Origin of the sequence: Streptomyces sp. NPDC015171, from assembly GCF_043079545.1 — a bacterium.
In the GTDB taxonomy this organism is placed as follows: Bacteria; Actinomycetota; Actinomycetes; order Streptomycetales; family Streptomycetaceae; genus Streptomyces.
The window spans coordinates 287103-343387 of sequence record NZ_JBIBUO010000010.1 but is presented as its reverse complement, the minus strand read 5'-3'; the positions used below and the strand labels follow the sequence as shown (position 1 = coordinate 343387).

The 56285-nt window shown below is 71.7% G+C and carries 56 protein-coding genes and 1 tRNA gene (2 of these 57 cut by a window edge); 38 read left to right on the top strand and 19 right to left on the bottom strand.

Going from position 1 to position 56285, the window contains the following annotated elements:
- From ACF073_RS27205 to ACF073_RS27195, 3 genes are all read left to right on the top strand, one after another.
- Positions 1-329: the final stretch of an AAA family ATPase gene (locus ACF073_RS27205; RefSeq protein ID WP_392074003.1), read on the top strand. Its footprint begins 394 nt before the window's first position; the window shows 329 of its 723 coding nt (coding positions 395-723); its start codon lies beyond the left edge, outside the window; it ends in the stop codon at positions 327-329.
- 66 nt (positions 330-395) lie between these two features.
- Positions 396-1055 carry an NADPH-dependent F420 reductase gene (locus ACF073_RS27200; RefSeq protein ID WP_392074002.1) on the top strand — a complete coding sequence of 220 codons (660 nt, stop codon included), beginning with the start codon at positions 396-398 and terminating at the stop codon, positions 1053-1055.
- Between the two features lie 74 nt (positions 1056-1129).
- Positions 1130-2296: an NADH:flavin oxidoreductase gene (locus tag ACF073_RS27195; protein WP_392074001.1), complete on the top strand. Its 1167-nt coding sequence runs from the start codon at positions 1130-1132 to the stop codon at positions 2294-2296.
- Positions 2297-2313: 17 nt separating this feature from the next.
- Here ACF073_RS27195 and ACF073_RS27190 read toward each other — a convergent pair whose 3' ends face one another.
- Positions 2314-2673: an ArsR/SmtB family transcription factor gene (locus ACF073_RS27190; RefSeq protein ID WP_392074000.1), complete on the bottom strand. Its 360-nt coding sequence runs from the start codon at positions 2671-2673 to the stop codon at positions 2314-2316.
- Between the two features lie 252 nt (positions 2674-2925).
- On the opposite strand from ACF073_RS27190, the gene ACF073_RS27185 reads away from it, so the two are divergent.
- Positions 2926-4365 (top strand): MFS transporter, encoded by a 1440-nt coding sequence (locus tag ACF073_RS27185; RefSeq protein ID WP_392073999.1) that lies wholly within the window; start codon positions 2926-2928, stop codon positions 4363-4365.
- Between the two features lie 101 nt (positions 4366-4466).
- Positions 4467-5225, top strand: coding sequence for an SDR family NAD(P)-dependent oxidoreductase (locus ACF073_RS27180; protein ID WP_392073998.1), 759 nt, complete (start codon positions 4467-4469; stop codon positions 5223-5225).
- A 45-nt stretch (positions 5226-5270) separates the two neighbouring features.
- On the opposite strand, the gene ACF073_RS27175 is transcribed toward ACF073_RS27180, so the two are convergent.
- Together ACF073_RS27175 and ACF073_RS27170 are read right to left on the bottom strand one after the other, a co-directional pair.
- Positions 5271-6215: an NAD-dependent epimerase/dehydratase family protein gene (locus tag ACF073_RS27175; protein ID WP_392073997.1), complete on the bottom strand. Its 945-nt coding sequence runs from the start codon at positions 6213-6215 to the stop codon at positions 5271-5273.
- Between the two features lie 49 nt (positions 6216-6264).
- Positions 6265-7209, bottom strand: a complete 945-nt coding sequence (locus tag ACF073_RS27170; RefSeq protein ID WP_392073996.1) for an alpha/beta hydrolase family protein — start codon at positions 7207-7209, stop codon at positions 6265-6267.
- Between the two features lie 319 nt (positions 7210-7528).
- Between ACF073_RS27170 and ACF073_RS27165 the strand changes: the two genes are divergently transcribed.
- The 5 genes from ACF073_RS27165 (at position 7529) to ACF073_RS27145 (ending at position 12146) form a co-directional block, all read left to right on the top strand.
- Positions 7529-8119 (top strand): TetR/AcrR family transcriptional regulator, encoded by a 591-nt coding sequence (locus tag ACF073_RS27165; RefSeq protein ID WP_392073995.1) that lies wholly within the window; start codon positions 7529-7531, stop codon positions 8117-8119.
- Between the two features lie 244 nt (positions 8120-8363).
- Positions 8364-8987: a hypothetical protein gene (locus ACF073_RS27160; RefSeq protein WP_392073994.1), complete on the top strand. Its 624-nt coding sequence runs from the start codon at positions 8364-8366 to the stop codon at positions 8985-8987.
- Positions 8988-9031: 44 nt separating this feature from the next.
- Positions 9032-9565, top strand: coding sequence for a toxin-antitoxin system, toxin component (locus ACF073_RS27155; protein ID WP_392073993.1), 534 nt, complete (start codon positions 9032-9034; stop codon positions 9563-9565).
- A gap of 2 nt (positions 9566-9567) precedes the next feature.
- Positions 9568-10737, top strand: a complete 1170-nt coding sequence (locus ACF073_RS27150) for an MAB_1171c family putative transporter (protein WP_392074022.1) — start codon at positions 9568-9570, stop codon at positions 10735-10737.
- Positions 10734-12146: an NAD(P)/FAD-dependent oxidoreductase gene (locus tag ACF073_RS27145; RefSeq protein ID WP_392073992.1), complete on the top strand. Its 1413-nt coding sequence runs from the start codon at positions 10734-10736 to the stop codon at positions 12144-12146. Before ACF073_RS27150 ends, ACF073_RS27145 begins: the two co-directional genes overlap by 4 nt.
- A 342-nt stretch (positions 12147-12488) precedes the next feature.
- Here the strand turns inward: ACF073_RS27145 and ACF073_RS27140 are convergent.
- Positions 12489-12572, bottom strand: a tRNA-Leu gene (locus ACF073_RS27140).
- A gap of 471 nt (positions 12573-13043) precedes the next feature.
- Here ACF073_RS27140 and ACF073_RS27135 point away from each other — a divergent pair.
- The 6 genes from ACF073_RS27135 to pknB all read left to right on the top strand — a co-directional run bounded on the left by ACF073_RS27135 (position 13044) and on the right by pknB (position 21384).
- Positions 13044-13895, top strand: coding sequence for an FhaA domain-containing protein (locus ACF073_RS27135; RefSeq protein WP_392073991.1), 852 nt, complete (start codon positions 13044-13046; stop codon positions 13893-13895).
- Between the two features lie 10 nt (positions 13896-13905).
- Positions 13906-14439: an FHA domain-containing protein gene (locus tag ACF073_RS27130; protein WP_392073990.1), complete on the top strand. Its 534-nt coding sequence runs from the start codon at positions 13906-13908 to the stop codon at positions 14437-14439.
- A 140-nt stretch (positions 14440-14579) separates the two neighbouring features.
- Positions 14580-16244 (top strand): Stp1/IreP family PP2C-type Ser/Thr phosphatase, encoded by a 1665-nt coding sequence (locus ACF073_RS27125; RefSeq protein ID WP_392073989.1) that lies wholly within the window; start codon positions 14580-14582, stop codon positions 16242-16244.
- A 27-nt stretch (positions 16245-16271) separates the two neighbouring features.
- Positions 16272-17714, top strand: coding sequence for an FtsW/RodA/SpoVE family cell cycle protein (locus ACF073_RS27120; RefSeq protein WP_392073988.1), 1443 nt, complete (start codon positions 16272-16274; stop codon positions 17712-17714).
- Positions 17711-19195: a peptidoglycan D,D-transpeptidase FtsI family protein gene (locus ACF073_RS27115; RefSeq protein ID WP_392073987.1), complete on the top strand. Its 1485-nt coding sequence runs from the start codon at positions 17711-17713 to the stop codon at positions 19193-19195. The genes ACF073_RS27120 and ACF073_RS27115 overlap by 4 nt, the downstream gene beginning before the upstream one ends.
- Before the next feature lie 194 nt (positions 19196-19389).
- The gene (gene pknB / locus ACF073_RS27110) at positions 19390-21384 is read left to right on the top strand and encodes a Stk1 family PASTA domain-containing Ser/Thr kinase (RefSeq protein ID WP_392073986.1); all 1995 of its coding nucleotides are present in this window, start codon (positions 19390-19392) and stop codon (positions 21382-21384) included.
- 89 nt (positions 21385-21473) lie between these two features.
- Here the strand turns inward: pknB and ACF073_RS27105 are convergent, their stop codons facing one another.
- The 6 genes from ACF073_RS27105 to ACF073_RS27080 form a co-directional block, all read right to left on the bottom strand.
- A complete protein-coding gene (locus ACF073_RS27105; protein ID WP_392073985.1) occupies positions 21474-22223 on the bottom strand; it encodes a class E sortase in 750 nt (249 codons plus the stop codon).
- A gap of 27 nt (positions 22224-22250) precedes the next feature.
- Positions 22251-23372 (bottom strand): class E sortase, encoded by a 1122-nt coding sequence (locus tag ACF073_RS27100; RefSeq protein WP_392073984.1) that lies wholly within the window; start codon positions 23370-23372, stop codon positions 22251-22253.
- Complete coding sequence (locus tag ACF073_RS27095) at positions 23369-24007, bottom strand: aminodeoxychorismate/anthranilate synthase component II (RefSeq protein ID WP_392073983.1); 639 nt, start codon at positions 24005-24007, stop codon at positions 23369-23371. Before ACF073_RS27095 ends, ACF073_RS27100 begins: the two co-directional genes overlap by 4 nt.
- A complete protein-coding gene (locus ACF073_RS27090) occupies positions 24004-24165 on the bottom strand; it encodes a hypothetical protein (RefSeq protein WP_392073982.1) in 162 nt (53 codons plus the stop codon). The genes ACF073_RS27095 and ACF073_RS27090 overlap by 4 nt, the downstream gene beginning before the upstream one ends.
- 63 nt (positions 24166-24228) lie before the next feature.
- The gene (locus tag ACF073_RS27085) at positions 24229-24930 is read right to left on the bottom strand and encodes a class E sortase (protein WP_392073981.1); all 702 of its coding nucleotides are present in this window, start codon (positions 24928-24930) and stop codon (positions 24229-24231) included.
- Between the two features lie 30 nt (positions 24931-24960).
- The gene (locus ACF073_RS27080; RefSeq protein WP_392073980.1) at positions 24961-25749 is read right to left on the bottom strand and encodes a DUF881 domain-containing protein; all 789 of its coding nucleotides are present in this window, start codon (positions 25747-25749) and stop codon (positions 24961-24963) included.
- Positions 25750-25900: 151 nt separating this feature from the next.
- Here ACF073_RS27080 and crgA point away from each other — a divergent pair, with 151 nt between their 5' ends.
- Positions 25901-26155, top strand: coding sequence for a cell division protein CrgA (gene crgA / locus ACF073_RS27075; protein WP_392073979.1), 255 nt, complete (start codon positions 25901-25903; stop codon positions 26153-26155).
- Positions 26156-26418: 263 nt separating this feature from the next.
- On the opposite strand, the gene ACF073_RS27070 is transcribed toward crgA, so the two are convergent.
- Positions 26419-27315: a rhomboid family intramembrane serine protease gene (locus tag ACF073_RS27070; protein ID WP_392073978.1), complete on the bottom strand. Its 897-nt coding sequence runs from the start codon at positions 27313-27315 to the stop codon at positions 26419-26421.
- Between the two features lie 88 nt (positions 27316-27403).
- On the bottom strand, positions 27404-27961 hold the full coding sequence (locus ACF073_RS27065) for a peptidylprolyl isomerase (RefSeq protein WP_392073977.1): 558 nt from the start codon (positions 27959-27961) through the stop codon (positions 27404-27406).
- A 257-nt stretch (positions 27962-28218) separates the two neighbouring features.
- Between ACF073_RS27065 and ACF073_RS27060 the strand changes: the two genes are divergently transcribed.
- Complete coding sequence (locus ACF073_RS27060) at positions 28219-28914, top strand: DUF5324 family protein (RefSeq protein ID WP_392073976.1); 696 nt, start codon at positions 28219-28221, stop codon at positions 28912-28914.
- Positions 28915-28996: 82 nt separating this feature from the next.
- Here ACF073_RS27060 and ACF073_RS27055 read toward each other — a convergent pair whose 3' ends face one another.
- The 4 genes from ACF073_RS27055 to ACF073_RS27040 form a co-directional block, all read right to left on the bottom strand.
- A complete protein-coding gene (locus ACF073_RS27055) occupies positions 28997-29299 on the bottom strand; it encodes an acyl carrier protein (RefSeq protein ID WP_392073975.1) in 303 nt (100 codons plus the stop codon).
- A complete protein-coding gene (locus tag ACF073_RS27050) occupies positions 29296-30357 on the bottom strand; it encodes an FkbH-like protein (RefSeq protein ID WP_392073974.1) in 1062 nt (353 codons plus the stop codon). Before ACF073_RS27050 ends, ACF073_RS27055 begins: the two co-directional genes overlap by 4 nt.
- Positions 30344-32284, bottom strand: a complete 1941-nt coding sequence (locus ACF073_RS27045) for a GNAT family N-acetyltransferase (RefSeq protein WP_392073973.1) — start codon at positions 32282-32284, stop codon at positions 30344-30346. The genes ACF073_RS27050 and ACF073_RS27045 overlap by 14 nt, the downstream gene beginning before the upstream one ends.
- Positions 32285-32450: 166 nt before the next feature.
- Positions 32451-33707, bottom strand: coding sequence for a BtrH N-terminal domain-containing protein (locus tag ACF073_RS27040; RefSeq protein WP_392073972.1), 1257 nt, complete (start codon positions 33705-33707; stop codon positions 32451-32453).
- On the opposite strand from ACF073_RS27040, the gene ACF073_RS27035 reads away from it, so the two are divergent.
- The gene (locus ACF073_RS27035) at positions 33706-34086 is read left to right on the top strand and encodes an S-adenosylmethionine decarboxylase family protein (RefSeq protein ID WP_392073971.1); all 381 of its coding nucleotides are present in this window, start codon (positions 33706-33708) and stop codon (positions 34084-34086) included. The genes ACF073_RS27040 and ACF073_RS27035 overlap by 2 nt on opposite strands.
- Before the next feature lie 157 nt (positions 34087-34243).
- Entirely contained in the window at positions 34244-34429 is a 186-nt protein-coding gene (locus ACF073_RS27030; RefSeq protein ID WP_392073970.1) for a DUF3073 domain-containing protein, read from the top strand.
- Between the two features lie 48 nt (positions 34430-34477).
- On the opposite strand, the gene ACF073_RS27025 is transcribed toward ACF073_RS27030, so the two are convergent.
- Positions 34478-35173: an alpha/beta fold hydrolase gene (locus tag ACF073_RS27025; RefSeq protein ID WP_392073969.1), complete on the bottom strand. Its 696-nt coding sequence runs from the start codon at positions 35171-35173 to the stop codon at positions 34478-34480.
- 1 nt (position 35174) lies between these two features.
- A complete protein-coding gene (locus tag ACF073_RS27020; RefSeq protein ID WP_392073968.1) occupies positions 35175-36182 on the bottom strand; it encodes a PIG-L deacetylase family protein in 1008 nt (335 codons plus the stop codon).
- A 170-nt stretch (positions 36183-36352) separates the two neighbouring features.
- Between ACF073_RS27020 and ACF073_RS27015 the strand changes: the two genes are divergently transcribed.
- From ACF073_RS27015 to ACF073_RS27000, 4 genes are all read left to right on the top strand, one after another.
- On the top strand, positions 36353-36994 hold the full coding sequence (locus tag ACF073_RS27015; protein ID WP_392073967.1) for a hypothetical protein: 642 nt from the start codon (positions 36353-36355) through the stop codon (positions 36992-36994).
- On the top strand, positions 36991-37752 hold the full coding sequence (locus ACF073_RS27010; RefSeq protein ID WP_392073966.1) for a 4'-phosphopantetheinyl transferase family protein: 762 nt from the start codon (positions 36991-36993) through the stop codon (positions 37750-37752). Before ACF073_RS27015 ends, ACF073_RS27010 begins: the two co-directional genes overlap by 4 nt.
- 99 nt (positions 37753-37851) lie before the next feature.
- Positions 37852-39603, top strand: a complete 1752-nt coding sequence (locus ACF073_RS27005; protein WP_392073965.1) for a B12-binding domain-containing radical SAM protein — start codon at positions 37852-37854, stop codon at positions 39601-39603.
- Between the two features lie 2 nt (positions 39604-39605).
- Entirely contained in the window at positions 39606-40553 is a 948-nt protein-coding gene (locus ACF073_RS27000) for a Gfo/Idh/MocA family protein (RefSeq protein ID WP_392073964.1), read from the top strand.
- Here ACF073_RS27000 and ACF073_RS26995 read toward each other — a convergent pair.
- On the bottom strand, positions 40514-41680 hold the full coding sequence (locus ACF073_RS26995) for a radical SAM protein (RefSeq protein WP_392073963.1): 1167 nt from the start codon (positions 41678-41680) through the stop codon (positions 40514-40516). The two genes, ACF073_RS27000 and ACF073_RS26995, sit on opposite strands and share 40 nt — an antisense overlap.
- A 321-nt stretch (positions 41681-42001) precedes the next feature.
- Between ACF073_RS26995 and ACF073_RS26990 the strand changes: the two genes are divergently transcribed.
- The 14 genes in view from ACF073_RS26990 to ACF073_RS26925 are tightly spaced (at most 49 nt apart) and all read left to right on the top strand, a layout consistent with a single transcriptional unit that may run on beyond the window.
- On the top strand, positions 42002-43114 hold the full coding sequence (locus ACF073_RS26990; protein WP_392073962.1) for a 3-dehydroquinate synthase family protein: 1113 nt from the start codon (positions 42002-42004) through the stop codon (positions 43112-43114).
- Complete coding sequence (locus ACF073_RS26985; protein WP_392073961.1) at positions 43111-44016, top strand: shikimate dehydrogenase family protein; 906 nt, start codon at positions 43111-43113, stop codon at positions 44014-44016. Before ACF073_RS26990 ends, ACF073_RS26985 begins: the two co-directional genes overlap by 4 nt.
- Positions 44013-45221 (top strand): aromatic ring-hydroxylating dioxygenase subunit alpha, encoded by a 1209-nt coding sequence (locus ACF073_RS26980; RefSeq protein ID WP_392073960.1) that lies wholly within the window; start codon positions 44013-44015, stop codon positions 45219-45221. Before ACF073_RS26985 ends, ACF073_RS26980 begins: the two co-directional genes overlap by 4 nt.
- 35 nt (positions 45222-45256) lie before the next feature.
- Positions 45257-45508 carry a phosphopantetheine-binding protein gene (locus ACF073_RS26975; protein WP_392073959.1) on the top strand — a complete coding sequence of 84 codons (252 nt, stop codon included), beginning with the start codon at positions 45257-45259 and terminating at the stop codon, positions 45506-45508.
- Between the two features lie 6 nt (positions 45509-45514).
- On the top strand, positions 45515-46273 hold the full coding sequence (locus ACF073_RS26970; RefSeq protein WP_392073958.1) for an FkbM family methyltransferase: 759 nt from the start codon (positions 45515-45517) through the stop codon (positions 46271-46273).
- Positions 46274-46313: 40 nt separating this feature from the next.
- Positions 46314-48008 (top strand): carbamoyltransferase, encoded by a 1695-nt coding sequence (locus ACF073_RS26965; RefSeq protein ID WP_392073957.1) that lies wholly within the window; start codon positions 46314-46316, stop codon positions 48006-48008.
- A 12-nt stretch (positions 48009-48020) separates the two neighbouring features.
- Complete coding sequence (locus ACF073_RS26960; RefSeq protein ID WP_392073956.1) at positions 48021-49220, top strand: DegT/DnrJ/EryC1/StrS family aminotransferase; 1200 nt, start codon at positions 48021-48023, stop codon at positions 49218-49220.
- Positions 49220-50266, top strand: coding sequence for a Gfo/Idh/MocA family protein (locus ACF073_RS26955; RefSeq protein WP_392073955.1), 1047 nt, complete (start codon positions 49220-49222; stop codon positions 50264-50266). The genes ACF073_RS26960 and ACF073_RS26955 overlap by 1 nt, the downstream gene beginning before the upstream one ends.
- Before the next feature lie 49 nt (positions 50267-50315).
- Positions 50316-51536 carry a DegT/DnrJ/EryC1/StrS family aminotransferase gene (locus ACF073_RS26950; protein WP_392073954.1) on the top strand — a complete coding sequence of 407 codons (1221 nt, stop codon included), beginning with the start codon at positions 50316-50318 and terminating at the stop codon, positions 51534-51536.
- Positions 51533-52195, top strand: coding sequence for an HAD-IA family hydrolase (locus tag ACF073_RS26945; protein WP_392073953.1), 663 nt, complete (start codon positions 51533-51535; stop codon positions 52193-52195). Before ACF073_RS26950 ends, ACF073_RS26945 begins: the two co-directional genes overlap by 4 nt.
- Positions 52192-52668, top strand: a complete 477-nt coding sequence (locus ACF073_RS26940) for a type II 3-dehydroquinate dehydratase (protein ID WP_392073952.1) — start codon at positions 52192-52194, stop codon at positions 52666-52668. The genes ACF073_RS26945 and ACF073_RS26940 overlap by 4 nt, the downstream gene beginning before the upstream one ends.
- Positions 52665-54938, top strand: a complete 2274-nt coding sequence (locus ACF073_RS26935; RefSeq protein ID WP_392073951.1) for a class I adenylate-forming enzyme family protein — start codon at positions 52665-52667, stop codon at positions 54936-54938. The genes ACF073_RS26940 and ACF073_RS26935 overlap by 4 nt, the downstream gene beginning before the upstream one ends.
- Complete coding sequence (locus ACF073_RS26930; RefSeq protein ID WP_392073950.1) at positions 54935-55927, top strand: ROK family protein; 993 nt, start codon at positions 54935-54937, stop codon at positions 55925-55927. Before ACF073_RS26935 ends, ACF073_RS26930 begins: the two co-directional genes overlap by 4 nt.
- Positions 55924-56285, top strand: partial view of a glycosyltransferase family 2 protein gene (locus ACF073_RS26925; protein ID WP_392073949.1) — the start only. The gene runs 535 nt beyond the window's last position; only the first 362 of its 897 coding nucleotides appear in the window; it begins with the start codon at positions 55924-55926; its stop codon lies beyond the right edge, outside the window. Before ACF073_RS26930 ends, ACF073_RS26925 begins: the two co-directional genes overlap by 4 nt.

Genomic DNA, 56285 nt, shown 5'->3' with positions numbered 1-56285 from the left:
AGTACGCCAAGGAGACGTACGACGCCTTCGTCCACCTGCCGATCGAGTTCCCGCTGGACCCCAACGGGCACCGGCCGGTCAACGAGCGCTTCCGCGAGCTCTCCGACCAGCTGCTGCTCGACGTGCTCCGCGAGGAGCTGAAGATCCCGGTGCACATCATCGGCGGCACGATCCCCGAGCGGCTGGAGGCCATCACCGCGCGCTTCGGCTTCCCGCAGGTCATGTCGATCGACGAGGCGATCGCGGCGGCGGGCGCGGACTACGCCCGCCTCGACGTCCGCAGCGAGGCCGAGCGCAACGCGGCGGCGGCGCAGGCGACGGCGGTCTGAGCCCGGCCGCGCCCCGCACCTCTCCCCCGGCCCCCGCCCCGACCCACGCAAAGGGACCTTGCCGTCATGACTGACTCCATCTCGACCCCGCCCCGCAGGATCGGCGTCCTGGGCGCGGGCAACGTCGGCCGGCCGGTCGGCCGCCACTGGGACATCGCAGGTCACGCCGTGACCTTCGGCTCCCGTGCCCCGGAGCGCCTCGCCGACTTCATCGCCTCCCTGGGCGGCGGCGCGCGGGCCGCGTCGTACGCCGAGGCCGCCGAGGCCGCCGACGTCGTCCTGCTGTCCGTCCCGCACCCCGCCCTCGAAGAGCTGCTGGAGACGGTCGGCGACCGGCTGGCCGGGAAGATCGTCATCGATGCCACCAACCCCGTCGTCCTCACCGAGGACGGGCGCGTGGTCTCCACCCTCGGCGCCGGGCTCACCCAGGGCCGGGACACCGCCAAGCTGCTGCCTGACGCCACGGTGGTCCGGGCGTTCACCCATGTCATGGACGAACTGCTGTGGTCGCGGGGCACCCGGCAGCGGCACTTCTGGGGCATGGCCCTGGCCGGTGACGACGCCGCGGCCAAGGACGTCGTCGCCCAGCTGGTGCACGACGCCGGCTTCGTCCCGGTCGACCTGGGCGGACTCGACGACTCGGCCGCGCTCGACCCGGGCGGTGCGGTCTTCCCCCACATGTTCACTCCGGCGGACCTGCGGGTGGCCGCCGGGCTCACCGGCTGACCACGGCCGCCACCAGGGTGCCGGCGCCGTCCGCACCCCGCGCGGGCACCCCGAGTTGGAAGGACATCACTCACGTGAGCACTGCCACGGGCGCGACCACCGCCACGGAACAGCTCTTCACCCCGTTCAAGGCGGGTTCGCTGGCCCTGGACAACCGCATCGTCATGGCTCCCATGTCCCGGGACCTGTCCCCGGGCGGGGTGCCGGGCGAGGATGTCGCCCGCTACTACGCGCGCCGGGCCGAGCACGGGGTCGGCCTGATCATCACCGAGGGCACGTTCGTCGGCCATCCGGCCGCCGGGAACCGGCCGGCGGTGCCCCGCTTCCACGGGGTCGACGCGCTGGCGGGCTGGGCGGAGGTGGCCCGCGCCGTGCACGCCGCCGGGGGCCGGATCGTCCCGCAGCTGTGGCATGTGGGACAGGACCCCCTGGTCTGGGGGACCTCGCTGGAGTCGGCGCGCTTCTCGCTGCCGAAGGGCGTCGACCTGTTCGATCCGCCCGGCGGCCTGATGAACCCGTCGGGCCTCGACCCGGACGGTCCGGCCGGCCGGGCGATGTCCGAGTCGGACATCGCCGACGTGATCGACGCCTTCGCCCGCGCCGCCGCCGACGCCGAGCGCATCGGCTTCGACGGCATCGAGCTGCACGCCGCGCACGGCTACCTCTTCGACCAGTTCTTCTGGGGCGTCACCAACCGCCGCACCGACCGCTACGGCGGGGACGCGGCGGGCCGGGTGCGCTTCGCCGCCGAGGTGGTACGGGCCTGCCGTGCCGCCACGGGCCCCGGCTTCCCCGTCATCCTGCGGATCTCGCAGTGGAAGGTGGCGCACTACGCGGCGCGCATCGCGGACGATCCGCGCGAGCTGGAGACGCTGCTCGCCCCGCTGGTCGAGGCCGGGGTCGACGTCTTCCACTGCTCGACGCGGCGTTTTTGGCGGCCCGAGTTCGAGGGGTCCCCGCTGAATCTCGCGGGCTGGGTGAAGAAGGTCACCGGCCGCCCCACCATCACGGTCGGCTCGGTCGGCCTGAAGGACAGCGACTACCTGGGGTACGTCGAGGGCGAGGGGGCCGAGACCGACGACGTCTCGCTGGTCGCCGAGCGGCTCGCCGAGGGCGAGTTCGACCTGGTCGCCGTGGGGCGGGCGCTGGTCGCCAACCCCGACTGGGCGGAGCGGGTGCGCACCGGTCGCACCCAGGGGCTGCGGAACTTCGACGCCGGGATGCTCACCGCCCTCGACTGAGCACACCGGTCCGCGCCTCAGCGCCGGGCGCCCCCGGCCCGTACGGCCTCCCGGTCGGCCGCCTCGACGACCGCGGCGAGCAGCCCCGGGCAGACGAGGTCCAGGTCGTCCCGGCGCAGCGTGTTCATCTTCGACGTACCGGCGTAGTACTGCCGGATGACGCCGGACTGGCGCAGCACGCGGAAGTGGTGCGTACCGGTGGAGCGCGTCACCGAGATGTCGAAGGTGCCGCACGCCATGTCGCCGGGAGCGTGCGCGATCTGCCGGACGATGCTGCGCCGCACCGGGTCGGCCAGGGCCTCCAGGACGCCCTGCAGCGTGATGTCGTCCGCGTCGGGATGGTCGGTGACGCGGTCCGCCGCGGTCCGTGCGGTCACTTGGTGCCTCCCTGTTCGGCGGGGCCCATCGTACGACGGCCGTCATATGACGACATCGGTCGTACGACGACGGTGGCCATATGACGACGGTGGTCAAACGACGATGCGCATCAAAGTTTGACTGCCATCGTCATATGGGCTTCAGTGAGAGCCGCGAGGGCCCGAGCGGAGGGCTCAACTCCCCCCACCCCCCAAGGCTTTGGCACGCGGCACCGGCCGCGTCCGAGCGATCAGCAAGGAGAGCGATCAGCCATGACAACCGCGGAAACCAGCGCGGCGCCGGCCGACGGCGCCCGGACGGGCGGGCCGAACGCGTCCAGCGGTCTGAAGATCGCCGCATTGGCCACCGGCTTCGTGATGGCCACGCTGGACGTCACGATCGTCAACGTCGCCGGGGCCACGCTCCAGGAGCGGCTCGGGGCCGGCCTCACCCAGCTGACCTGGATCGTCGACGGCTACATCCTGACCTTCGCCTCGCTGCTGATGCTGGCCGGCGGCCTCGCCAACCGCAGGGGCCCGAAGACGGTCTACATGTGGGGCATGGGCCTGTTCATCCTCGCCTCGCTGGCCTGCGCCCTGTCCCCCTCGCCCGAGGTGCTCATCGCGGCCCGGATGCTCCAGGGGGCCGGCGCCGCGCTCTTCATGCCCAGCTCGCTCTCCCTGCTCGTCTCCTCGTTCCCCGAGAAGCGGCAGCGCACCCGCATGCTCGGCCTGTGGTCGGCGATCGTGGCCGGCTCCTCCGGCGTCGGCCCCACCCTCGGCGGTCTGATGGTGAGCGCCTTCGGCTGGCAGAGCATCTTCCTGATCAACCTGCCGATCGGCGTGATCGGCATGCTGATGACCAAGCGGTTCATCACCGCGCCCGAGAGCCACGCGCAGAAGCTGGCCGTCCCCGGCCACCTCATCTGGATCGTCGCCCTCGCCGCGGTGAGCTTCGCGCTGATCGAGGGCCCCCAGCTCGGCTGGGCGGCACCCGCGGTCATCGCCGCCTACGCCGTCGCCGTGGTCGCCGCCGTCCTGCTGGTGGTGCGCGAGCGCCGCAGCGAGAACCTGGTCATGCCGTGGACCCTGTTCTCCTCCGCCGGCTTCTCCGGCGCCAACCTCGTGGGTTTCTTCTTCAACTTCGCGCTGTTCGGCACCATCTTCATGCTCGGCCTCTTCTTCCAGCACGCCCAGGGCGCGAGCCCGTTCGTCGCGGGCCTCGAGCTCATCCCGATCACGATCCTGTCGCCGCTGGCCAACGTGGTGTACTCGCGGATCTCCGGCCGGTTCGCCAACGGCCCGCTGCTGACCGTGTTCCTGCTGGTGGCCGGCGCGGCCTCGCTCGTCATGACCGCGGTCTCGCCGTCGACCCCCTACTGGATGATCGCCATCGGCATCGGCGTCGCCAACCTCGGCGCCGGCATCGTCTCCCCCGGCATGACCGCCGCCCTGGTGGACGCTGCGGGACCGGCGCACGCCAATGTCGCGGGATCCGTCCTCAACGCCAACCGGCAGATCGGCTCGCTGGTCGGCATCGCCGTCATCGGCGTCGTCCTCCACTCCACGTCCGACTGGGACACGGGCGTCTCGGTCTCCTTCCTGCTGGTGGGCGTGATGTACCTGCTCGGCTCGCTGTGTGCCTGGCGGCTGATCACCCGTCATGAGCGCCGCGAGTCCGCACTGGCGGGCGCTGCGGCGGCCCGCGCCTGACCGGCCGCCCGACAGCCCCGGCCGCACACCGCGCTCCCCCACGCGGACCGCGGCCGGGGCGCACCCGTGACAGCTGTACGCAGCAGCACCGAGGAGGACCGATGGACATTGCGGGAAAGACGGCGGTCGTCGCGGGCGGCACCTCCGGCCTCGGCCTCGCGGCGGCCGAGGCGCTGGCCGCGCGCGGCGCCCGGGTCGCCGTCCTGGGCCGCCGTATCGACGTCGGCCGGCGCGTCGCCGAGCGGCTGGGCGGCATCGCCTTCGAGGCCGACGTCACCGACGCCGAAGCGGTGGAACACGCCATCGCGCAGACCGTGGAGCGCTTCGGCGCCGTCCATGTGAACGTCAACACCGCGGGCGTCATCGAGCACGTCCCGATGCTCCCCGACGGGCATGCGGCCGACCTGGCCGCCTTCCGCCGGGTCGTCGAGGTCAACCTCACCGGGACGTTCAACGTGATGCGCCTCGCGGTCCGGGCGATGGCGGACAACGAGCCGGTGGACGGCGAACGCGGGGTCGTCGTCAACACGGCGTCCGTCTCCGCCTTCGACGGCGTCGCCGGGCACGCGGCCTACAGCGCCAGCAAGGCGGCGCTGGTGGGCATGACGCTGCCCGTGGCCCGCGACCTCAGCGGCCTGGGCATCCGCGTCAACACGATCGCGCCCGGCGCCTTCGACACCCCCATCAACGACTTCCTGCCCCCCGGCTACATGGAGCGGGTGGAGCGGCGCATCCCCAACCCCTCGCGCTCCGGCCGCCCGGCGGAGTTCGCGGACCTGGTCTGCCACTTCGTCGAGAACCCCTATCTCAACGCGGCGACCCTGCGGCAGGACGGCGGCCTGCGCTTCTCGATGCCCTGACCGCCGCGGCCGAAGCGGGACGGTGGCGGTCCGCCGGCACCCCGCTCAGTTCTCGTGGCCCGCCCGCAGCCACGCGAGGTAGTCGGCGGCGGCCCGCTCGGTGTCGTACTCGGCCCGGTAGCCGGTGTCCTCCCGCAGCCGGCCGGTGTCCAGGACCAGGTGCGGCGGGCCGCCTCCGGCGGGCAGGCCGACCCGGGCGCCCGGGACCACCTTCCTGATCGCCTCGGCGATCTGCGCGTTGGTCGTCACCCGTCCCGAACCGACGTTGTACGTACGGTGGTTCAGCTTCTCCGCGAGCTGGAGGAGGGCGATCGCCCGCCCGGTGTCCTTCACATAGGCGAGGTCGAGCCCGTCCTCGGCGAAGGCCGGCCCCATGAGGTGGGAGAGGTCCGGGGCGGTGCCGCGGGCGGCGGCGTGGACGAGGGCGGGCGCGGCGAAGAACGGGTCGAGGTGGCCGAGCGGGCCCCAGGTGCCGGAGATCCGGTAGTCGACGATGTCGACGCCGGTGGTGTCGGCGAGGAAGCCGCCCAGCAGCTCGCCGATCTTCTTGAAGGTGGGGATCGAGACCGACGCGGTCAGCGACAGCGGGGTGTCCTCGCGGAGCGGTCCGCCGTCGGGCACACCGAAGTAGACCCCGATCGTGCTGGCGACACCGAGCCGCCGCACGCCCCACTCCTGCGCCGCCTCCACGACGTTCAGCAGTCCGCCGAGGGCCCGCCGTGCCGCCTCGACCGGCGCGTCGGGGACGGGGGGCCAGGGGTGGGACCCGGCCAGGTGCACGATGCCCGAGACGGCGTGGCGGCGGCCGATCGCGAGCAGCGCCTCGCGGTCGCCGATGTCCGCCCGCTCCACGGCCACCCGCGCCCCGGCGAGCACCGCCGGGAGCGCACGGGCGCCGCGCTGGACCACGACGCACTCCTCGCCCATGTCGAGCAGCGCCCGCACGGTGTGGGATCCGATGAAACCGAAGCCTCCGGTGACGAGGATCATGGCGTTTCCTTCCGGGTGCGGTCCGGGTGGTTCACGGTGGACGGGTTCCTCACTTGCTCAGCACCTTCCCGAGCGGCTCGGCGTCGTCCTCCAGCGCGGTGACCGCCGCCTTCCAGCCGGCGTCCTCGCCCCGGAGGGCGCCGCGCAGGAAGGCCGTGGTGAGCCGCTGGACCAGGGCGACGCGCGCGGGAGACTCGTCCGTCGTCTCGGCGGCCTCGTAGCCGGGGACACCGCCGAGGGAGTGCTCCGCCCCGAACAGCGTCAGCAGGCTCTTGGGCCCCGGGCTGTGCGTGTAGGGGTCGGTGAACCAGTCCGGTCCGCGCGTGGACAGCGGGGACCTGTCGTGGTCGCCGGCGACGACGAGGGCCGGCGCGGTCATGGTGGCGAAGGACGGCCGCATGAAGGGGAAGTGCTCGGCGGCGAACGGGGTCAGGTCGTCGCCGAGGCCGGTCAGCGCGAGCAGCACCCCCGCCGTGACCCGGGGATCGGACAGGTCCTCGCCCGGCGCCCCGTCGGAGCCGAGGACGCGCGCGCCCAGCAGCGTGCTCACCGTCTGGGCCCCCCAGGAGTGGCCGGCCACGGCGACCCGGCCGTGGTCGACGCGCCCGCCGAGGCCCGGTACGGACGCTTCCAGCACGCCGAGTCCGTCCAGCACGCGCGTGATGTCCTCGATCCGGAAGCGCCACATCCGCGGCGTACGGGGGTCCTCGGCGGGGATGCCGAGCGTCCGGGAGTCGAGGTGGGTCGGCTGGACGACCACGAAGCCGCCGGCGGCCCAGTGGTCCGCCAGCGGGGCGTAGCCGTTCATCGACGAGCCGAAGCCGTGCGAGAAGACGATGACGGGCAGCCCCTCGCCGGTCGCCGGGGCGGACACACGGACCTGGAGGTCGGCGCCCCGGCCGCCGGGTGCGGAGAGGACGACCGGCTTCGCGGACACCACCACGGCGGGCGCGTCCACGGGCTGCTGTGCGTTCAGGGTGTGCGAGTCGGACATGGAAGGGCCTTCCCATCGGTTTCTTCGACTCTTGGTCCGGCGGGCCCGGCGGGCCCGGCGGTCACCGGCGCCGCGGGGCCGGCCGGGAGGGGAGCGCGCGACGGTCCGCACGCGGCGGCATCGGCGCCGGGCGGGGGCGGACGCGTGCGCTTCCGCCCCGGGTGGCGCGGGAGACGACGGCGGCCTGGCCGCCGGTACCCCGGTCTGCCATCATGAAGGAAACGGAACGTTGCTCCGCTTACGATACGGAACACTGTTCCGCTTTGCAAGGCCGACCAGGAGACCGGTCGGGGAACCGGTTCAGGAAAGGAGTGCCGCGGTGAACGACAGCAGCCAGGCCCGGGGAAGCTCGGCCGGCTCCCGGCGCAAGGACGCCCGGCGCAACCAGCAGTCTCTGCTGGAGGCGGCCGCCGCGGTCTTCGTCACCTCGGGCGTGGAGGCGCCGGTGCGTGACATCGCTGCCGCCGCCGGCGTCGGGACGGGCACGATCTACCGCCACTTCCCCACTCGGGCCGACCTGGTCATCGCGGTCTACCGGCACCAGGTCGACGCCTGTGCCGAGGCGGGCCCCGCCCTGCTGGCGGCCGGCCCGTCACCGCACGCCGCCCTCGAACGATGGGCCGGCCGGTTCGTCGACTTCCTGGTCACCAAGCACGGCCTGGCCGCGGCGATGCAGACCGACAGCGCCGGCTTCGAGGCGCTGCACGCCTACTTCCTCGACCGGCTCGTACCGGTCTGCACCGAGCTGCTCGACGCCGCTGCCGCCGCCGGGGAGATCAGCTCCGGCCTCGACGCCTACCAACTCATGCGCGGGATCGGAAACCTCTGCATCGGCGCCGACAGCGACCCCCGCTACGACGCCCGCCGACTGGTCGCACTCCTGATCGCGGGCCTGCGCCCGCCGAACTGACCGCGCCGCCGCCCGGCGGCGACAGAAAAGGACCACCTGTCTGGTTTTCACAGGCACCCGGAAGCAGTGTCCGTTTTTCATCTGAGCGTGTGGCGTTGCGTCCGCACTACGTCAACAATGCATATGTCAACGAACGTTCCGGTTACACAACGAACGTTCACCGCTCCTAGGCTGCGCAAGATCGGTAGACATACGTTGAACAAGCCAGCCCAGCAAAACGAACCGGACATCAAGGAAAACGCCTGTGAGCCAGCCCCATCCCACGCTTGGTGAACTCCTCCGAACGGTCGAGGAGCTGTGCAGCGACAGCGGGAAGAACCCCGACGAGGTCCTGGACGCGGCGGAGCTGTCACGCGCGACTGGCGTGCCCGAGACGGACGTGCAGACTCTGCTTGCCGGCGGCACCCCCGCGGACGTGAAGCCTGACACCATGGTCCGCGACCGCGTGAGGTTCCTCTGCAACCAGCACGCGGCCGCCGACGGTTCGGTGAAAGACATCAACGAGATCGCCTCTGCGATCGAGCAGACCCCGACCTGGACCAAGAAACTCGTTGCCGGGGAGGCGAAACCGAACATCATCGTCGGCGCCGCCCTGTGCAAGCTGTACGGGGTCTCGCCCAACTTCCTCACCGACCAGCCGGCTGAGGCGCTGAGGCGGGAGCTGCGGCGCATCGCCTTCGACCTGAAGGCGGAAGCCAACCCCGCTCAGGTGCTTGCCGACCTCGACGTGCGCCACATCTCAGGGAGGAGCAACTACAGCAAGCCAGAACTGGCCCAGCTCGCACGGCTGGTCGCATCCATCGTCACCGACCTGGACACCGTCCAGAGCGGGCTCAAGCGCCTGGGCTACGAGGAGGACCCGAGGTGAAGCGGCTGGCAGCATGCAGGACAGCCAGGGAGCAGCGCAGGCTCATGACCGAACTCGGCGCCCGTGTCGCCGCGAAGGTCAGCGTTCCAACCGACCCCCGCACCCTGTTCACCGCCCTGTGCGACGCCATGAGCGAGCGTCGGGGCGGACGACCGGTCACGCTGATCAGGCGTGCCTTCCCGGAGACCATGGCCGACATCACCGGCCTGTGGCTGGACGTGAAGGACCAGGACGTCATCGTCATCGAGGACAGCCTTTCCCCCGACCACCAACTCGTCGTCCTGGGCCATGAGTTGTGGCACATGCACGCCGGCCACTGCGGACACGATCTCGGCGGCGCCGCCGTAGCCGCCCGAGCAGCGCTCAGCGACGAGGTCCAGTGGCCCGAGCTGGCCCGCCTCATAGCCGCCCGCTCTCACTCCGGCCACGAGGACGAGGTCGACGCGGAGGGGTTCGGGCTGCTCGTCGCCAGCCGCATGGCCGGCTGGCTGGCCGCCCCGGGGGCGCCTCGGCTCGACGGGGTAGCGCGCCGCATCGGCGCATCGCTCGGCTACACGGGAGCGCAGGGCTCACCGTGACGATGAACGGCACGTTCTGGATCACCGCGGTGGTCCTGAGCCTCGGACTGTTCTACAAGATCCCGGCCGTGCTGCGCGGGGGCCGCAATCCCCTGGCGCGGCAGGTGAGCGGGCTGCTGGTAGCCGCTGTCGGGGTCTTCTTCTTCGCCGCGCCATCCGTGATCGCCGCGATGAACGACCTGACCGGGATCACGAACTTCTCGGCGCCCTGGGTCTACACCCTCCTGACGGGCTTCTGCGCTTCCTGCCTGCTGCTGATCATCAAGTGGCGCGGAGGCGCGTCGGAGAGCATCCGACGCGCGACCTGGTGGGTCTACGGCAGCTACGGCACCGTCGTCGTCGGCCTGTGGGTCTGCTTCGCCCTCGGCGACCACCACGTAGAGCGCCTGCGCGACCTGGACACCTACTACGCCACCACCCCGTGGATGCGCGAGATGATCGTGCTGTACCTGCTCGCGCACACCGTGGCGGTCCTGCTCACCTCCGCACTGCTGTGGACCTGGGAGAGCCGTGTCCGCGGTACGGGCTGGCTGCACGTCGGCGTCGTCCTGCTCACCGTCGGCTACGCCATGAACCTCCTGTACGACATAGCCAAGTTGACCCCCGTCGTCGCGCGGTGGAACGGCCGGTCCGACCTCGACTGGCTGAACACCAGGGTCGCGCCGCCCATCGCCGTGGTGGTCGGCCTCCTGATCGGCCTCGGCTTCCTCGTCCCCCACGTCGGCGACCGCATATCGCAGCACCGCAATGCCGGACGCGAATACAGGGCGCTCGCCCCGCTCGCCCATGCCCTGAAGCAGGTGCCGGCCGCGTCCGGCCCCGTGACGATCAGCCGCTTCGCCCCCCTGCGACTGCGTCTGACGCACCGCAGGACCTTCGTCCGCGACGCCGTTCGACAGCTTCAGCCGTACGTCGACCTTCAGCGCCGCGAGCACGACCAGCAGCTGTACCTCTCCCAGGGAAAGCCACCCGGCCAGGCCGAAGCCCTCGCCGCGGCTGCCGCGATCAAGGCGGCACTCGCCCGCCTCCAGACGGCCGACACCTCCGCGGCCGCCGCCGCGCGGCCGCCCGCCGACGGCGCCGCGGACCTCGTATCCATCTCCCGCGCCCTGCGCAGACTCTCCAGCACCGCGGTCCACCGGACTGCCACGGAAGAAGGTGTGGTCAGGTGACCACCGCCCAGGACAGTTCGAGCCGCTCCCGCTGCGCCATCGTCATCGGCGGGGGCCTGACCGGGATGCTCACCGCGCGCGTCCTCGCCAAGGACGCAGACGTCCTGGTCATCGAACGGGACGTTCTGCCGGACCGGCCCGAACACCGTGCCGGCCTCCCCCAGGCCCGCCACACCCACGTCCTGTGGTCCGGAGGCGCCGAGGCGATCGAGGCCCTGGTACCGGGCACGGCCAAGGAACTCGCCGCCGCCGGCGCGAACCGCATCCCCCTGACCACCGGCATGGTCGCCTTCAGCCACCAGGGCTGGTTCCGGCGCTGGGCCGAGAGCCACTATGCCATCGCCTGCAGCCGCGACCTCCTGGACTGGGTCGTACGCAAGCAGGTCCTGGCCGCCGCCGGCGACCGCGTCACCGTCATGGAACGCACCGGCGTCGTCGGCCTGACCGGCAGCCGCGCGGCCGTCACGGGCGTCACCATCCGCAACCAGGACACCGGTGAGGAAGACACGCTCCGGGCCGACCTGGTCGTCGACGCCAGCGGCAGGCAGTCACGGACCCCGCACTGGCTGGAGGCCCTGGGCGCGGCTCAGCCGCCCACGCGCGAAGTCGACTCCGGACTCGTCTACGCCAGCCGCGTCTACCAGGCTCCAGCCGGCCTTCCCGACTCGTGGCCCATCATCAACGTTCAGGCCGACACCCGCGCCGATGTGCCCGGCCAAGCCGGGATCATCCTGCCGATCGAGGACGGACGCTGGCTCGTCACCCTCTCCGGGACCCGCGGCGGCCAGCCCACGGACGACGCCGACGAATTCCACGGCTTCGCACTCGGCCTGCGCCACCCCGTCGTGGGCGAGCTGATCGGCAAGGCCGAACCGCTCGGCCCCGTCCGCGTGACGCGCATGACCGCCAACCGCCGCCACTTCTACGAGGCCGTGGCCCTCCCGGACCGCTTCCTGGTCCTCGGCGACGCGGTGGCCGCCTTCAACCCGGCCTACGGCCACGGCATGTCGGTCACCGCCCAAAGCGCAGTACTCCTGGAAGAGACGATTCGACGCCACGGCTGGAACACCCCCGGGCTCGCCCGCCGCGCCCAGAAGGCCATCGCCCAACCGGTCAACACGGCCTGGATGTTCGCCACCGGCAACGACGTCTTCTATCCCGGCTCCACCGTCCACGGCCCCACCGGCGGTGAACGGATGGCAGCCCGGTTCGTCGACCGGCTCACCTACGCCGCCACCGGGTCGGGCCGCGTGGCGCGCGCGCTCACCGACGTCATGACCCTGCAGCGAGGACCCAGCAGCCTCGCTCACCCCCGCACCGTCATCGCGGCCCTCGCGGGCCCCTTGAAGCCGCAGCTTCAGGAACCGCCGTTCACGCCGGAGGAGCGGCACAGCATCGACCGGCTCTGACCGAGGTCGAAGTCGCCCGATCGCACACATCCCCACGGCCCTGTACGGATCACGTACAGGGCCTGCAGGGCCTCGTCACGGGGCCCCACCGGAGTCCGGACGGAGACCGGCCACGGCATCCAGGGCCTGAGACCTTCCTCACAAAGGGCGAGCCGAGTGACGCCCGACCAGAGACCCGGAACACGGCACGGACCGCCCGAAGCCGACCACCCTTCAACGGACCGCTCCCGGAGGCCCGGAGACAAGCATCACAGTACGAAGAAAAAGACGTGGGCCGCATCGTGATCACGATGCGGCCCACGCCCTCGATACTGCTAGAGCACTTTCGTCGGTGCTCCTCTGTGCGCGAGGGGGGAGTTGAACCCCCACGCCCTTTCGGGCACTGGAACCTGAATCCAGCGCGTCTGCCTATTCCGCCACCCGCGCATTGGGTGTGTCTTCCGTTTCCGGCCCTTTCGGGCTGGCCCCTTCCGACATCCAGAACATTAGCACGTCGTACGGGGTGGGTTCACATCGCTTTCCGTGCGCCCCAGGACGCGCCCGCACCCGCCGCGGGGCCCGGCGCCCGGGGCGGGCCCCGCGGGCCGCAGAGGGCCGTACAGCGCCGCGTCCCCGGCAGACGTTTCAAGGAGACACGCTTCACGTATCAACCTCGTACCGGTCCTGGCCGTCTGCCCAGGAGGCGGACCGGGTCCACAGCCGGGTGCGGGACACTGGTCTTCCACCGCCTCTACGATCCATGGCAGCAGGACGCGCGCCAGGAGTTCGAAGGGGAGCCGCTGGGGGAACCGGCTGATTGGCGGGCGCGTAGATACGATCAGTGAGCAGTACCGGCAGTACCGGCAGCGCAGCGGCACAGGACAGGCAAGACGACGGCAGGGACGGAGGAGGTGCCCCATGGGAGTCCTGAAGAAGTTCGAGCAGCGTCTCGAAGGTCTGGTGAACGGCACCTTCGCCAAGGTCTTCAAGTCCGAGGTCCAGCCCGTGGAGATCGCCGGAGCACTCCAGAGGGAGTGCGACAACAACGCCACGATCTGGAACCGTGACCGGACCGTCGTGCCCAACGACTTCATCGTGGAGCTGAGCGCGCCGGACCACGAGCGCCTCAGCCCCTACTCCGGGCAGCTCGGCGACGAGCTGGCCGGCATGGTGCGCGACTACGCCAAGCAGCAGCGCTACACCTTCATGGGCCCGATCAAGGTCACCCTGGAGAAGGCCGAGGACCTGGACACCGGCCTGTACCGGGTGCGCTCGCGCACCCTGGCCTCCTCCAGCAGCCAGCAGGCCCCCCAGGCCCCGGCGGGCCGCCCCGGACCGAGCGCCCCCGGCGGCTACGGCCACCAGCCGGCCGCTCCCGCGGGCGCACCCCCGATGCCCTCCGCGCCGCCGCCCGGTGCCCGCGCCGGCGGCTACGGCTACCCGCAGCCCGCCGGACAGCGGCCCGCCGCGGGCCCGGCCGGCGGCGCGCGCACCCGCTACTGGATCGAGATCAACGGCACCCGCCACCAGATCTCCCGCGCGACGCTGGTGCTGGGCCGCAGCACCGACGCCGATGTGCGGATCGACGACCCCGGCGTCTCCCGCCGGCACTGCGAGATCCGGACCGGAACGCCCTCGACGATCCAGGATCTCGGCTCCACCAACGGCATCGTGGTGGACGGGCAGCACACCACCCGCGCTACGCTCCGCGACGGCTCGCGGATCGTCGTGGGCAGCACCACCATCATTTACCGGCAAGCCGAAGGGTGAAGCGGGGGCAATGTCAGAGCTGACCCTCACGGTCATGCGGCTGGGTTTCCTGGCCGTACTGTGGCTGTTCGTGATCGTGGCCGTGCAGGTCATCCGGAGCGACCTGTTCGGTACGCGCGTCACACAGCGCGGATCGCGCAGGGAAGCGGCCCGCCCGCAGCAGCCGGGCCGGCAGCAGGCCCGCCAGCAGGCCGCCGCGCCTCCGCAGCAGCGCGGCCAGCAGGGCGGTGGCGGCCGGCGCGGCCGCAACGCCCCCTCCAAGCTGGTGGTGACCGAGGGCACACTCACCGGCACCACCGTCGCGCTCCAGGGCCAGACCATCACCCTGGGCCGGGCGCACGACTCCACGATCGTGCTGGACGACGACTACGCCTCCAGCCGTCATGCCAGGATCTACCCGGACCGTGACGGTCAGTGGATCATCGAGGACCTCGGCTCCACCAACGGCACCTACCTGGACCGGTCCCGGCTGACGACCCCCACACCGATCCCGCTGGGCTCGCCGATCCGCATCGGCAAGACCGCAATCGAGCTGCGGAAGTAGTGCTACATCATGAGTGAGCGCGAGCGGAGCGAGCACGCAGCGGCAGGCCGCCACCCGGTCTCCGGCGCGCTCCCGACCGGAGGGTGGGCAGTGTGGCTCGACACGACCGGCTGTACCCGGAGCCGACTGGCGAGGTGCGCATGAGTCTGTCACTGCGCTTCGCCGCCGGATCGCACAAGGGCATGATCCGGGAGGGCAACGAGGACTCCGGTTACGCCGGTCCGCGCCTGCTCGCCATCGCCGACGGCATGGGTGGCCAGGCCGCGGGCGAGGTCGCCTCCTCCGAGGTGATCTCCACCCTGGTCACGCTCGACGACGACGTGCCCGGCTCCGACATCCTCACCTCCTTGAGCCATGCCGTGCAGCGGGCCAACGACCAGCTGCGCGCCATGGTCGAGGAGGACCCCCAGCTGGAGGGCATGGGGACGACCCTGACCGCCCTGCTGTGGACGGGTCAGCGGCTCGGCCTCGTGCACGTCGGCGACTCGCGCGCGTACCTGCTCCGGGACGGCGCGCTCACCCAGATCACCCAGGACCACACCTGGGTGCAGCGGCTGGTGGACGAGGGCCGGATCACCGAGGAAGAGGCCACCACCCACCCGCAGCGCTCCCTGCTGATGCGCGCCCTCGGCAGCGGCGACCACGTCGAGCCCGACCTGTCCATCCGCGAGGTCCGGGCCGGTGACCGCTACCTGATCTGTTCCGACGGCCTGTCCGGCGTCGTCTCCCACCAGACGATGGAGGAGACCCTCGCCAGCTACCAGGGCCCGCAGGAGACCGTGCAGGAGCTGATCCAGCTCGCGCTGCGCGGCGGCGGCCCCGACAACATCACGGTGATCGTCGCCGACGTGCTCGACCTGGACACCGGGGACACCCTCGCCGGGCAGCTGTCCGACCAGCCGGTCGTGGTCGGCGCCGTCGCCGAGAACCAGCTCCACCCGCACGACAACGGCATCATGCAGACGCCGGCCGGCCGCGCCTCCCACCTGGGCCGTCAGGGCCAGGGACACGGCGGCGGCGAGTTCGGCCCGCCCGGCTCGGGCGAGACCGCCGGCTACGTCCCGGCCGACGGCTTCGGGGAGTACGCCGACGGTGACTTCACCAAGCCGCGCAAGTCCCGCAGATGGCTGAAGACCTCGCTCTGCAGCGCCCTCGCCCTCGCCGTGATCGGCGGCGGCCTGTACGGCGGCTACCGCTGGACGCAGACCCAGTACTACGTCGGCACCAACGGCGAGCACGTCGCGCTGTACCGGGGGATCAGCCAGGACCTGGCCTGGGTGTCGCTGTCGAAGGTCGAGAAGGACCACCCCGAGATCGAACTCAAGTACCTGCCGTCGTACCAGCAGAAGCAGGTGAAGGCGACGATCGCGGAGGGCGGTCTGGAGGCGGCCCGGACGAAGGTCCAGGAGCTGTCCGTGCAGGCGTCCGCCTGCCGGAAGCAGTCCGAGCGCGAGGCCTCCGCCGAGGCGGAGCGGAACAACGCCAAGAACGGCAAGGACAAGACCGGCGGGACCAAGGGCACCGGCGGCACCAACAGCACCGGTGGCACGAGCGGCACCGGTGGCACGAGCGGCACCACGGGTACCGCCACGCACACCGCCTTCACCAAGACCGCCTTCGCCGAGGCAGGCTTCACCGAGGCCGCCTTCGCCAAGGTGACGCCGACCCCGAACCCGTCGGCCTCGAAGACGTCGCCGACGTCGCCTTCGAAGTCTCCGTCCACGACCCCGTCCGCGACCCCCAGCCCCGGCCCCACTCTCTCGGAGGATGAGCAGAAGGTCGTCTCGCTGTGCGGTAAGCAGTAGGCAAGCCGTGAGAGGCCCCGTCACACGATGAGCAGTACTACGAATTCGCCGTCGCATCACACGTCCACGATCGGCGCCATCGGCGCCCCGAGCCGCCGCAACACCGAGCTGGCCCTGCTGGTCTTCGCCGTGGTCATTCCGGTGTTCGCCTACGCCAACGTGGGCCTGGCCATCGACGACCAGGTCCCGACGGGGCTGCTGAGCTACGGGCTCGGCCTCGCCCTGCTGGCCGGCGTCGCCCACCTCGGCGTACGCAAGTTCGCGCCGTACGCCGACCCGCTGCTGCTGCCGCTGGCCACCTTGCTCAACGGCCTCGGGCTCGTCGTGATCTGGCGGCTCGACCAGTCGAAGCTGCTGCAGTCGCTGCGCGGCTTCTCCCCGTCCGCGCCCCGCCAGCTGCTGTTCACCGCGCTGGCCATCGCGATGTTCGTGGTCGTGCTGATCTTCCTGAAGGACCACCGCGTCCTGCAGCGCTACACGTACATCTCGATGTTCGGCGCTCTGGTCCTGCTGATCCTGCCGCTGGTGCCGGGCCTCGGCGCCAACATCTACGGCGCGAAGATCTGGATCAGGATCCCCGGTCTCGGCTCCCTCCAGCCCGGTGAGTTCGCGAAGATCGTCCTCGCGGTCTTCTTCGCCGGCTACCTGATGGTGAAGCGGGACGCCCTGGCCCTCGCCAGCCGCCGCTTCATGGGCCTCTACCTGCCGCGCGGCCGCGACCTCGGCCCGATCCTGGTGGTCTGGGCGATCTCGATCCTCATCCTGGTCTTCGAGACCGACCTCGGCACCTCGCTGCTGTTCTTCGGCATGTTCGTGATCATGCTGTACGTCGCCACCGAGCGGACCAGCTGGATCGTCTTCGGTCTGCTGATGTCCGCGGTCGGCGCGGTGGGCGTGGCAAGCATCGAGACCCACGTGAAGAGCCGGGTCCAGTCCTGGCTCGACCCGATGCGGGAGTACACCCTGAGCCGACAGGGCGTCGGCGGCCACTCCGACCAGCTCCAGCAGTCGCTGTGGGCGTTCGGCTCCGGCGGCACCCTCGGCACCGGCTGGGGCCAGGGCCACTCGGACCTGATCCGGTTCGCCGCCAACTCCGACTTCGTCCTCGCCACCTTCGGCGAGGAGCTGGGCCTGGCGGGCATCATGGCGATCCTGCTGATCTACGGCCTGATCGTGGAGCGCGGCGTGCGCACCGCCCTCGCCGCCCGCGACCCGTTCGGCAAGCTGCTCGCCATCGGTCTCTCCGGTGCCTTCGCGCTCCAGGTCTTCGTGGTGGCCGGCGGTGTCATGGGCCTCATCCCGCTGACCGGTATGACCATGCCGTTCCTGGCCTCCGGCGGTTCCTCCGTGCTGGCCAACTGGGCACTGATCGCCATCCTGATCCGGATCAGCGACACCGCCCGCCGTCCGGCGCCGACCCCCGCCGGCAACCCCGACGTCGAGATGACCCAGGTGGTCCGCCCGTCATGAACAAGCCCCTGCGCCGGATCGCGATCTTCTGCGGTCTTCTCATGCTGACGCTGCTGATCCGTGACAACTGGCTCCAGTACGTGCGGGCCGACGGCCTCAAGGACGACCCGAAGAACCGCCGCGTCACGATCGCCCGCTACGCCACCCCGCGCGGCGACATCATCGTCGACGGCAACCCGATCACCGGGTCCTCCGAATCCAGCAAGACCGGCCTGAACGACCTGAAGTACAAGCGGACGTACAAGAACGGCGCCATGTGGGCGCCGGTCACCGGCTACGCGTCGCAGGCCTTCGGCGCCACCCAGCTGGAGTCGCTGGAGGACGGCATCCTCACCGGCAACGACGACCGGCTGTTCTTCCGCAAGACGCTGGACATGGTCACCGGCAAGGAGCAGCAGGGCGGCAATGTCGTCACCACGCTCAACGGTGCCGCGCAGAAGGCCGCCTACGACGGTCTGAAGGCGCAGGGCGGCAAGGGCGCGGTGGTCGCGCTCGACCCCTCCACCGGCAAGATCCTGGCGCTGGCCTCCTACCCGTCGTACGACCCCTCGGTCTTCGCGGGCAACAGCAACGACGACGCCGCGGCCTGGAAGAAGCTGCAGAAGAAGTACAACCCCAGCGACCCGATGCTGAACCGGGCGCTGCGCGAGACCTACCCGCCGGGCTCCACCTTCAAGGTGGTCACGGCCGCGGCGGCGCTGGAGAACGGCAAGTACACCTCGGCCGACGAGAAGACCGACTCGCCGCTGCCGTGGACCATGCCGGGCACCTCGACCCAGCTGAAGAACGAGGGCAACATCCCGTGCAAGGACGCCACCATGCGGGAGGCGCTGCGGGTGTCCTGCAACACCGTCTTCGGCAAGATCGGCGCTGACCTCGGCAACGACAAGATGCTCGCCGAGGCGAAGAAGTTCGGCTTCGACGCCGAGCAGTTCACCCCGGTCCGCTCCAGCGCCTCGGTCTTCTCCGACGACATGAACCCGTCGCAGACCGCGCTGTCCTCCATCGGCCAGTACAACACCGCCGCCACCCCGCTCCAGATGGCCATGGTGGCCTCGGCGGTCGCCAACGACGGCAAGCTGATGAAGCCGTACATGGTCGACACGCTCCAGTCCTCCAACCTGGACCCGGTCGTCAAGACCCAGCCCGAGGAACTGAGCCGGCCGCTGTCGGCGGAGAACGCGCAGATCCTCCAGGACATGATGAAGACCGTCGTCGAGCAGGGCACCGGTAAGAACGCGCAGATCAGCGGTGTCACGGTCGGCGGCAAGACCGGTACCGCCCAGCACGGTGTCGAGAACAGCGAGAACCCGTACGCCTGGTTCATCTCCTACGCCAAGCTCCCCGACGGCAGCTCGCCGGTCGCCGTCGCCACGGTGATCGAGGACGACCAGGCCAACCGCGACGACATCTCGGGCGGCGGTCTGGCCGCGCCGATCGCGAGGAGCGTCATGAAGGCGGTCATCGACTCCAAGAAGTGACCGCTGCCCTCACCGCAGGTGACGACGCTCACATCCCCTTCACATCGCCGCACGTTGCGGTACCGGTCCTGTATCGGGTTACGGGCTTGGCCAGGTCACACACAGCTAGCCGGGTACGGTAGGCCCGGACGGCAGCCTCCGGCCACGCACAGAGGTGCGTGGCCGAGACCGACGGAGAGGGCTGGTAGGTAGCTATGGAAGAGCCGCGTCGCCTCGGCGGCCGGTACGAGCTGGGCCAGGTGCTCGGCCGCGGTGGCATGGCGGAGGTCTACCTCGCCCATGACACCCGGCTCGGACGCACCGTGGCGGTGAAGACGCTGCGCGCGGATCTCGCGCGTGACCCTTCCTTCCAGGCCCGGTTCCGCCGGGAGGCCCAGTCGGCCGCCTCGCTCAACCATCCCGCGATCGTGGCGGTCTACGACACGGGCGAGGACTACATCGACGGGGTCTCCATCCCGTACATCGTGATGGAGTACGTCGACGGCTCCACGCTGCGCGAGCTGCTGCACTCCGGCCGCAAGCTGCTGCCCGAGCGGGCGATGGAGATGACCATCGGCATCCTCCAGGGCCTGGAGTACGCGCACCGCAGCGGCATCGTCCACCGTGACATCAAGCCGGCCAACGTCATGCTGACGCGCAACGGCCAGGTCAAGGTGATGGACTTCGGCATCGCCCGCGCCATGGGCGACTCCGGCATGACCATGACGCAGACCGCGGCGGTCATCGGCACGGCCCAGTACCTCTCGCCGGAGCAGGCGAAGGGCGAGCAGGTCGACGCCCGTTCCGACCTGTATTCGACCGGCTGCCTCCTCTACGAGCTGCTGACCGTACGGCCGCCCTTCGTGGGCGACTCCCCGGTGGCCGTGGCCTATCAGCACGTGCGTGAGGAACCGCAGGCCCCGTCGGTCTTCGACCCCGAGATCACGCCCGAGATGGACGCGATCGTCCTCAAGGCCCTGGTCAAGGACCCCGACTACCGCTACCAGTCGGCCGACGAGATGCGCGCCGACATCGAGGCGTGCCTGGACGGCCAGCCGGTCGCGGCCACGGCCGCGATGGGCGCGGTGGGCTACGGCGGCTACCCCGACGACCAGGCGACGACGGCCCTGCGCTCGGACGGGGGCGGGGGCGCGACCACCATGCTCCCGCCGATGAACCCCGACGAGGGCGGCTACGGCTACGACGACCGCCCGGACCGCCGCCGCCAGCAGAAGAAGTCCAACACCTCCACGATCATGCTGGTGGTCGCGGGTCTGCTGGTCCTGGTCGGCGCGATCCTGATCGGCAAGTACGCGTTCAGCGGGAAGAACGGCGGCGACGAGTCTTTCAAGGCCCCGAACTTCGTCGGCCATACCCTCCCCGAGGCCCGGAAGATGGCGGAGAACTCCGACCTGAAGCTGGGCACGCCCACGCGCAAGGAGTGCGCGAACCAGCCCAAGGGCAACGTCTGCTCCCAGGACCCCGCGTACAACTCGGACGTCAAGAAGGGCGACACGGTCACCCTGGTGGTGTCGACCGGTGCGCCGAAGGTCACCGTGCCGGACGAGCGCGGCATCCAGTTCGACCAGGCGGAGTCCCAGCTCAAGGAGAAGGGCTTCGAGGTCGAGAAGCGGACCCAGGTGTCCTCCCAGACGCCCGGCGTGGTCATCAGCCAGGACCCCGAGGGCGGCGCCAGCAAGGAGAAGGGCACCACGGTCACCCTCACGGTCGCCAAGGCCGAGGAGAAGATCACGGTCCCCGACGTCACCGGCAAGTCCTGTGACGATGCCAAGGCCGAGCTCCAGGCGAAGGGCCTGGTGCCGTCCTGCAGCGACACCCCGGTCACCGACCCCGCCCAGGACGGCAAGGTGCAGAGCACCAACCCGGCGGCGAACCAGCAGGTCGTCAAGAACACCAACGTGGTGATCAGCGTCGGCAAGGCCCAGCAGCAGACGGCCGTGCCGAACGTCGTCACCCAGCGGGTGAAGGACGCCAGGCGGATCCTTCAGCAGGCCGGCTTCAACAACATCCAGTTCGCGGCCGGCAGCTCCGACGACGAGAACGCGATCGTCAGCCAGCAGGACCCGACCGCCAACACCCCCGGCGACCCGAACAGCACGACGATCACGCTGACCACGATCTCGTTCGGCGGCAACAACGGCAACAACGACAACGGCGGCACCAACTTCTTCGGTGGCGCCGGCGGCTGACGCCCTCCGGCCACCCGCGCGTGGGCCCCTGCCGGGACATCCCGGCAGGGGCCTCGCCGTTTCCGTACCGGGCCGCTTCCCCTACGGGGTCAGCGCAGCTCCTTGGGCAGGGTCCGCTCGCTGTCCACCTTCTCCACCCGGACGAGTTCGCCCCACACCACGTACCGGTAGCGGGAGGTGTAGACGGGGGTGCAGGTCGTCAGGGTGATGTAGTGGCCCGGCTTCTTCCTGCCGGACTCCTCGGGGACCGGGGTCAGGACCTTGACGTTGTACTTCGAGGTCTCCGGCAGGATCGAGTAGACCTTGTAGACGTACCAGTCGTCCCGCGTCTCGAAGACGATCGGGTCGCCCTTCTCCAGCTTGTCGATGTTGTGGAACTTCGCGCCGTGGCCGTCCCGGTGGGCGGCGAGGGTGAAGTTGCCTTTCTTGCCCGTTATCGGGAGGGCCGCCTTCACCGGGTCGGTGTAATAGCCGGCCACACCGTCGTTGAGGACGTCGGTGTCGGTGCCCTTCTCGACCAGCACCTCGCCGTTGCCCATCGCCGGTACGTGCAGGAACCCGATGCCGTCCTTGGTGTCGAGCGCGCCGGGACCCGTGTCCCGCTGCGCCCAGTGGTCGCGCACCTTGTCGGACTGCCGGTCGGCCTTGCGGTCCGCTATCACGTTCGTCCACCACAGCGAGTAGACGACGAAGAGGCCGAGCAACAGGCCCGCCGTGATGAGGAGTTCCCCGAAGACGCTGACCGCCGTCGCGAGGCGGCCGGGGCGCCGGCGGCGCGGGTCCTGATCCGGTTCGGAAGCGTCCGTGGTCTCTTCGGTCTCGTCGGCGGTCGCTGCCACAGTTCCTCTGCCCTTACTCGATGAGCCCTACTCGATGAGCGCGTCCGGCTTGCCCTTGCTGCGCGGGCTTTCCTGGACCATCTTGCCCCAGACGATCAGCCGGTACTTGCTGGTGAACTCCGGTGTGCACGTGGTGAGGGTGATGTACCGGCCGGGCCCGGTGAGACCGGAGCCCGGGGGGACCGGGTCCAGCACGCTCGTGTTGGACGGCGGGGTCACCGGAAGCATCGAGGTCACCTTGTACACGAAGTACGTGTCCTGTGTCTCGACGACGACCGCGTCGCCCGCCCTGAGCCTGTTGATGTACCGGAACGGCTCACCGTGCGTGTTGCGGTGCGCCGCGAGACCGAAGTTGCCGGTCCGGTCCCCGGGCATCGCCGTCTTCAGCGGCGCCTCGCCGTAGTGCCCGACCATGCCCTTGTCGAGCACCCTCTTGTTGCTGACGCCCTCCGCGATCGGCGCCACCACGTCCAGCTTCGGGATGTGCAGGATGGCGAAGCCCTGCCCCGGCTCGAAGACGCCGGGACTGCGCTTGCCGCTGGCCCAGTCGTCCTGGAGCTGGTGCGTCTCGCTGCCGGCCTGCGCGTGCGCGCGGACGTTGGTCCACCACAGCTGGTAGGTGACGAACAGCAGCATCAGCACACCGGTGGTGATGAACATTTCGCCGATCGCCCGGCTCGCCACGGTCGCCGGGCTCGGCCTGCGCAGCCGCGCCTGCCGCCGGGCCTCCACCCGGGTCAGGGGCCGCTGCGGGTCGCGCTGCGCGGGGGGAGCCGTCGCCTCCCGGGCCCCGCCGCCGTGCCGCCCGCCACGCCGCTTGGCGGCCTTCCTGCGGGCCGCCCGGCCGCCCGGTGCGGCTCCGCCGCCGGGAGGGGCGGCCGGGGCCGCAGAGGCGCGTGTGGGCCCGCTCCTGGGGCCGGCTCCCGCCGGCCCGGGGACCCGCAGCGCCATCGTCTCGTCGTCGACGACGGGCAGCGGCGCCGTCGCGTCGCCGGCCGGAGGCACCGGCCGGCCCTCTGCGGTCAGCCGGGGCATCGGTGCCGTCGGCGGGTCCTGACGGCGTCCCGGGTACGGCCGCGCACCGCCGGAGGACCCGTACGGACTCTCGCCGCCGTACACGTCCTCGCGCTCGGGGCGCAGCGCGGTCACGCCGTGGCCCTGCCCACCACCGGGGCGAGCCCCGCCGACCTCGCCACGGCACCCTGGTCGCCGCACTCCGCCAGCCAGTTGGCCAGCATCCGGTGCCCGTGCTCGGTCAGCACCGACTCCGGGTGGAACTGCACGCCCTCGACCGGGAGTTCGCGGTGGCGCAGGCCCATGATGATCCCGTCGTGCGTGCGGGCCGTCACCTCCAGCTCGGCCGGGACGGTCGCCGGCTCGGCGGCCAGGGAGTGGTAGCGGGTCGCGGTGAACGGCGAGGGCAGGCCGGCGAAGACGCCCTTGCCCTCGTGCTCGACCGGCGAGGTCTTGCCGTGCAGCAGCTCGGGCGCCCGGTCGACCACACCGCCGTAGGCCACCTGCATCGACTGCATGCCCAGGCACACCCCGAAGACGGGGACGCCGGTGGCCGCGCAGTGGCGGACCATCTCCACGCAGACCCCGGCCTCCTCGGGCGTTCCCGGGCCGGGTGAGAGCAGCACGCCGTCGAAGCCGTCCTGGGCGTGCGCCGTCGACACCTCGTCGTTGCGCAGCACCTCGCACTCGGCGCCCAGCTGGTACAGGTACTGGACGAGGTTGAAGACGAAGCTGTCGTAGTTGTCGACGACGAGAATCCGCGCACTCACTGGTTGTCCACCGTCACATCGTTGAAGGGCAGCAGCGGCTCGGCCCAGGGGAAGACGTACTGGAAGAGCACGTAGATCACGGCCAGGACCAATACGAGCGAGACGAACGCCTTCACCCACGTGTTCCCCGGCAGATGCCGCCAGATCCAGCCGTACATGCCGTCCCTTGCCGTCCCTTCCGTATCCGCTACGGCACCAGACCCACGCCGTACGTCACCAGACTAGCGGCGCAGCGCCTCCGGTTGGCCTGCCTCCACGGGCCGGGTGGAATCCAGGTGCGCCCAGACGATCAGCCGGTGGCTGTGCCCCCACTCCGGATCGCAGGTGGTCAGCGTCAGGTAGCGGCCCGGACGGGTGTACCCGGACTTACGTGGGACAGGGTCGATCACCTCGACGTCGGTCGGCACGGTTTTGTAGGGCCCTTTGTCGATCCGATACGTGAACCAGGTCGTTCCGTCGGTGAGCACCACCGCGTCGCCCGGCCGCAGCTCGGGGAAGTCCTTGAACGGGTCGCCGTACGTCCGCCGGTGCCCGGCGACCGCGAAATTTCCCTGGCCACCGAGCCGGGCGGTCCCCCGGTAGTGGGCGAGGCCCTTGGCCAGCTCGTCCCGTCCGGTGCCCTCGAGCACCGGTTTGTCCCAGCCGGCGCCGAGCCGCGGGATGTACATAATCGCGAAGGGCCTGCCGCGGCGGTACGGCTCCTGCCCGGTCTTCCGCTCCCTCGCGGACTTGCGTCCCCCGCCGGGCGTGTCCGCCCGCCCCACCGGGCCCGTCGACCACTGCCGGTGCAGCTGGTCGATCTGGTCGCTCATCGCCCCATCGGCCCGCACGCCCGTCCAGAAGAGCACGTAGCCGACGAAGAGCACGATCAGGCTGCCGAGGGTGATGCACAGTTCGCTGACGGTTCTGACGATCACACGCACCGGCGGCTCCCGGACGGACGTCTGCCCCTTTTACCCCACTGGCTTCGCGTAGTGCAGATCCACTGTGCCGGAGTAGCCGGGAAGAGTCACCGTCCCGTCGTCGGTGACTTTCCAGCCGAGGCCGTAGACGTTGACGTAGACCATGTAGGTCTGGATCGCCTTGCTGTCGGCGAGGGCCCGCTTCAGCCGGCCCGGGTCCCCGACCGCCGTGATCTTGTACGGGGGCGAGTAGACGCGGCCCTGGAGGATCAGGGTGTTGCCGACGCAGCGCACCGCGCTGGTGGAGATCAGCCGCTGGTCCATGACCTTGACGCCCTGGGCGCCGCCCTGCCACAGCGCGTTCACCACGGCCTGGAGGTCCTGCTGGTGGATGACCAGGTAATCGGGCTGCGGCTCCGGATAGCCGGGCAGCTTCGCGGTGGCGCCCGGCGGGGCGTCGTTCAGGGTGACGGAGACGGCCTTGCCGGTCAGCTTCCGGGTGCCCGCCCCCTTCTCCAGGCCGCCGAGCTTCTCGTCCTCGGCCCTGGTGCTGCCGTCGTCGCTCTCGGCGAGGGACTCCACGCTGCCGCGCAGGGCCGCGTTGGACTCGTCCAGCTGCTTGTTCTTGCGGCTGCGCTGCTGGATCAGGTCGGACAGCTTCAGCAGGGAGCCGTCCTGGCGGATGTCGGTGCCCTTGGCCGTGTCGAAGCTGGTGAAGAAGATGAGCCCGGCGAGGGCGAAGACGGCGGCCGTGAGCACCCGCACCGGTTTGACACGCGGCCGGCGGGCGGGGCCGGAGCCCGTTGCTCCCGTCCCGGGGGAGTCGGCAGAATTGCTCAACGTACCCTTATCTCCTTCTGCGCCGCGGAAGCACTACGCTAACGGACGCCCGGGGGAGCACACAGAGTCGTCGTGTCGGCCCCTTGTACGCTGCCCCGGACCGACCCAGTTACCTGCGCGGCCACGCAGCGCATCGACAGGAGAGACCCTCGTGCCGAAGTCACGTATCCGCAAGAAGGCTGATTTCACGCCGCCGCCGGCCAAGCAGGCGCAGGCGATCAGGCTCACCAACCGAGCCTGGGTCGCGCCGGTCATGCTGGCCATGTTCCTGATCGGGCTGGCCTGGATCGTCGTCTTCTACGTGACCGACGGCTCGCTGCCCCTCGACAGCCTGGACAACTGGAACATCGTGGTCGGCTTCGGCTTCATCGCCGCCGGTTTCGGTGTCTCCACCCAGTGGAAGTAGCCGGCGGCACCGAACGGGTGGCGCCAGCTCTGCCCAGGGCTATCCACTGAGTTATCCACAGCCGTTGTCCACAGTGGGGAAAAAGAACGACGATCTGTGGATAACTCATCGGGTGTTGACGCCGGTGTGACCGGTCCCGCATCCCTCAGACAACCGTTCGCCCCCTGTCCTACCTGCGGAAACACATCCGAGCGACAGGGGGCGCAGGTGTGTCCGCACCGTATGCACAAGATCCGGCACACGCTGTGGACAACGGTTCGGTATCAGGAGAGCTGAGCGGTCCTGACCAGCACGAGGGCCACCACCAGGGCCAGGACGACAGCACAGGTGCCGTACTGCACCAGCGACCGCTTCTCGCGCGGGGCGTGCACCATCGCGTAGCCGGTGACGACACCGGCGACCAGGCCGCCGATGTGCGCCTCCCACGAGATGTCCATGGACGGGTTGAAGGTGAAGATCAGGTTGACCACCAGCAGCGCGATGACCGGCCGCATGTCGTAGTTGAGCCGGCGCATCAGCACGGCGGTCGCACCGAAGAGCCCGAAGATGGCGCCGGAGGCGCCGAGCATGGCCGTGTTGGGCGGGGCGAGCAAATAGGCGAGCGCGCTGCCGGCCAGGCCCGAGACGAAGTAGAGGGCCAGATAGCGGGCACGCCCGAAGGCGGCTTCCAGGGGGCCGCCGACCCACCACAGGCTGAGCATGTTGAACGCGATGTGCAGATAGCCGCTGTGCAGGAACATCGACGTCAGCAGCCGGTAGTACTGCCCCTCGGCGACGCCCTGCACCCCGTCGAGGTAGGGGGTGTACGCCTGGCCGATGAGTTCGAACCGGTGGCTGAAGCGGTCGCCGACGGACAGCTGGACCAGGAACACCGCGAGGTTGATCCCGATCAGGATCTTGGTGAGCAGCCGGGGGTCTGCCGTGACCGAGCCGCCGGCGATCGTGCGCGGGCGGGAGGCGCCGGGTCCATGACCCGTGCCGGAAGCCCCGCGGACGCACTCCGGGCACTGGAAGCCCACCGACGCGCTGACCATGCACTCGGGGCAGATCGGCCGGTCACAGCGGGTGCAGCGCACGCCGGTCTCGCGGTCCGGGTGCCGGTAGCACACGGGCGCGCTGCGGGCGTCCTGGGTGCTCCCGCTCCCTGCGGCCTGGTCCATCAGATCCCCTCGGTCGTCGTATCGCCTGCCTGACGGCAGTGTCCTGCCCCGCTCATCCTTACGGACGAGCGGGTCCTTTGGTTCCCTTTCACCGGTGCGGGCGGACCGCGCCGGCACCGCCCGCGCGGCTCTCGATGGTCACCGACTCGATGACGACGTCGACGAGCGGCCGGTCGTTGCGCCCGGTCGGCACGCGCGCGATGGCGTCGACGACCTTCTGCCCGGCGGGCCCGCTGACCTCGCCGAAGATGGTGCGCTTGCCGTTCAGCCAGGTGCTCGGGGTGACGGTGATGAAGAACTGGGAGCCGTTGGTGCCCGGCCCCGCGTTGGCCATGGCCAGCAGATACGGGGTGTCGAAGGCCAGGTCGGAGTGGCACTCGTCCTCGAAGCCGTAGCCGGGGCCGCCGAGGCCGTTGCCCAGGGGATCGCCGCCCTGGATCATGAAGCCGCCTATGACGGCGTGGAAGACCGTGCCGTCGTAGAGCCGGTTCCTGGTCTTCTCGCCGGTGCGGGGATGGGTCCACTCGCGTTCGCCGCGGGCCAGCTCGACGAAGTTTCTGACCGTGACGGGAGCATGGAGGGGAAAGAGCCGCACCTCGATGTCGCCGAGGGTGGTCCTGAGGGTGGCGTAGAGCTGCTCGGCCACGGTCCGCCTTCCGTACGTTGTCGTCCGCCGCGACCCTTCGATCCTTCCACGCTCCCGGCCCCGCGTCGCCGGGCGGGCGGCGGGCCGCGGCGATTCGTGGCAGTGTCGACGACGGGCCCCTGTCGCCCGGAGACCGGCCGAAGGGGGCGGCCGGCACCCGAATGCCCGCCCGCGCATGCCGCACCGGTCCCCGGCAGGCATGATCCGTAAAAGGGCGGAAAGTCGAATTACCGTACGCCACCGAGGAGGAGGAACCCGTGACCCGCATCGACAGCGTGCGCGCCGCTACCGGCTCGGCTAAGGACAGCGTGCTGCACGCCGCGGAAGTGGTGGCGCCCTACGCCGACACGGCCAAGGAGCGTGCCGCGTTCTACGCGCAGGAGGCACGCGTACGGCTGGCGCCCGTGGTGTCGCAGGCCGCCGAACAGGCCCGCGTGCAGTACGACGCCCGGCTCGCCCCACGCCTTGAGCAGGCGCGCGCCCATGTGCCACCGAAGGTGGACCTGGCCGCGCAGGAAGCCGCCGTGCAGGCCCGCAAGGCCGCCCGGCAGGCCGCCGAGTACTCGCGCCCGAGGATCGAGCACGCCGTGGCGGCAGCCGCCCCGGTCCGTGAGGAGGCCGCCGCGCGGGGCGCCGCCGCCCTGGCCGCGCTGCGCGGTCAGGTCTCGGCAGAGGACATCCACAAACTGGTCCGGCGGCACGAGCGGCGGAGCCGGGCCGGCCGCGCCCTGAAGCTGCTCGCACTGGCGACCGCGCTGGCCGGCGGTGCCTTCGCGGCCTGGAAGTGGTGGGACAAGCAGGCCAACCCCGACTGGCTGGTGGAGCCGCCCGCCCCGACGGAGGTCCCCGACGGCGCCCGGCTGTCCGCCGTGGACGGCTCCGGCGACCTGGACCCCGAGGTCCGGGCGAAGCAGGCGGAGGACGACGCGGCGGACCGCGACGACGACGCCTGACACGCGTTCCCGCGCCCGGGCAGGCGGTGCCGACTGCGCCGCTGCCCGGCCGTTCCCTGACCCGTGGCCGCGCGGCCACGGGTCAGGCGCTGTCCTCCGGCGCCATCGAGAGGTGCCAGGCCACGAAGTCGACGAGCGTGGCGATGGATTCCAGGCAGTCCAGGCTCAGGTCCTGGGCCGCCACATCGACGCCGAAGCGGTCGGTGATCGTGGCCAGCAGGGTGACGCCGGCGAGGGACGACAGGGAGATCTCGGCGCCGAACAGCTTGGTATCGGCGGGCAGTTCCTCGAAGCGGGCCCGGTCCGCGCCCGTGGCGTCGGCCAGTATCCGGCGGATCTCCCGCTCCACCTGGGCCCGCTGCCCGTACAGGGAGTCTTCGGTCATGGGGTCGGTCCAATCGACAGCGGACGCATCCGTATCCAGGAGGGCAGGGCAGGCAGGTCGTCGTGGAGGGGCCGGCTCAGTGCCACCGCCGGCCGCGCGGGGCCGGCGCCCTCGGCGGCGCGCAGTCCGGCCTGCCGGAACAGCAGCCGCAGCTCGGTGTTGGCCTCGGTCGGCCGCATGTCCACCGCGAACACGTCGGCGCCCGCCGACCGGGCCTCTTCCATCAGCCACCGCAGGAACGCGACGGAGGCACCCCGGCCGGCGATCCGGCAGGACAGCGCCAGCAGCGGCACCGACCAGGTGGCGGCGCCGAGCCGCACCAGCGCCATGCCGATGACGCCGTAGTCCCCGAACCGGTCGCTCATCCGAGCCGTGAACAGCCGGTGGCCGCCCTGCTCGACGAGCGTCCTGACCTGCTCGCGGTCCAGCCCGGACGAGTTCAACCGATGGGTGCGCTCGGCGAGTTCGAGTGCCCGCGCAAGCTCCTCGCCGGACGCGGCACCTGCCTGGAGGCGCATCTCGCACCACCGCAGGAACTCTTCCCTGCCGCCCTCGAAACGCTCGCCCGCCCGGCGGCGGACCTCCTCGGTCCGGTAGAAGTCCGCGCGCGCCCGCGCCTCGGCGGTGACCGGCCGTCCGTCGAGGGCGGCCAGCAGCGCGGGCACCTCCTGCGGGCTCACCGCGCGCACCCCGGGCAGCAGGGCCGTCACCTCGGCCCGCTCGTACGGGGAGTCGTCGACCAGGAGGAGCGACTCGACCGCCACGCCCAGCCGCGCGGCGATCGCGCGCAGGGCGTGGCTCTTGTCCTGCCAGGAGACCTGGGGGGCCAGGAAGCGGGAGGCCAGCCGGGGGTCGCGGCCGATGCGCTCCAGCACCTCCGGGGCGCTACGGCTGGCGATGCTGCTGAGCACACCGTGCCCGGCGAGGGTGTCGACGGCGGCGAGCATGTCCGCGCGGACCTCGGGGAGCGCGTCGTCGGCGCGCTCGACCGCCACGCCGTCCCAGAGGGTGCCGTCGAGATCCCACACCACGCACTTGATGCCGTCAGCGTCCAGCATGGCTCGGATCCTGCCGTACGGGCGGCCGGCCCTCGTCCCCGGCCGGAAGGCGCAGCTTCATCACCAGATTGGTGGGGGCGAAGCCGAACTTGCGGTAGAGGGTGCGCATCGGGACGTTCCCCACGTGCACCCGGCCCACGACCTCGGTGAGCCCGTGCCGCACGGCGAACTCGAGGCCCGAGGAGATGAGCAGCTCCGCCACCTCGGCACGCCGCTCCACCGGGGCCACGGCCAGCGACCGGAAGTTCGCGTAGCGGTCCCCGGTCATCGTGTTCTGGTTGATGCTGACCCACAGCCAGCCGATCGCCGGGTCACCTGGACGGTGGGCGACGATCATCCCCTCCCTGGACTTCTCCATCGCGCGCGCCAGCCGCGTCTCGTGCCGCACGGGATCGTCCACGGCGTCACCGCCGAAAGAGACACGCGCGATGTCGACCTCGAACGCGCCGATCGCCGGCAGGTCCCGTTCGTCGGCCTGCCGGGTGACGTAGGGCGCCGCCCGGTCCGCCAGCAGATCCCGTTCGTCGGCGGTGGGCGGCTGCCAGATGTGGCCCGCCGGCGCGGGGGACGCGGAGAGGGCCGAGGAGGCGGAGAGAGCGGACGAGGTGAGGGTGGAGAAGGCCGAGGACGCGGCGGAGGCGGCCGGCGGGGCGAGGGCGGACGGCGCGGCGGGAGCGGCGGGGGGCTGGTCCGGCTCCCGGTCCGGCTCCTGGTCCGGGAGCCGGACCTGCGCCGGGGCAGCCGTCTCGTCGGCGGGGCCGGGCGCGGTGTCCTGGGACCGGGGGCCGTCGGGGTGCCGGGCCGCCGGAGGCTGCCGGTCCTGGCCCTCGGCGCCGTTGGGCACCAGCGGGCCCGGGCGGAAGGGGCCCTTGCCGCAGTTCGGGCAGCCCTCCGCGCGCAGGACGCCGACCGACGCCCACTTGGCGCCGGCGCCGACCCGGACCATCTCGCCGCACGCCACGCACTCGTACAGCCGCTGCCGCGAGCGCTTGTCCCCCGTGTAAAGGGGACCCGCGTAGCCGCCGTCCTGCGAGGGCGCGGTGGCGCTGGTGGTGAGGAGCTGCTGGAAGAACCCGACACCGCCGAGAATTCCGCTGCCTTCGTACTCGTTGAAGTTACGGATGTACCCGTTGGTGACGAGACCCAGCTCCATGATTTCGCGCTGCACCTGGAGCATTTCGTCCGGGCTCTTCCCGCCGAACGACAGGAAAATGCTGTGGGCCGGCCCCGGACGGAGCCCCTCGACCGCACGCGAAAGAAACAGCCGGGCGCCTTCGGGGGTGTACGGCGGATCGGTCATCGCCACATCGAACTGCCGTTGCAGCGTTTCCGGCAGCGGATTCCGCAGATCGTGCTGAACCGTCTCTATACGCGTACTGAATTCCGCCGACATCCGCTCGATATAACCGAGGATGTCGGGAGAGATGTCGACCACCGTCACCCGGTCGACGAGCGGTGCGCCCAGGACGTCCCCCACGACGGCGACCGCCAGCGAGATCAGGTCGTCGTCCCCGATCAGCAGCAGCGAACCGCCGGGCAGCGTGCCGGACGTCAGCAGCGCGAGGACCCGGCGCACCTTGGTCTCGGGCGTGCACTTCGACTGGTCCAGCGCCATGTCGGCCGCCGGCCCGTCCCCCATGATCTCCTCGAGCCGGGCGACCGCCCGTTCCAGCACCTCGGGGATCACCAGTTCCCGCCCGTCGCACGTGCGGCAGGTGGCGTCCATCGTGAGATCCATGCCCAGTTCCGTGACGAGTGCCCGGCCGGCCGGGGTCAGCTGCGACGGACGCTCCCGGGTGATCAGCCCACGGGTGCGCAGTTCGTTGCCCACGGCCGCCACGATCGGCACGGGCAGCCCCACGGCCCGGCTGATGTCCTTCGTCGAGGCCGGAGCCAGCCGCCGGATGGCCCGCAGGATCGACCGCACCCCCGGGGGCCCCTCCTGCAGCCTGACAGCGTCCGCGACGTCATTGAGCACTCGGTCGGCACTGACACTGCGGCGTCGTCGACGGGCGTTCGTCACAATGTTGCTCCACGTGGGGTGAGAATGTTCGTGCCAGTATACGGGGCCGGAGAACCGCGACGCCAGGCGTCTAAGAATGCCCCAGCAATTCCCGCAGGAGGCTGTTCCACCCCATTTCCCGGTCTGCAATCGCGTCCAGCATGTCGGCTATTCGCAGCACTGCGGGAGTGCCTTTTCTAATCCGCAGGAAGAAGTAATTTCGAATCGTCTCCCACTGCCTGGCGAGCGCGTCCGCCTCGGCCGCCGCCTCGGTCAGCGCGGGCACCTCGCAGAGCCCCGCCGCCAGCCGCAGATACCGTGCGTTGAGCGCCCGCTGGCTGGCCAGTTCGCCGAACCAGGCGCTCATCTCCGTCATGGTCGGCGCCGAGGGCGTGGCGAACGCCTCGGGCCGCTCGCGCAACTGCCGCACGCCCGACCGCAGCGGGCCCTGTTCACCCGACTCCTCCGTATAGACGGCGGCCGTGTCCCGGATCGCCGCCCGCAGGCGCTCCCCCGAAGGGGGCCCGGGACGGCCGGCCCCCGGCTTGACGACGAGGGTGCGGTGGCGCCAGTCCGGGTCGCCCCGGAGGCCGTCCGCCAGTTCCGGCGCGGACATGGCGGCCAGGAGAACCCGTGCCTCGACCACGCCCTCGAAGAGCGAACCCCGGTAGCGGTCCACCACGTCGAAGCCGTCGTCCGTGGCGGAGCGCAGCACCACCCGGTGGCAGTGGTGCTGCTGCTGGTACTGCGAGGTGTACGGCATATGGAAGGCGTCGACGAACACGATGACCGGCGTGCCCTCGGCGAGCCGCTCGCCGAGGTGTTCGGCGACCTCGTCCGGGCCGCCGTGCACCCGCTCGTCCGCCGTCAGGCCGTACCACGCGGACAGGGCCTGTTCGGCCGTCCGCCGACGGGTGCACACGTTCTCGAAGGGCCACTCCGTCTGGCTGAGCGGCCGGCTCCGGTACCCCCAGTCGTCGCCCAGGACGGAGGGGTCGCGGCCCAGCCAGGCCGCCACCGTGCCGAACGTGGCCGTAATGCAATCCAGGGCGAAGAAATCCGAGTCGCCCTTCGACGGCCTTACCAAGACAATGCACCCCTCCGCTGGCCGGCCAACAACGCGTCGGCAGGCGCCGTAGCAGGCAGACCCGCAGGGCGACCGCTGTGCGCTGCGGTAGGTTACCCTGGTTGCTAGGCTGGTGTGCCTAAGTGTCGGCAGTCGGGATGTCAAGGCTCCGATCCGGTCACAGTGATCATTTGACTGTGAGCGTTGCGAAATCACCGTTGTGAATCCCCTTGGAGAGGAGATGCGGGAAGCGGCTTCGACGGCTGTTTCCCGGAGCGCCATGAGTAATCCCGCGGAACTCGCCACCGAAGGCATAGACGTAGACGACCTGTGCTCCTACGCGGTCGACGTCTGGGTCAGTGACCACAGCATTCTCACCGACCAGGAGCGCCTTCTGAAGGTGCTCCGCGACGCTGCCGAGAAGGGCAACGCAACGGTTCTCGGGGAGGCTTCACACGTCTTTCCCAACGGTGCCGTGACCGCGATTCTCCTGCTTTCCGCCTCGCACCTGAGCATTCACACCTGGCCGGAATTCAGCCTTGCCAATGTCGACCTGCTTGCTTACGGCCGGCTGAACGGCGAGCGCATGATGCAGAGCGTCGAACTGGGGCTGTCGCCCACCAAGATCAACGTGACCCGGATGCTCCGCGCGGTCCACTGACCGCTGCCGTTCCGGATCCGGGCCGTCCGCCCGGCGCTTCGGCGTGTCTGCTGGGAACAGGCCGACTGAGCTAGCATGGGCTGTGGTCTAGGGAGAGTGCCGGTCGCGGGGATGACGTAAGGGCCCCCGTGTCCGGGCATCTGTGAGGAGATGGATCATGGGACGCGGTCGCGCACGTGCGAAGCAGGCCAAAATCGCTCGCGAACTCAAGTATCACGCCCCCACCACCGACCTCAGGGCCCTCCAGCAGGAACTCGCGACACCCGGCGACGAGGACCGTCGCGCCGACCTCCTGGTGGACGAGGACGAGAGCGACGACCCGGAGCGCCCCATCGACTCCTAGCGCGTTCCCGCCTCTTCCTTCCCGCCCCCGGACGACCCGCCCTCCCCGTCACAGCCAGCCCTTCAGCGACTCCAGAAACATGTCGAACTGATCGCGGTGGGGGGCGTGACTCGCGCCGGGAAGCGTGCGCACCTCGAAGCCCCGCCGCGTGAGGTCCCGTCTGTTCTCGGGGCTGACCAGCGAGCTGGGGTCCGCCGCCTGGACCAGTGAAGGCACCAACGGCTCGTCCGGTGTGTGGTCGACGTCGCGGTATTGGGAGAGCGTCAGGGCCGAGTTCTCGTCCCACGCCCGCACGGCCCGGAGTTCCGCGGCGGCCCGGTCGCCGTCCCACTCCGGCCGGAAGGTCTTCATCAGCAGCCGGGGCACCCGTTTGAGGAGCGCGAAGGACGCCGGGTCCAGCGTGCCGTCGGGTCCGCCGAGCCGCCAGGCGGGCTCCACGTACACCGCCCGCGCGGGCCGCAGCCGTCCCACCGCGAGCGCCACCGCCAGGGCGCCAAGGGAGTGGCCCACCGTCAGCTCGGGGCCCGCGGGCAGCGTGTCCACGAGGTCGTCGGCGAAGTCCCCCGGGGTGTACCGCCCCCGGGGGCTGCGGCCGTGGCCGCGCAGATCGACCGCGACGACCCGGTAGCCCTCGGCGGTCAGCACCGGCACCAGCGGATCCCAGGTGTGATGGTCCGCCATGATGCCGTGCACCAGCACGGCCACCCGGTCGCCCGCGCCCCACTGGCGCGTGTGCAGCCGCATCTCAGTCCGCTGCCCCGACGGGTGCCTCGGCCAGCCGTCGAACCGCCTTGTGGGAGGCGGCCGTCGCCCACAGGCGTTCCGCCGAGGCGGCCCCCGGACCGCCGTCCCCCGTCCGCTGCGCGAGGTTCCTGCCGTACCGGACGATCCGGCGGGTGGTGGCCTCCAGCACCTGGAGCCGGTACGGCCACAGCGACTCCTGCTTCACCTCCACGGCCCGCTCGTCCAGCGGAACCGGCACGCCGGACAGCGGCTCCCCCCACGCGAGGGACAGCTCCGCCGCCGCCGGGGCGGGGTCGGCGAAGAGCGAGTACGGCATGTCCTCGTAGAACGCCACCCGTTCAGCGGCCACGTCGCCGGCGGCCACCAGCGCGCGCACGGCCTCCCGGGCCAGCACGTGGTCGACATGGCCGCCGACCGCGAGCGGCACCAGCACGAGCCGGTCGCCGGCCAGCGGGCCGGCCAGGTCCTCGGTGATCCGGGCCAGCAGCCCGGGCTCGGCCGCGCGGACCCGGGCCGCCGCGTCGTCCTGGACGAAGAAGCCCTCGCTCCAGGCCGGCCGGGCCTCGCCGTCCACGTGGCCCAGCAGCGTCAGGGAGGCGTCCAGCACGCGGCAGGCGACGCGCTCCTCCTCGATGAGCATCCGGGAGGCGAGTTCGGGGCGCTGCTGGTAGTAGGGGCGCCGGGTCCAGGTCTCGTGCGAGAACACGTCGACCACGTGAGCGCCGAAGCGGTGCACCAGACCGCCCAGGGCCAGCTGGGCGTCGTCCGGATGCGGGGAGACGACGATCGGGGGGAGCCCGGGGGCCGCGGTACGGGCGGCCTCGGCCGGCGCGACGACCAGCAGCCCCGCCGTGTACCAACGGGCGATCAGGTCCTGGTCCTTGGGGCTCCAGGACGCCAGCGCCCGGCTCCCGTCGCACTCCTGGGCCAGCCGGGCCCCGTCCGCCGGGAACAGGCCGCCGTCCAGCGGCTCGCCCAGGAACTGCGCTGACGGTCCCTCATGCGCCAAGTGCGGGAGCACGAGAGGGCGGTCGGACGGAGCGAGTGCCTTCGTCGACCGCCTTACGGGCGGTGGGGCAGGGCGCTGCGACATGACGAGCAGTGTAAAGCAACGTCCGATCATGGAACTATGGGAGAAGCACCCTTGAAGAAGACTTCAGACACGGTGGAGGGCTGACCATGTACGTACTGGCCTGGGGTCTTGAACCGGTCGACCGAGCCGCCGTGGAAGCGGCCTGCGAGCAGGTCGGCCTTCCTCTGGAGACGCCGGACTCCGGCACTCCGGCCGACCACCACCGGGACGATCTGCTGGTCGCCTTCCTCGGTGCGGGCGCCGCCGGCACGGCGTTCGCCGACCCGCGCGAGATCACCGCGTCCGGTGCCTACGTCGTCACCGTGCAGAACGCCCCGAACGCCAAGGACACCCTGCGGGCCGTGCGGTCGGGCTCCAGCTTCCTGATGGCCTCGCCGCTGGGCGGCGAGCGCCTGGTGTCGTTCCTTACCTATCTGCGGGACGTCGCGGCGCCCGCCGCCGCCCAGGTCCTCGAACTGGGCGCCGACGGAGTCCTCGCCACCCCGTCCGCCTCCGTCCAGCTCACCGAGGGCGAGGTGAAGGCGCTGCGCGCGCTCGGCGACACGTCCGCCCGCATCGTCGCCCGCCCCGAGCTGCTGCGCCTGACCGGCGAGGACCCGCGCGACCTGCTGGAGGCCCTGCGTGCGCGGTTCCGTGAGATCGGCTCCGGCGCGCAGATCCTGAAGGTGCCGCACATGGGCTTCCGGCTGGTCGGCGAACTCCGCGTCGAGACCGCCGCCGCCCGGTGACCACGGCCGCGGACGCGGTCACCGCGGACCCGCCCCGGCCCGTCCAGGTGTGGTGGGCCCGGCTGTCCGAGGACCGCACCGCGCTGGCCGGACTGCTCGACCCGGTGGAGCGGGGCCGCCACGAGGCGACGGCCGACCCGCTCAACCGCCAACAGTTCCTGGTCGGTTGCGCGCTGAGCCGGCTGGTGCTCGGCCGGCTGCTCGGCGTCCCGGCGGCGGACGTGCCGCTGCGCCGGGTGTGCCCGCGCTGCGGGGGCCCGCACGGCAGGGTCACCCTGGACCCGGCGGCGGACCCGCGGGGCGAGATCAGCTTCTCGATCAGCCACAGCGGCCCCACCGTGGGCCTGGCCGTGTGCCGCGGCGCCGAGGTCGGTCTCGACGTGGAACGGGTCGAGAACGCGCCAGATGTGGACCTGGTGGCGCCCCGCGTCCTGTCAGCGGCCGAACTCGCCGTCCTGCGGGCGCTCGCCCCGGACCGCCGCCCCGGCGCCCTGCTGCGCTACTGGACCCGCAAGGAGGCGGTGCTCAAGGCCCTGGGCATCGGACTGCGGCTGCCGCCCCGGCGCCTCGAGGTGTCGGCGCCCGACGCGCCGGCCCGGGTCGACGGGTGGCAGGACCGGCCCGAACTCGTGGCGCGGCTCCGACTGACGGACCTGCTGGTGGAGGGCCGGCACCCCGCCAGCGTCTGCGTGACCGGGGGCCGGAAAATAGATCTCGTCCAAAATGACGCTCATACACTGTTGTTGACAGTCCGGTAGCAGCTGGATCCCCAAGGTGCAACGGTGTTGGGGGCAGCAGAGGCATGTGTACGATCCACATCTACCCAGGCGGAGATCCGGGGGAAGGACCACACTCAGATGACGGACGTTGTTCTGTTGACTCCGCGGGAGATCAACACCGGTAGCGCCAGCCTGAACAATCAGAACGTGGCGATCACGGACGAAGAGTATGTGGCGCTCGATCCCGCGCTCCGCGCCTTCTACGAAAAGGTGCGGGAAAACCTCGGACTCGCCTGCATCACGGGATACCTGCGGCACGCGGGACACTCGGTCACCTCGCTGAACCTGCACGGCCGCGCCCCGACCGACGAGGCCATCATCGAGCTGATCCGCCGGGAGAAACCCCGGTTCGTGGGCATCAGCATCATGTACGACCTGCACATCATCGACGCCATCCGGCTCATCCGGTGCGCCCGGACCGCCGACCCCGATGTCTTCATCGCCATCGGCGGTGCCTTCTGCACGTACAACGCCAAGCTCATCGCCGAGAAGGTGCCGGAGGCGAACTGCGTCGCCTTCGGCGAGGGCGAGCTGACCGTCGTCGGGATCGTGGACCGGCTGAAGTCGGGCGCCGACTGGCGCGAGACACCCGGGATCTACTACCGGGACGGGGACCGGATCCGCACCAGCGGCATGCCCGTACTGCCGGACCTCATGAATATGGTCTGGCCGGCCCGCGATGTCCTGGAGACGCACCGGGCCGCCGGTATCGCGACTCCGGTGGCCTCCACCTTCACCAGCCGCGGCTGCCACGCGAAGTGCACTTTCTGCTACGCCCCGCGCCAGCCCGGCGTCGTCGACGGATTCTGGCGGCTGCGTCCGCCGGGTGACGTCGTCGACGAGATCGCCTACTTGCAGCGCGAGTTCAACACCCGGTTCATCTGGTTCAACGACGACAACTTCGGCGGTGCGTTCAGCAACGGTTTCGCGCATGCCGTGGAATTCGCCGAAGAAGTGCTGCGGCGCGGTCTGAAGTTCCAGTTCCACTGCGAGTTCCGGGTCGACTCGGGGCTGATCGACCACGAGGCGCTCGGCCTGCTGCGCCGGGCCGGCCTCGCCTCGGCGCTGCTCGGCATCGAGTCGGGCTCGCCCGGCATGCTGCGGCGCTTCAAGAAGGGCACCACCGTGTCCTACAACCTCGACGCCGCCCGGATGTTCAAGCGCGAGGGCCTAGGCCTCGACCCCGGCTGGATCATGATCGAGCCCAAGACCTCCCTGGACGAGCTGTGGGAGAACCTGGGCTTCATCGTGGCCGCGCGGATCCACGAGACCGACAACCCCTTCTTCCTCATCAACCGCGCCATCGCCCTGCGCGGCACGGAGATGTACGACCGGATCGAGGAACCGCTGATCCCGGCGGACATCGCCGACCGGGAGGGGGACGCCTTCGACATCCTGCGCACCGCCCGCCGCGACTACCGCGTGCCCGACCCGCGCGTCGAGGCGCTGTGGGACGCGTGGAGCGAGATAGGCGAGGAGATCAGCGACTGGAAGGAGAACGTCACCCCGTTCCTCGCCCAGTCCCTCGCCGGGGCCGTCCGGCGGCTGCGCGGCACGCCGGAGGGCGCCGCCGCGGACGGACCGCGCGCGCTGCTGCACCGGCTGCGGGCCTGGCGCAACGGACTTCCCGAGCTGTTCCTGACCTTCCTCAACTTCGGTCTCGTGCTGGCGGAGAGTGATCCGCCGGACCTGGCCACGCGCCTGCACACCGAGCTGCGCGCGGTCGTGGCGGAGTACGACGAAGAGCACCTGGGCGGCCCGTTCACCGAGTTCAAGGAGCGCGTCGACAGCGTGTGCGCGCCCCGCCAGCCTGTCGGAGCGGGAGCCTAGAGATGACTCTGCGTTACGGTGTGATCGGCTGCGGCCGGGTCTTCCAGCGCTACCACCTGCCCGTGGTGACCCAGCACGCGGACTTCGAGCTGGTGGCCGTGTGCGACGCGGACGAGGACAGCGCCCGCAAGGTGCTGGGCCCGGCCGCGGACGGGGTGCTGGTCACCGGCAGCCTGACGGAGTTCCTGGCCGCCGGCCGGCCCGATGTGGTCGCCGTGTGCACCCCCAACGACGCGCACGCCGAGCCGGTGCTCGCCGCCCTGGCGGCCGGGGCCCGGGTGCTGTGCGAGAAGCCGCTCGCCGCGGACCTCGACTCGGCGCGGGAGCTGGCCGGGGCGGCGTCCGACGGCCGGCTCTCGGTGAACCTCCCCTACCGCTTCCACGAGCTGGTGCCGGTCTTCCGCGACGCGCTGCCCGCGGAGCCGCGACAGATCACCCTGACCTTCACCACCGCCGGCCAGCGCCTGTGGCGGCCGGTGACGAACTGGTACGGGGACGCGCGGCGGGCCGGCGGCGGCGCACTGCTCGACCTCGGTTCCCACGCCCTCGATCTGCTGGAGGCGGTGTTCGGCACCCCCAAGGCGGTGAGCTGCCGGGTCGACCGGCCCGGCGCGGAGGAGCGGGTGGTGGCCGAGGTGGAGCTGCCCGGGGGCCCGGCGACCGTGCGCATCGACCGGGCCAGCCGCACCCTCGGCCTTTCCCTGGAGGTGGTCGGGGCGGACGGCGAGAGCACGGTCCTCGACCTCAAGCGGGGCGAGGTCCGCGGCGCCGGCGGCGTGGTCGCGGCGCGGGAGCGGCAGCCTGAGCTGGCCGCGATCCGCGGCTTCCTCGACGCGGTGGCGGGCCGCCCCGGCGGCCGGACGGTACCGGCCGCCGAAGCACTCCGGGTGCAGGAGCTGATCGCGGAGCTCTACGCCGTCTCGGTCCCCGAGGAGACACTGACCGTCTGATCCCCGGCCGCCGCGCCCGCCGCACCGGCGGCGCCGGCGGTCATGGGGCGGAACGCCGCCTTCAGCTGGCGCAGCCGGGCCAGCGACCGCTCGCCCGAGTACAGGTGCGTACCGGCGATCTCCTCCTCCGTGATCCGGTCGAGGAAGTAGAGGTTGAGCACGTCGGACGGTGTCGCGCAGGTCTTGCAGAAGGCGAAGCGCGGCCGCTCGTGCATGAACAGGTCGTAGTGCTGGTGGGAACCGTACTGATCGAGCAGCAGGGTCCGGTTCTCCGCCAGGTTGCCCATCGGCTTGACCCAGGCGTGCGGGCAGGCCGACACATCGCCCTGGCCGAACAGCTGGGCCATCGTCGCGGTCACGAAGCACCCCATGGTCCGCACGTTGGTGCGCAGCTGCTCGGCCATGTGCTCCACATAGGCACGCGGCGGCAGCACGGAGCTGAACTCGTCGTAGCGCTCCACCAGGGGCACCAGGTGATCGCCGGCCGGCGGGCCCATCCGGTCGAAGGTCTCGCCGCGCACCGGGAAGAAGTACAGCGTCGCCAGGCCGGCGTACCGCTCCCGCAGGAATTCGGCGAACTCCAGCTGCCCGTCGTAGTTGGCGTCGGTGAGCACGGACTGGATGTCGATTTTGATCCCGGCCTTGGCCGCCGTGTCGAGCCCGCGCATGATGACGTCGTGCAGCTTGGCCTGCTTGGGCGGCAGCCGGTGCTTGTTCAGTTCCAGCGTGTGACCGTCCAGCGAGATGTTCAGCTGGACGTTGCCCAGTGCGGCGAGCGCCTCGACGCGCCGTTCGTTCAGGAACACGCCGTTGGTGATGACCTGAACCGTCTCGTAACGCCGGCTGGCCTCCTCGACGAATTCCGTCGAACCCTTCAGCCAGAAGAATTCACCGCCGGACAGCCGCAGAATGGGCGCGTCCACGTGCTCGTGGTACAGGTCCAGTATCTCGTGCCAGTCCTGGCGCCGGTCGGTGGTCAGCCGCAGCCGGGCGTCCGGCACGTTCATGAGGAGGTTGTACTCCTCGGTCAGGCAGTAGGAGCAGCGCATCTGGCAGAGCTGCTCCTCGATCACCATGTCATTCACCAGGAACGGCAAACGATCGCCGTCCGTCGCCATGGCGGTCATGGCGGAACGAAATTTTTCCTTGAGACGCATGAGATTTCCCCGGAAGAGATTCGATGGACGTGCTCTCCGGCAGGCGATCGGGTCGTCCGCGGTTCCTGCCTGCAGCGGTGGCCATGGGACGGCGTGAAGCAACCCTAACTCCCCGTCATCGGGCGCACCAGGGGCCCTCCGTCCGGGCACCCCGTCAGCCATGCTCCCCGATATGGCCTGTGTCACGCGAAACTGAGGCCACATCAGCAACAGTCGCGACCCGCTCGAAGAGCCCGGCCGGGGCCCTGCGTTAGCATTTGCGCGGCCGGTGGGAATGCAGCGGGGGGCGCGATGGACACACCGACGCAGGCGCGCGGGACGGATACGGCGGCGGACATCCGCCGTATCGACGTGACGCTGCCCGCGCACCGGTACGCGGTCCACATCGGTCCCGGAGCCCGGCGGCTGCTGCCCTCGGCCGTCGCCGAACTCGGCGCGCGCCGCCTGGTGGTGGTGACCGCGCTGCCGGACGCCGAACTGCCCGACCCGGGCGTCCCGTTCCGTGTCGTAGCGGCCCGCGACGGCGAGCGGGACAAGACCCTGGCCACCGTGGAGTCGTACTGCCGGGCCTTCGTGGAGTTCGGGCTGACCCGCTCGGACGCGGTGGTCGCGATCGGCGGCGGCACCGTGACCGACACGGTGGGCCTGGCGGCGGCCCTGTACCACCGGGGCATTCCCGTGATCCATCTGCCGACCACCCTGCTCGCCCAGGTCGACGCCAGCGTCGGCGGCAAGACGGCGGTCAACCTGCCCGAGGGCAAGAACCTGGTCGGGGTGTACTGGCAGCCCGCCGCCGTCCTCTGCGACACCGACTACCTGGCCACCCTGCCGGCCCGCGACATGCTCAGCGGCTACGGCGAGATCGCCCGCTGCGCCTTCATCGGCGCGGGCGATCCGCGCGGCCTGCCGCTGCACGAGCAGATAGCGGCCGGCGTGGCCCTGAAGGCCGCCGTCGTGGCCGAGGACGAACGCGACGCGAGCCTGCGCCACATCCTCAACTACGGCCACACGCTGGGCCACGCGATCGAGCGGGCCACCGACTACGCCTGGCGGCACGGCGAGGCCGTCGCCGCCGGCACCGTCTTCGCCGGGCTGCTCGCCGGCGCGCTCGGACGCGTCGACCGCGCGCGCGTGGCGTTGCACCGGTCCGTCGTGGCCGACTTCGGGCTGCCCACCTGGCTGCCGTCCGGAGTGACCGGCGACACCCTGGTGTCCCTGATGCGGCGCGACAAGAAGGCCCAGGACACGGACGCCGGGCTGACCTTCGTCCTGGACGGCCCGGCCGGCGCCGAACTGGTCCGGGACGTGCCGGAACCCCTCGTCCGCTCCGTCCTCGCCGCCATGCCCACCGGCCCCGAGCCCACCGGCGCCGCCCGGCGGGACCCCGCCCGAGGAGCCCCATGACCCACCCCGCCCCCGGCACGCGGCCGATCTCGGGCACCACCCGCCTCTACGCCGTGCTCGGCAGCCCGGTCGCCCAGGTCAGGGTGCCCGGCCTGGCCAACGGCCTGTTCGCCCGGCGCGGCATCGACGCGGTGCTCGTGCCCGTCGACGTCCGGCCGGAGGAGCTGGGGCCCGCCATGGCGGGTCTCAAGGCGATCGGCAACCTGGACGGACTGACGGTCACCGTCCCGCACAAGGTGGAGATCTGCCGGTACGCCGACGAGCTGAGCGAGGCGGCGGCCCTCACGGGCAGCGCCAACGCGCTGCGCCGCAACCCGGACGGCAGCTGGCTCGCCGACAACTTCGACGGCGCGGGCTTCGTCCGCGGGCTGACGGAGCAGGGCCATGCCCTGGAGGGCGCGACGGTGTCCCTGGTCGGGGTCGGCGGCGCCGGGCGGGCCATCGCGGCGGCCCTGCTCCTGGCGGGCGTGGACCGGCTGCGGATCAGCGACCACGACGCCGGGCGGCTGGCCGAGGTGCGGGACCGGCTGGCCGCACGCTGGCCGGACCGGATCGACACGGGCCGCGCCCCGCACTACGCCGGCGCCGACCTCATGGTGAACGCGACCCCGCTCGGCATGCGCCCCGGCGATCCGCTGCCCTTCGACCCGGCCGCGCTGCCCGAGCACTGCGTCGTCGCCGACATCGTCATGAAGCCGGCCGAGACCGAACTGCTGCGGACGGCGGCGGCACTGGGGCGCCCCGTGCAGTACGGGCGCCACATGCTGGACACCCAACTGTCGCTGTACGAGGAGTTCTTCGGCTGGGACGGTGCCGGGCGCGCGCCGGAGCGCACCGCGGCACCAGCGGACCTCAGCGGACAGCTGACAGGCAAGGGCACCCGTGGGAGCATGGAATCATGATCGATCGTGCACTGGCCGTCGCCCTCGCACAGCGGGCGCTGAAGCATCTGCACGAGGGCACGACGGACCAGGCCCAGGACGTCATGCGCGTCCCGGTCTCCGACTACCTGGACGAGGGCCTCTGGCACGACGAGGTCGACCGTGTCTTCAAGCGGGTCCCGCTGATGGCCGCCCTGACGGCCGAACTGCCCGGCCCCGGCGACTACAAGGCGCTGGACCTGATGGGGGTGCCGGTCCTGCTGTCCCGGGGCCGTGACGGCGAGGCGCGGGCCTTCCTCAACGTGTGCCGGCACCGGGGCGCCCAGCTCTGCCCGGCGGGCACGGGCACCCGCCACCGCTTCCGCTGTCCGTACCACGCGTGGGTCTACGACGACCGGGGCGCGCTCGTCGCCGTCCACCGGCCCGGGACCTTCGGGGAGGTCGACGCGGCGGAGTTCGGGCTGCGCCCGCTGCCCGTCGCCGAGCGGTACGGCTTCGTCTGGGTCCGGCTCTCCGGTGACGAGCCGCTGGACCTGGACGCCTGGATCGGCGAGGAGTACGGCGAGGAGCTGGCGCAGCTGGACCTCGGCAGCTGGCACGTGTACGAGCAGCGGGAGCTGCCGGGTCCCGGCTGGAAGGTGGCCTACGACGGCTACCTGGAGAACTACCACGTCCAGGCCCTGCACCGGACGACGTTCGCGCCCACCAACACGTCCAACCTGATGGTCGTCGACGCGTTCGGCCCGCATCAGCGCATCCTGTATCCGTCCAAGTCGCTGGCCGCGCTGAAGGACCAGCCGCAGAGCGAGTGGGACCCCGCGGAGCACTGCGGGGCCGTGTACACCTTCTTCCCCAACGTGTCGATGGCGGGCACCTGGGACGGGCATGCCGTGGTCTCCCAGATACTCCCGGGAGAGACGCCCGAGCGGAGCCGCACCATCCAGACGGTGCTGACCCGGGAGCCTTGTGAGAGCGAGGCGGAGCGGTGTTACATGGCCGAGTTCAGCGAGCTGTTGCGCCGCGGCGTTCTCGAAGAGGATTACCGGACCGGCGCGCAGGTCCAGGCGGCTCTCGGCTCCACGGCGAATACCCACTTCACATTCGGCCGCAACGAACTGGCGCTCCAGCATCATCACCGGTATCTGAAAAGGGCGTTGACGCTGGAACCCGGCGAACCTGAGCTGCGGCTGCGGCACTTGGTGGACACTGCACCGACCGCCGACTAGATTGTCATCCGACCAGAACGATGGAAAGGGCACCTGTGAATCGCGACGAAGTGCTCCAGGAGATACACCAGATCGCCAAGGAGTTCGCCGCATCCAGCGGGCGTACCGTGAACGAGAACAGCGAGAACTTCCTCGACGCGTACGGCTTCACGTCGCTGGACGCGCTGGAGTTCCTGCTGCTCCTGGAAGAGCGTTTCGGTGTCACTTTCGAGGACGAGGACCTCACCGAGGACACCCTCACCTCCGAGGACCGACTCGCCGACTATGTGATCGAGCGGCTCGGCTGACGTAGTGTGAGCGCGCAGATATCGTCGAAGCTGACGGAAGTCGCGGACGGATTCCAGATCCATTCGGCCAGTTCGCTCGATGCCCGGTTCCTGTACCGGGAGATTTTCGAAGGCGGCACCTACGCGGAGCTGCCACTGCCCGATGAGCCGTTCGTCATCGACGTCGGCGCGAATATCGGTCTTTTCACGCTGTTCGTCAAGCGGCGCAGACCGAAGGCGCGGGTGCTGGCCTTCGAACCGATCCCGGATCTCGTCGCGGCCCTGCGCGCGAACGTCGAGCGTTTCTCGCTCGACCAGGTGTCCGTGCACGAAAGAGCACTGGGCAGCGAAGAGCGGGACGACGTGGAATTCACGTACTACCCGCTGCTGCCCAGCAGTTCCACTCTGTTCCCGCAGGACCAGGGGCAATTGCGCGAGCTGCTCAGCCGCAGCTTCCCGCCCAAGGTAGTGGACCGGATGTTCCAGGGCCGGCAGGTGCCGGTCCGCATCGACCGGCTCGGGCCTCACCTCGACGGTGAGCGTCCCGTCGATCTGCTGAAGATCGACGCGGTCGGCTCCGAGCTGGCCGTGCTGCGCGGCATCGAGGAGCGGCAGTGGCCCCTGCTGCGTTCGGTGTTCATCGACGTCCAGGACGTCGACGGCCGGGTGGACGAGGTGTGCGCCCGGCTGCGCCTGATGGGCCTGGACGCCGCGGTCGGCGTACCGCCGGCCTCGGCCGAGGGCGGCGACGGCCTCAACTACGTGATCCACGCGGTACGGCCGTGATCCTGGAAATCTCTCAGTCTTCGTGAAGGGACGGACCGGCATGCTGACGCTCGGCCTCGGCGGCTCCAACCACGACTTCGCCGCATGCCTCGTCGCGGACGGCACCATCGCCGCCGGGATCGAGGAGGAGCGCATACGCCGGGTCAAGTACTCGGTCGGTGTCAACTCGCTGTTCAACCAGTCCTGGCGGTACTGCCTGGACATGGCGGAGGCCAAACTGGCCGACGTCGACGTGATCGTCGCCGACGACACCCTGCTGGCGCCCGCCTGGTTCCCGTTCCGCAAGAAGATCCATCTGATCCGCCACCACATGGCGCACGCGTCCTCCGCGTTCTTCCCCTCGCCCTTCGAGCGGGCCGCGATCCTGGTCGTGGACGGCGCGGGCAGCCTCATCGACGGCGAGGGCGTGGAGACCCTCACCACGGCGGTCGGTGAGAACACCACCATCACCGAGCTGTCGAAGGTGTACGGCACCAACTGGTCCACCGACGGCCTCAGCGCCCTGCGCGTGTACCAGGCGGGCGACAGCGACCACTCGCTCGGCTACATGTACAAGGCCGTCAGCAAGGCCATCGGCTTCGTGCTGTACGAGGACCGCCACTGGTACCTGTCCGAGGACGGCAAGACCATGGGTCTCGCCCCCTACGGCACGCCCCGCTACTGCGCCGATTTCCGGGAGTACCTGGAGCTGCTGCCCGACGGCCGCTACCGGCTGCACCTGAAGAACGGCGGCCTGCTCGACTTCATCGAGCACGCCCTCGACGGCTACGAGGGCGAGGAGCGCTTCGCGCGCGGCGCCGACCTCGCCTACGCCGCGCAGGACACGCTGGAGGAGGCGCTCCTGCACGTCGCCCGCAAGCTGCACGCCGACACCGGCCTGACCGACCTGTGCCTGGCCGGCGGTGTCGCGCTGAACTGCGTGGCCAACGGCCGGCTGCTGCGCGAGACCCCGTTCGAGAACGTCTTCGTCCAGCCCGCGGCGGGCGACGGCGGCTGCGCCGTCGGCAACGCCTTCTACGGCTACCACGTCATCGCCGGACAGCCCCGCAAGGAGCCGGCCCGCACCGCCCAGCGCCACGCCTACCTCGGGCGCGGCTACAGCGACCAGGAGGTCAGGACCGCGCTCGACGCGTCGGGGCTGCCCTACCGCAAGGTGGACAACCCGGCCGAGCTGGGCGCCACGCTGCTGTCCCGCGGCGCGCTGCTCAGCTGGTTCACGGGCGGCTCGGAGTTCGGTCCGCGGGCGCTCGGCCACCGCAGCATCCTCGCCGACCCCCGGCGCGCGGAGATGAAGGACATCATCAACGCGCGGGTCAAGCACCGTGAGGCGTTCCGCCCGTTCGCCCCGGCCGTGCTGCGCGAGCACGCCCCGGAGTACTTCGAACTGGACATCGAATCGCCCTATATGCTGATCGTCGCGCCGGTACGCGCCGAGAAGCAGAGCGAGGTCCCGGCCATCGTGCACGTCGACGGCACCGCCCGGGTCCAGACGGTGACACGGGAGGACAACGGGAGCTACCGGGAGCTGATCGAGCACTTCCACCGGCTGACGGGTGTGCCGGTCATTCTGAACACCTCGTTCAACGACCGGGGCATGCCCATCGTGGAGACGCCCGAGCAGGCGCTGGACTTCTACGGCGGCAGCCGCCTCGACCACCTCATCATCGAGGGCTATCTGGTCGCGCACTCCGCCGAGGAGCTGGAGTCGGCGCTGGCGGACGCCGGTACCGACTGAGAGGAGATCACCATGGCTTTGGCACTGGACGGAGGAACCCCGGTCCGGACCAAGGACTTCCCGGCCTGGCCCCAGCATGACGACGCCGAGCGCCAGGCCCTCCTCCGCGCCGTCGACCAGGGCCAGTGGTGGCGTGTCGGCGGCTCGGAAGTCACCTCCTTCGAAGCGGAGTTCGGTGCGCTGCACGGCGGTCCCGTGGTGGCCGTCACCAACGGCACCCACGCGCTGGAGCTGGGTCTCGAGATGCTGGGCCTGGAGCCGGGCGACGAGGTGATCGTCCCCTCCTTCACCTTCATCTCCACCTCCATCGCGGTCCAGCGCCTGGGCGGCGTCCCCGTCCCGGTGGACGTGGACCGCGACACGTACTGCATGGACCCGGCGGCGCTGGAGGCCGCGCGCACCCCGCGCACCCGGGTCGTGGTGCCCGTGCACATGGCCGGTCATGTCGCGGACATGGACGCCATCGCGGCCTGGGCCGAGCCGCACGGCATCGCCGTCTTCCAGGACGCCGCGCACGCGCACGGCGCCGTCTGGCGGGGCCGTCGTATCGGCGACCACGGCACGTACGCCGCGTTCAGCTTCCAGAACGGCAAGCTGATGACGGCCGGCGAGGGCGGGGCGCTGCTGCTGCCCTCCGAGGACCTCTTCGCCGAGGCCTTCGCCCGGCACAGCTGCGGCCGTCCCCTCGGCGACATCAGCTACCAGCACCTCAGCGCCTCGTCGAACTACCGCATGACGGAGTTCGCCGCGGCGGTCCTGCGCGCCCAGCTGACCCGGCTCACGCAGCAGAACGAGCTGCGGGAGAGCCGCTGGAAGACGCTCGCCGCGCTGCTCGCCGAGATCCCCGGTGTCGTGCCGCAGGGCCGCGATCCGCGGTGCGAGGTCAACCCGCACTACATGGCGATGTTCACGCTGGACCCGGAGGCGTACCCCGGTCTCGACCGCGGCCTCGTGGTCCGGGCGCTGGTCGCCGAGGGCCTGCCTGCCTTCCTCAACTATCCGCCCGTGTACCGCACGGACGCCTTCCGTACGGTGCCGGGCCCGGGCCCCGAGGAGCTGGCGGAGCGCAATCCGGTCAGCGAGCTGCTGGGCCGGCACGGCCTCTGGCTGCACCACCGGGTGCTGCTGGGCTCCGACGACGACTGCGCGGACGTCGCCGCGGCCGTCTCCAAGGTGCTGACCGGCCTGACGAGCAAGCGGAACCCGGTGTGATGAGGGCCGCGGTCGTCGGCCTCGGCTGGGTGGCCCGCGAGGTCTGGGTGCCGCGCCTGCTGAAGCACGACGGCTTCGAGCTGGTGGCCGTGGTGGAACCCGACGCCGGGGCGCTGGAGCGGGCCGGCTCGCTGCCGGCCGGGGTGCGCGTCCACCGCAGCCACGAGGACCTGGACACGGCCGGCACGGACGTGGTGTTCGTGCTGACGCCGAACCATCTGCACGGCGCGGTCGCCGGGGCGCTGCTGCGGCGCGGGGCCAACGTCTTCCTGGAGAAGCCCACGGGCACCGAGGACGCGCATCTCGCCCTGCTGCGGGAGGCCGCCGAGGCCGGTGGCGGACGCCTGGTGCTGTCCGCCGCCGCCCGCCACCGCGGCGATGTGGGCGAGCTGTCCCGGCTGGTGGACAGCGGCGTGCTGGGCACGCCGCGGCTGGCCGAGCTGAGCTGGGTCCGCTCCCGGGGCATCCCCGGCAGCGAGTGGTTCCTGCGCCGCCGGTCGGCCGGCGGCGGGGTGCTGGTGGACCTGGGCTGGCATCTGATCGACGTGCTCCACCACCTGTGGGGCCCGACTCCCGTGCGCGGCGCCACCGCCGTCGCCACCTCGGACTTCCTGGGCCGGTCCGGCTTCTCGGCCGCCTGGCACCAGGGCGCCCCGGCGGACGCCGGCGGCGATGTCGAGGACCAGCTGACCGCCCTCGTGGCCGGCGACGCCTACGCGCTCCAGCTCCGGCTGGCCTGGGCGTCCCACGTACCCGTCGACACCACCCGCCTCGTGCTGCACGGCACCGCGGGCACCGCCGAGCTGACCACCACGTTCGGGTTCAGCACCCACCGCGTCGGGCGGCCCGCGCTGACCCTGACCCGGCACGGCTCGGTCACCGACGTCCCGCTCCCCGCCGCCGCCGTCGGGGACGAGTACGACGGCCATCTGGACGCGCTGCCGCAGGCGTTCGCCCGCCCGGACGCGACCGTCATCGCCCTGCGGGAGGCCGGCCACGCCCTGACGGTCGTCGACGCCTGCTACCGCGCCGCCGGCCTGCGCTGACCGTCCTGCCGCCGGCCCGCCCCCACCGAGTCCACCGGAGAAGATCGCCGTGACCAACCCCCTGACTCCGCCCGTGCCCCCGCGGTACGAGCCGATGCGTGGCCTCGCCCTGTGGGGCGAGGAGGAGAAGGCCGCCGCAGTCGAGGTGCTGGAGAGCCGTTCGCTCTTCCGGTACTACGGCCCGGCGCTGCAGCGCCGGGTGGAGGACTTCGAGACGAGGTTCGGTGCCCTCCACGAGGTGCCGCACGTCGTCGGCGTCTCCTCCGGCACCGCCGCGCTCACCTGCGCGCTGATCGGCATGGGGATCCCGGCGGGCGCCGAGGTGATCGTGCCCGCCGCCACCTTCATCGGATGCGTCAGCGCGGTGGTCGCGGCCCGCGGGGTGCCGGTCTTCGCGGACATCGACGAGTCGCTCACCCTGGACCCCGCGGCATGGGAGCCGCTCGTCTCGGAGCGCACCTTCGCCGTGATGCCGGTCCACCTGAACAACGCGGCGGCGGACATGGATCCGATCCTCGCGGTGGCCCGCAAGCACGGGATCCGCGTCCTGGAGGACGCCGCCCAGGCCTGTGGCGTGCGCTACCGCGGGCGCCCGGTGGGCTCGCTCGGCGACGCCGGCGCCTTCAGCTTCCAGCTGGAGAAGAACATCACCGCGGGCGAGGGCGGGGCGGTCACCACCGGCGACCCCCTCGTCCACGACCGCGCCGCCCGCTACCAGGACCAGGGCGGCCAGTTCTTCACCTCGCGCGGCGGCGAGCGGGGCGGCACGGAGGGCGGCCCCTTCCTGGGGGCGAACCTGCGCATGACCGAGATCGCCGGCGCCCTGCTGTCGGTCCAGCTCGACCGGCTGCCGCCCATGCTGACCAGGCTGCGCGACATCGCCCGTACGATCCGCAAGGAGCTGTCCGACCTCGATGTGACCTGGCGCGCGCTGCCCGACGAGGAGGGCAGCGGCGGCGATCTGACGCTGCTGACCGAGAACCGTATGGCGGCCCGCCGCGTGGTCACCCAGCTGACCGCTGCCGGGGTTCCGGCGGCCACGCTCTACCAGGGCCGGATGGTGTACCAGAACCCGGCCGTGCACTCCGGCCGCACCGCGTGGGACACCGAGTGGACGCCGCCGTCCCGGCTGCGGACCAGCGAGGCCCTGCTCGGCCGCTCGGTGACCGTGGCGCTGGGCGCGACGATGACGGACGACGACGTGGCGCACGTGATCGACAGCCTGCGCGCGGCCCTCGTGCCGGCCGGCGCGGCGGAGGGCGCGCGATGACCGGCGTCCCGCCGCTCGGGGCCGTGGTGCTGGACCTGGACGGCGTACTGATCGACAGCATCCAGGTGATGCGCAAGGCGTTCCAGCGCGCCTACGCCCAGGTCGTCGGCGACGGCGAGGCCCCGTTCGAGGAGTATCTGACGCATCTGGGCCGGCACATGCCGGACACCCTCGCGATCATGGGCCTGCCCGCGGGGATGTACGAGCCCTTCGTGATCGAGAGCCGGAAGCTGGTGCACGAGATCCCCGCGTGCCCGGGCGCCGCCGATCTGCTCGGAGCGCTGCGCGAGGCCGGTGTGCCGGTCGCCGTGGCCACGGGCAAGACGTACGGCAGGGCCGTGGAGGCGCTCGCCGCCACCGGTCTGCTGGAGCTGCTGGACGCGGTGTGCGGCAGCGACGAGGTCGCGCACGGCAAGCCCGCCCCGGACATCGTGCTGCTCGCCCTGGAGAAGCTGGGCGCCGGCCCGGAGGGCGCCGTCATGGTGGGGGACTCGGTCCTCGACCTGGAGGCCGGGCGCCGCGCCGGCGTGCGTACCGCCGCCGGGCTGTGGGGCCAGGGCAGCCGGCCGGAGCTGCTGGCGCACGCCCCGGACCTGGTGGCCGGTTCCTGCACGGAACTGAGGGATCTGCTGCTCATACGCGAGGAGGGGGCGGCATGAACGCGCCCGGCACCACCCCGACGGACGTCCTGCTGCTCAACGGCCCCAACCTGGGCACGCTCGGCCGGCGGCAGCCGGAGATCTACGGCAGCACCACCCTGGCCGAGGTCGAGGAGGTCGTGGCCCGGCAGCTGCGCCCGCACGGCTTCGGGCTCCGCGCCGAACAGCACGACTGCGAGGGCGAGTTGATCCGCGCCCTGGACCGGCACCGGGACACGGTCGCCGCCATCGTCAACCCGGGCGCGCTGATGATCGCGGGCTGGAGCCTGCGGGACGCGCTGGCCGACTATCCGGCGCCCTGGGCCGAGGTGCACATCTCCAACGTGTGGGCCCGGGAGCAGTTCCGGCACAACTCGGTGGTCTCGCCGCTCGCCGTCGGAGTGATCGCCGGCTTCGGCGTGCACGGCTACGAACTGGCGGCGCAGGCCCTGGTGCACCGGCTGCGGCAGGACGCCCCCGGAGCGGCACGGTGACCAGCACGGCCGTCGGCGGCCCGGCCGCCCCGGACGAGGGGCGGGAGCCGGACGGCCTCGCGGACTGCCTGTTCCGGGTCCCGCACGCCCCGGACCGGCCCCTCGTCGGGGACCTGACGGCCGACGAGGCGCGGCGGCGGGTCGACGACCTGGCGCGAGAGCTGCGGGAGCGGGGCGTACGGCCCGGGGAGGCCGTGGGACTGCACGGGCCCAACGAACCGGACTGGATCCTCGCGCTGCTGGCCCTCGTCCGGGCCGGCGCCTGCCCGCTGCTGCTGCCCGCCGAGTCCCCGCCCGGGGAGATCGACCGGCTGCTCGGTCTCGCGGGCGCCGCCCGCCACCTCGTCACGGACGGCCCCGGGCCCCGGCTGACGGCGGCGGCCGGCCGGACCGCGTCCCCGCGGACCGCACCGGGCACCGTCCTGCTCGCCTCCTCGGGCTCGACCGGAGTGCCCAAGGTGGTGGAGCGCACCCAGCGCTCCCTGCTCGACGAGGGGTACCGCTACCACCGGGCCGGACTGGTACGCCCTGACGACACGGTCCTCGCACCGATCCCGCTGAGCCACGCCTACGCCCTCGGCTGGCTGGCCGGCGCGCTGATCGCCGGGGCCCGGGTCGTGCCGGTGCAGGCCCGCGCCGTGGGCGCCGTGCACGCCCGGCTGCGCGAGGGGGCGACCGTGCTGGTGACCGTTCCGGGTCTGGCCCGGGTGTGGGCCCGGCGCAGGGCCCTGACCGAGGACGCCCCCTATCCGGCGCTGCGCCTGGTGATGGCCGGGGCCGGCTTCGTGGACGACGAGCTGGACGCCCTGTGGACCCGCGCCCTCGGAATCGGGGTCTCGCGCAACTACGGGTCGAGCGAGACCGGCGCGGTGCTGTGGGGCCGCGCCGGGCTGCCGTCGGGCGCGCTGGACGAGGAGATGCCCGGCGTCGGGGTGGAGCTGCTCGGCCCGGACGGGGAGCGGCTGGCCGGAGCGGGCCGGGGCGAGCTCGCGGTGCTGCTGGAGGACGGCACGCACCTGCCCATGCACGACGTGGCGGAGCGCGACGCGCAGGGGACGTACCGGATCCTGGGCCGCAAGCACCGAGGTGTCGTGCGGCGCGGCGCCCGCTGGGTGTCCACGCTTGAGGTGGAGTCCGTGCTCCGGGAGGCGCCCGGCGTGGCCGATCTGCGGGTCGTGGCCACCGGCGCCGAGGAGTCCGACGACCGGGGCCTGATCGCCGAGTTCGTGACGGCGGACGACGCCCTCGCGGGTCCGGAGCAGCTCATGGCCTTCGCCCGGTCGGGGCTGGCGTCGTACAAGGTGCCCGACCGGTTCGAGCAGCGGTTCCGGCTGCGCCGGTCGGCCATCGGCAAGGCCCAGGCCGAACCCGTCTACCGGCTGGGCGGGGGCGAGCCCGCGGGCGGCGGCCCGGCCGCCGTGGTGGCGGGGGCGCTGTCCGCGCTGGGCCTGGACGGGCCGCTCGCCGCGGGCGCCACCGCGGCCGGCCTCGTACGCGACCACGGCCTGCGGGCCGATGTGCTGCCGCTGCTGCTGGACACGGCCTGCGCGCTGGGCGTGCTCGCCACCGGATCCGAGGCGCAGCAATCCGCACCCGACGCACACCGGGCCGGATCCGAGGCGCAGCAATCCGCACCCGACGCGCACCGGACCGGACCCGACACCCCGCGGCCCGGTCCCGGCACACCGCGGCCCGGTCCCGGCACACCGCTGTCCGCGCCCGCCCCCGGAGGCGGTCCCGCGACGGCGGACGCCGTGCGCGCGCTGGCCGAGCTGGTCCGCCGCGGCCCGGCGGACGGGGCCGGCGCGGCGGGCGCGGATGACCCGGGCCCCTCGCTCCCGGCGGAGCTGCGGACGCGTGTGGACGCTCTGCTGGCCGCGGCGGCCGGTACCGGCGAGGTGCGGGAGATCCGGGAGCCGGCGGAACCGGAGGGCGCGGGCCCCGGGGACCTCGCGGCGGACGCGGGCCGGCTGGCCGCCTGCCTGGTCACGGGGGTGCGCGGACCGTCGGTGCGGCTCGGCCGGCTCGCGGCGCTGCTGCGCCCCGGCGGCCTGCTCGTGGTGGCCGACGCCTTCGTCGCCGATCCCCGCACCCTGCCGGACGAGCGCGCCCGCGCCACGGTGGTCGACTGGCTGGTGCGCGGCCGGCTGCGCTGGTGGACGCCGCAGGAGCTGCAGGCGGGGCTGGAGGCGGTGGGCCTGGTCTGGGAGGACACGGAGACCACCGCCGACGGCGGCCACGCGATCGTGACGGCCCGGAGGCCCGGGTGAGCGGCTCCCGGCCGGCCGGCGGCGGCAGGGTCCCGGTGCCGGACGGCCCCCCGGCGGTGGCCGTGGACATCGGCGGGACCAAGGTGGCCGTACGGGCCGTGGCCCGCGGGCGGGTCGTCCACGAGAGCCGGGCCGACTGGCCCGCTGACGGCGGTCCCGCTGCCGACTTCCGGGTCCTGGGCGGCACGCTCGCCAAGGCCGTCGCGGCCCTCGGCGCCCCGCCCGCGCGCGTCGGCGTGGCCGCCGCCCCGACGGTGCGCCCCGACGGCACGGTGGCGGCCTGGCCGAACCGGCCGGAGTGGTCCGGCCGGGCGCTGGGAGAACTGATCGCCGGCGCCTGCGGAATCCCCGCCGGGCAGGTGCTGTTCGGGGACGACGCCACCCTCGCCGGCTACGCCGAGGCGGTGGCCTCGGGCAGCACCGATCTGGTCTACCTGGGCATCGGGACGGGCGTCGGCGGCGGACTCGTCTGCGGCGGGCGGCTGGTGACCGGCGCCTGGGGCTCTGCGGGCGAGCTGGGCCATCTCGTCGTCGACCCGGGCGGGCCGCGCTGCCCGTGCGGGATGCGGGGCTGTCTGCAGGCGGGGGTCGGCGCGCGGGCCCTGGCCGAGCGCGCCACCCGGGTCAGGGGTGTGCCGACCACGACCCATGAGCTGGTCGCCGGCGTCACCGAGAAGGCGGCCTGGGCCGAGGAGGTCCTGGACCACGCGGCCGGGCTGCTCGCGCGGGCGCTCGCGATGCTGGCGGAGATCGTGCAGCCCGCCCAGGTCCGCATCGGCGGCGGCCTGGGCGCCGCCCTCACCCCGCTGCCGGAGCGGGTGGCGCACCGCCTCGCCGGAACCCTGCGCCCCGGCCGGCCCGTCCCCGAGGTACTGCCGGCCCTGCTGGGGCCGGGCGCCTCCCTGGAGGGCGCGACCCTGCTCGCCGTGTACGGCACCGGACTGCCGCCCGGCGGCGCGGTGCCGGAGCGGAAGGGACGGGTCGCATGACACCGGACCTGCTGACCGTGGTCATCCCGACCCGGGCCAAGGCCGACAGCCTGCGGCTGACCCTGACCTGCCTGGGCGACCAGCGCTGCCCGGTCCCCGTGGAGGTGGTGGTCGTCAACGACGCCCCGCGCCCGGACGCCGGCGCGGCGGACGCCACCGACGAGGTCGTGGCGGAGGCGGCAGGCCGGCTGTCCGTCCCGGTCCGCTCCGTCCGCGGCCCCGCTCGGGGCAGGGCAGCGGCCCGCAACACCGGCGCGGCGGCGGCCGGCGGCGACCTGCTGCTGTTCCTGGACGACGACATCCTGCTCCCGCCGTCGGCGCTGGCCGCGCACGCCGCCGCCCACCGCCGGGACGCCGA

Bases quoted from the DNA above. Each gene is read 5' to 3' on its own strand.
- ACF073_RS26990 (WP_392073962.1), top strand. From the start codon at position 42,002: ATGGACACACCGACGCAGGCGCGCGGGACGGATACGGCGGCGGACATC.
- ACF073_RS27125 (WP_392073989.1), top strand. From the start codon at position 14,580: ATGAGTCTGTCACTGCGCTTCGCCGCCGGATCGCACAAGGGCATGATC.
- ACF073_RS27035 (WP_392073971.1), top strand. From the start codon at position 33,706: ATGAGTAATCCCGCGGAACTCGCCACCGAAGGCATAGACGTAGACGAC.
- ACF073_RS27185 (WP_392073999.1), top strand. From the start codon at position 2,926: ATGACAACCGCGGAAACCAGCGCGGCGCCGGCCGACGGCGCCCGGACG.
- ACF073_RS26955 (WP_392073955.1), top strand. From the start codon at position 49,220: ATGAGGGCCGCGGTCGTCGGCCTCGGCTGGGTGGCCCGCGAGGTCTGG.
- pknB (WP_392073986.1), top strand. From the start codon at position 19,390: ATGGAAGAGCCGCGTCGCCTCGGCGGCCGGTACGAGCTGGGCCAGGTG.
- ACF073_RS27170 (WP_392073996.1), bottom strand. From the start codon at position 7,209: ATGTCCGACTCGCACACCCTGAACGCACAGCAGCCCGTGGACGCGCCC.
- ACF073_RS27090 (WP_392073982.1), bottom strand. From the start codon at position 24,165: ATGTACGGCTGGATCTGGCGGCATCTGCCGGGGAACACGTGGGTGAAG.
- ACF073_RS27120 (WP_392073988.1), top strand. From the start codon at position 16,272: ATGAGCAGTACTACGAATTCGCCGTCGCATCACACGTCCACGATCGGC.
- ACF073_RS27180 (WP_392073998.1), top strand. From the start codon at position 4,467: ATGGACATTGCGGGAAAGACGGCGGTCGTCGCGGGCGGCACCTCCGGC.
- ACF073_RS27025 (WP_392073969.1), bottom strand. From the start codon at position 35,173: ATGCGGCTGCACACGCGCCAGTGGGGCGCGGGCGACCGGGTGGCCGTG.
- ACF073_RS27155 (WP_392073993.1), top strand. From the start codon at position 9,032: ATGACCGAACTCGGCGCCCGTGTCGCCGCGAAGGTCAGCGTTCCAACC.
- ACF073_RS27040 (WP_392073972.1), bottom strand. From the start codon at position 33,707: ATGGCGCTCCGGGAAACAGCCGTCGAAGCCGCTTCCCGCATCTCCTCT.
- ACF073_RS27050 (WP_392073974.1), bottom strand. From the start codon at position 30,357: ATGCTGGACGCTGACGGCATCAAGTGCGTGGTGTGGGATCTCGACGGC.
- ACF073_RS26965 (WP_392073957.1), top strand. From the start codon at position 46,314: ATGCTGACGCTCGGCCTCGGCGGCTCCAACCACGACTTCGCCGCATGC.
- ACF073_RS26945 (WP_392073953.1), top strand. From the start codon at position 51,533: ATGACCGGCGTCCCGCCGCTCGGGGCCGTGGTGCTGGACCTGGACGGC.
- ACF073_RS26960 (WP_392073956.1), top strand. From the start codon at position 48,021: ATGGCTTTGGCACTGGACGGAGGAACCCCGGTCCGGACCAAGGACTTC.
- ACF073_RS26940 (WP_392073952.1), top strand. From the start codon at position 52,192: ATGAACGCGCCCGGCACCACCCCGACGGACGTCCTGCTGCTCAACGGC.
- ACF073_RS27070 (WP_392073978.1), bottom strand. From the start codon at position 27,315: ATGGACCAGGCCGCAGGGAGCGGGAGCACCCAGGACGCCCGCAGCGCG.
- ACF073_RS27030 (WP_392073970.1), top strand. From the start codon at position 34,244: ATGGGACGCGGTCGCGCACGTGCGAAGCAGGCCAAAATCGCTCGCGAA.
- ACF073_RS27000 (WP_392073964.1), top strand. From the start codon at position 39,606: ATGACTCTGCGTTACGGTGTGATCGGCTGCGGCCGGGTCTTCCAGCGC.
- ACF073_RS27135 (WP_392073991.1), top strand. From the start codon at position 13,044: ATGGGAGTCCTGAAGAAGTTCGAGCAGCGTCTCGAAGGTCTGGTGAAC.
- ACF073_RS27005 (WP_392073965.1), top strand. From the start codon at position 37,852: ATGACGGACGTTGTTCTGTTGACTCCGCGGGAGATCAACACCGGTAGC.
- ACF073_RS27015 (WP_392073967.1), top strand. From the start codon at position 36,353: ATGTACGTACTGGCCTGGGGTCTTGAACCGGTCGACCGAGCCGCCGTG.
- ACF073_RS27055 (WP_392073975.1), bottom strand. From the start codon at position 29,299: ATGACCGAAGACTCCCTGTACGGGCAGCGGGCCCAGGTGGAGCGGGAG.
- ACF073_RS27115 (WP_392073987.1), top strand. From the start codon at position 17,711: ATGAACAAGCCCCTGCGCCGGATCGCGATCTTCTGCGGTCTTCTCATG.
- ACF073_RS27175 (WP_392073997.1), bottom strand. From the start codon at position 6,215: ATGATCCTCGTCACCGGAGGCTTCGGTTTCATCGGATCCCACACCGTG.
- ACF073_RS26980 (WP_392073960.1), top strand. From the start codon at position 44,013: ATGATCGATCGTGCACTGGCCGTCGCCCTCGCACAGCGGGCGCTGAAG.
- ACF073_RS27130 (WP_392073990.1), top strand. From the start codon at position 13,906: ATGTCAGAGCTGACCCTCACGGTCATGCGGCTGGGTTTCCTGGCCGTA.
- ACF073_RS27150 (WP_392074022.1), top strand. From the start codon at position 9,568: ATGAACGGCACGTTCTGGATCACCGCGGTGGTCCTGAGCCTCGGACTG.
- ACF073_RS26985 (WP_392073961.1), top strand. From the start codon at position 43,111: ATGACCCACCCCGCCCCCGGCACGCGGCCGATCTCGGGCACCACCCGC.
- ACF073_RS26995 (WP_392073963.1), bottom strand. From the start codon at position 41,680: ATGACCGCCATGGCGACGGACGGCGATCGTTTGCCGTTCCTGGTGAAT.
- ACF073_RS27200 (WP_392074002.1), top strand. From the start codon at position 396: ATGACTGACTCCATCTCGACCCCGCCCCGCAGGATCGGCGTCCTGGGC.